Source organism: Frigoribacterium sp. R86507 (genome assembly GCF_044597695.1).
Lineage (GTDB): Bacteria > Actinomycetota > Actinomycetes > Actinomycetales > Microbacteriaceae > Frigoribacterium.
Genome location: NZ_CP139002.1, coordinates 57672 through 114901 on the forward strand (window position 1 = coordinate 57672; position 57230 = coordinate 114901).

General features: G+C 71.2%; 51 protein-coding genes (2 of these 51 cut by a window edge). 17 read left to right on the top strand and 34 right to left on the bottom strand.

Annotation, left to right across the window (positions count from 1 at the left end; genetic code table 11):
• The 5 genes from SJY14_RS00255 to SJY14_RS00275 all read right to left on the bottom strand — a co-directional run.
• On the bottom strand, positions 1–364 hold the start of the coding sequence (locus tag SJY14_RS00255; RefSeq protein ID WP_083396514.1) for a hypothetical protein. 461 nt of this gene lie to the left of the window's left edge; the window shows 364 of its 825 coding nt (coding positions 1–364); its start codon is at positions 362–364; its stop codon lies beyond the left edge, outside the window.
• Positions 361–1518, bottom strand: coding sequence for a glycosyltransferase (locus SJY14_RS00260; protein ID WP_071257191.1), 1158 nt, complete (start codon positions 1516–1518; stop codon positions 361–363). The genes SJY14_RS00255 and SJY14_RS00260 overlap by 4 nt, the downstream gene beginning before the upstream one ends.
• A 161-nt stretch (positions 1519–1679) precedes the next feature.
• Positions 1680–3077, bottom strand: coding sequence for a polysaccharide biosynthesis tyrosine autokinase (locus SJY14_RS00265; RefSeq protein WP_071257192.1), 1398 nt, complete (start codon positions 3075–3077; stop codon positions 1680–1682).
• Between the two features lie 92 nt (positions 3078–3169).
• A complete protein-coding gene (wecB, locus tag SJY14_RS00270; protein WP_071257193.1) occupies positions 3170–4246 on the bottom strand; it encodes a non-hydrolyzing UDP-N-acetylglucosamine 2-epimerase in 1077 nt (358 codons plus the stop codon).
• An 81-nt stretch (positions 4247–4327) separates the two neighbouring features.
• Positions 4328–6520, bottom strand: a complete 2193-nt coding sequence (locus SJY14_RS00275; RefSeq protein WP_083396515.1) for an ATP-dependent Clp protease ATP-binding subunit — start codon at positions 6518–6520, stop codon at positions 4328–4330.
• A gap of 772 nt (positions 6521–7292) precedes the next feature.
• Here SJY14_RS00275 and SJY14_RS00280 point away from each other — a divergent pair.
• Together SJY14_RS00280 and SJY14_RS00285 are read left to right on the top strand one after the other, a co-directional pair.
• A complete protein-coding gene (locus tag SJY14_RS00280; protein ID WP_396599429.1) occupies positions 7293–8867 on the top strand; it encodes a hypothetical protein in 1575 nt (524 codons plus the stop codon).
• A 146-nt stretch (positions 8868–9013) separates the two neighbouring features.
• Positions 9014–10459 carry a hypothetical protein gene (locus SJY14_RS00285; protein WP_071255539.1) on the top strand — a complete coding sequence of 482 codons (1446 nt, stop codon included), beginning with the start codon at positions 9014–9016 and terminating at the stop codon, positions 10457–10459.
• 90 nt (positions 10460–10549) lie between these two features.
• On the opposite strand, the gene SJY14_RS00290 is transcribed toward SJY14_RS00285, so the two are convergent.
• Positions 10550–12022 carry a nitrous oxide reductase family maturation protein NosD gene (locus SJY14_RS00290; RefSeq protein ID WP_396599430.1) on the bottom strand — a complete coding sequence of 491 codons (1473 nt, stop codon included), beginning with the start codon at positions 12020–12022 and terminating at the stop codon, positions 10550–10552.
• Positions 12023–12123: 101 nt separating this feature from the next.
• Here SJY14_RS00290 and SJY14_RS00295 point away from each other — a divergent pair, with 101 nt between their 5' ends.
• On the top strand, positions 12124–12603 hold the full coding sequence (locus SJY14_RS00295) for a hypothetical protein (protein ID WP_071255542.1): 480 nt from the start codon (positions 12124–12126) through the stop codon (positions 12601–12603).
• A 64-nt stretch (positions 12604–12667) separates the two neighbouring features.
• On the opposite strand, the gene SJY14_RS00300 is transcribed toward SJY14_RS00295, so the two are convergent.
• The 5 genes from SJY14_RS00300 to dnaK form a co-directional block, all read right to left on the bottom strand.
• Positions 12668–13780, bottom strand: coding sequence for a class I SAM-dependent methyltransferase (locus SJY14_RS00300; protein ID WP_396600235.1), 1113 nt, complete (start codon positions 13778–13780; stop codon positions 12668–12670).
• A gap of 128 nt (positions 13781–13908) precedes the next feature.
• Positions 13909–14316 carry a heat shock protein transcriptional repressor HspR gene (locus tag SJY14_RS00305; protein WP_043597756.1) on the bottom strand — a complete coding sequence of 136 codons (408 nt, stop codon included), beginning with the start codon at positions 14314–14316 and terminating at the stop codon, positions 13909–13911.
• A 92-nt stretch (positions 14317–14408) separates the two neighbouring features.
• Positions 14409–15404 carry a DnaJ C-terminal domain-containing protein gene (locus tag SJY14_RS00310; protein ID WP_071255546.1) on the bottom strand — a complete coding sequence of 332 codons (996 nt, stop codon included), beginning with the start codon at positions 15402–15404 and terminating at the stop codon, positions 14409–14411.
• A 158-nt stretch (positions 15405–15562) separates the two neighbouring features.
• Entirely contained in the window at positions 15563–16222 is a 660-nt protein-coding gene (locus tag SJY14_RS00315; protein WP_396599431.1) for a nucleotide exchange factor GrpE, read from the bottom strand.
• An 11-nt stretch (positions 16223–16233) separates the two neighbouring features.
• On the bottom strand, positions 16234–18114 hold the full coding sequence (gene dnaK / locus SJY14_RS00320; protein ID WP_071255547.1) for a molecular chaperone DnaK: 1881 nt from the start codon (positions 18112–18114) through the stop codon (positions 16234–16236).
• Between the two features lie 213 nt (positions 18115–18327).
• Here dnaK and SJY14_RS00325 point away from each other — a divergent pair, with 213 nt between their 5' ends.
• Positions 18328–19710: an MFS transporter gene (locus SJY14_RS00325; RefSeq protein ID WP_396599432.1), complete on the top strand. Its 1383-nt coding sequence runs from the start codon at positions 18328–18330 to the stop codon at positions 19708–19710.
• A gap of 35 nt (positions 19711–19745) precedes the next feature.
• Here the strand turns inward: SJY14_RS00325 and SJY14_RS00330 are convergent, their stop codons facing one another.
• A complete protein-coding gene (locus SJY14_RS00330) occupies positions 19746–20690 on the bottom strand; it encodes an LCP family protein (RefSeq protein ID WP_396599433.1) in 945 nt (314 codons plus the stop codon).
• Between the two features lie 299 nt (positions 20691–20989).
• On the opposite strand from SJY14_RS00330, the gene SJY14_RS00335 reads away from it, so the two are divergent.
• Positions 20990–22318 carry a GNAT family N-acetyltransferase gene (locus SJY14_RS00335; RefSeq protein ID WP_396599434.1) on the top strand — a complete coding sequence of 443 codons (1329 nt, stop codon included), beginning with the start codon at positions 20990–20992 and terminating at the stop codon, positions 22316–22318.
• A gap of 161 nt (positions 22319–22479) precedes the next feature.
• On the opposite strand, the gene SJY14_RS00340 is transcribed toward SJY14_RS00335, so the two are convergent.
• The 5 genes from SJY14_RS00340 to SJY14_RS00360 are packed head-to-tail and all read right to left on the bottom strand — an operon-like array spanning position 22480 to position 29063.
• Positions 22480–23661, bottom strand: coding sequence for a glycoside hydrolase family 1 protein (locus SJY14_RS00340; RefSeq protein WP_071255554.1), 1182 nt, complete (start codon positions 23659–23661; stop codon positions 22480–22482).
• Positions 23662–23696: 35 nt separating this feature from the next.
• Positions 23697–25451: an ABC transporter ATP-binding protein gene (locus tag SJY14_RS00345; RefSeq protein ID WP_396599435.1), complete on the bottom strand. Its 1755-nt coding sequence runs from the start codon at positions 25449–25451 to the stop codon at positions 23697–23699.
• Positions 25448–26401: an ABC transporter permease gene (locus SJY14_RS00350; RefSeq protein ID WP_396599436.1), complete on the bottom strand. Its 954-nt coding sequence runs from the start codon at positions 26399–26401 to the stop codon at positions 25448–25450. The genes SJY14_RS00345 and SJY14_RS00350 overlap by 4 nt, the downstream gene beginning before the upstream one ends.
• Positions 26398–27378 carry an ABC transporter permease gene (locus SJY14_RS00355; protein WP_071255557.1) on the bottom strand — a complete coding sequence of 327 codons (981 nt, stop codon included), beginning with the start codon at positions 27376–27378 and terminating at the stop codon, positions 26398–26400. The genes SJY14_RS00350 and SJY14_RS00355 overlap by 4 nt, the downstream gene beginning before the upstream one ends.
• Entirely contained in the window at positions 27375–29063 is a 1689-nt protein-coding gene (locus tag SJY14_RS00360) for an ABC transporter substrate-binding protein (protein ID WP_396599437.1), read from the bottom strand. Before SJY14_RS00360 ends, SJY14_RS00355 begins: the two co-directional genes overlap by 4 nt.
• A 278-nt stretch (positions 29064–29341) precedes the next feature.
• Between SJY14_RS00360 and SJY14_RS00365 the strand changes: the two genes are divergently transcribed.
• Complete coding sequence (locus SJY14_RS00365; RefSeq protein WP_396599438.1) at positions 29342–30706, top strand: globin domain-containing protein; 1365 nt, start codon at positions 29342–29344, stop codon at positions 30704–30706.
• Positions 30707–30744: 38 nt separating this feature from the next.
• Here SJY14_RS00365 and SJY14_RS00370 read toward each other — a convergent pair whose 3' ends face one another.
• Both SJY14_RS00370 and SJY14_RS00375 read right to left on the bottom strand, forming a co-directional pair.
• On the bottom strand, positions 30745–31914 hold the full coding sequence (locus SJY14_RS00370; protein ID WP_396599439.1) for a LacI family DNA-binding transcriptional regulator: 1170 nt from the start codon (positions 31912–31914) through the stop codon (positions 30745–30747).
• Positions 31915–32133: 219 nt separating this feature from the next.
• Complete coding sequence (locus SJY14_RS00375) at positions 32134–34614, bottom strand: S8 family serine peptidase (protein WP_396599440.1); 2481 nt, start codon at positions 34612–34614, stop codon at positions 32134–32136.
• Between the two features lie 280 nt (positions 34615–34894).
• Between SJY14_RS00375 and acs the strand changes: the two genes are divergently transcribed.
• From acs to SJY14_RS00390, 3 genes are all read left to right on the top strand, one after another.
• Positions 34895–36952 (top strand): acetate--CoA ligase, encoded by a 2058-nt coding sequence (gene acs / locus SJY14_RS00380; protein WP_396599441.1) that lies wholly within the window; start codon positions 34895–34897, stop codon positions 36950–36952.
• A 90-nt stretch (positions 36953–37042) separates the two neighbouring features.
• Positions 37043–37645: a nitroreductase family protein gene (locus SJY14_RS00385; protein ID WP_396599442.1), complete on the top strand. Its 603-nt coding sequence runs from the start codon at positions 37043–37045 to the stop codon at positions 37643–37645.
• Between the two features lie 58 nt (positions 37646–37703).
• Entirely contained in the window at positions 37704–38501 is a 798-nt protein-coding gene (locus SJY14_RS00390) for an isocitrate lyase/phosphoenolpyruvate mutase family protein (RefSeq protein ID WP_396599443.1), read from the top strand.
• A gap of 112 nt (positions 38502–38613) precedes the next feature.
• On the opposite strand, the gene SJY14_RS00395 is transcribed toward SJY14_RS00390, so the two are convergent.
• The 5 genes from SJY14_RS00395 to SJY14_RS00415 form a co-directional block, all read right to left on the bottom strand.
• On the bottom strand, positions 38614–39801 hold the full coding sequence (locus tag SJY14_RS00395) for a YihY/virulence factor BrkB family protein (protein ID WP_396599444.1): 1188 nt from the start codon (positions 39799–39801) through the stop codon (positions 38614–38616).
• 3 nt (positions 39802–39804) lie between these two features.
• The gene (locus tag SJY14_RS00400; protein ID WP_396599445.1) at positions 39805–40221 is read right to left on the bottom strand and encodes a DUF3618 domain-containing protein; all 417 of its coding nucleotides are present in this window, start codon (positions 40219–40221) and stop codon (positions 39805–39807) included.
• A complete protein-coding gene (locus SJY14_RS00405; RefSeq protein ID WP_056049738.1) occupies positions 40202–40630 on the bottom strand; it encodes a phage holin family protein in 429 nt (142 codons plus the stop codon). Before SJY14_RS00405 ends, SJY14_RS00400 begins: the two co-directional genes overlap by 20 nt.
• Entirely contained in the window at positions 40623–41033 is a 411-nt protein-coding gene (locus SJY14_RS00410; protein WP_157485822.1) for a YtxH domain-containing protein, read from the bottom strand. The genes SJY14_RS00405 and SJY14_RS00410 overlap by 8 nt, the downstream gene beginning before the upstream one ends.
• Positions 41034–41169: 136 nt before the next feature.
• Complete coding sequence (locus tag SJY14_RS00415) at positions 41170–42558, bottom strand: glycosyltransferase 87 family protein (RefSeq protein ID WP_396599446.1); 1389 nt, start codon at positions 42556–42558, stop codon at positions 41170–41172.
• 103 nt (positions 42559–42661) lie between these two features.
• Here SJY14_RS00415 and SJY14_RS00420 point away from each other — a divergent pair, with 103 nt between their 5' ends.
• Complete coding sequence (locus tag SJY14_RS00420) at positions 42662–43195, top strand: MarR family transcriptional regulator (RefSeq protein ID WP_396599447.1); 534 nt, start codon at positions 42662–42664, stop codon at positions 43193–43195.
• A 57-nt stretch (positions 43196–43252) separates the two neighbouring features.
• On the opposite strand, the gene SJY14_RS00425 is transcribed toward SJY14_RS00420, so the two are convergent.
• Genes SJY14_RS00425 through SJY14_RS00450 form a run of 6 tightly spaced genes read right to left on the bottom strand, consistent with a single transcriptional unit; the run spans position 43253 to position 48590 of the window.
• The gene (locus SJY14_RS00425; RefSeq protein WP_396599448.1) at positions 43253–44134 is read right to left on the bottom strand and encodes a prenyltransferase; all 882 of its coding nucleotides are present in this window, start codon (positions 44132–44134) and stop codon (positions 43253–43255) included.
• Positions 44131–44547 (bottom strand): lycopene cyclase domain-containing protein, encoded by a 417-nt coding sequence (locus tag SJY14_RS00430; RefSeq protein ID WP_396599449.1) that lies wholly within the window; start codon positions 44545–44547, stop codon positions 44131–44133. Before SJY14_RS00430 ends, SJY14_RS00425 begins: the two co-directional genes overlap by 4 nt.
• Positions 44544–44912, bottom strand: a complete 369-nt coding sequence (locus tag SJY14_RS00435) for a lycopene cyclase domain-containing protein (RefSeq protein ID WP_071255574.1) — start codon at positions 44910–44912, stop codon at positions 44544–44546. Before SJY14_RS00435 ends, SJY14_RS00430 begins: the two co-directional genes overlap by 4 nt.
• Complete coding sequence (crtI, locus tag SJY14_RS00440) at positions 44912–46645, bottom strand: phytoene desaturase family protein (protein WP_396599450.1); 1734 nt, start codon at positions 46643–46645, stop codon at positions 44912–44914. The genes SJY14_RS00435 and crtI overlap by 1 nt, the downstream gene beginning before the upstream one ends.
• On the bottom strand, positions 46642–47523 hold the full coding sequence (locus SJY14_RS00445; protein ID WP_071255575.1) for a phytoene/squalene synthase family protein: 882 nt from the start codon (positions 47521–47523) through the stop codon (positions 46642–46644). The genes crtI and SJY14_RS00445 overlap by 4 nt, the downstream gene beginning before the upstream one ends.
• Positions 47520–48590, bottom strand: a complete 1071-nt coding sequence (locus SJY14_RS00450) for a polyprenyl synthetase family protein (protein ID WP_083396264.1) — start codon at positions 48588–48590, stop codon at positions 47520–47522. The genes SJY14_RS00445 and SJY14_RS00450 overlap by 4 nt, the downstream gene beginning before the upstream one ends.
• Before the next feature lie 18 nt (positions 48591–48608).
• Here SJY14_RS00450 and idi point away from each other — a divergent pair, with 18 nt between their 5' ends.
• Positions 48609–49178 carry an isopentenyl-diphosphate Delta-isomerase gene (idi, locus tag SJY14_RS00455; protein WP_043594089.1) on the top strand — a complete coding sequence of 190 codons (570 nt, stop codon included), beginning with the start codon at positions 48609–48611 and terminating at the stop codon, positions 49176–49178.
• A gap of 128 nt (positions 49179–49306) precedes the next feature.
• Positions 49307–49504, top strand: coding sequence for a hypothetical protein (locus SJY14_RS00460; protein ID WP_396599451.1), 198 nt, complete (start codon positions 49307–49309; stop codon positions 49502–49504).
• A gap of 40 nt (positions 49505–49544) precedes the next feature.
• Here SJY14_RS00460 and SJY14_RS00465 read toward each other — a convergent pair whose 3' ends face one another.
• Complete coding sequence (locus tag SJY14_RS00465; protein WP_396599452.1) at positions 49545–50687, bottom strand: fatty acid desaturase family protein; 1143 nt, start codon at positions 50685–50687, stop codon at positions 49545–49547.
• Between the two features lie 158 nt (positions 50688–50845).
• On the opposite strand from SJY14_RS00465, the gene SJY14_RS00470 reads away from it, so the two are divergent.
• Genes SJY14_RS00470 through SJY14_RS00480 form a run of 3 tightly spaced genes read left to right on the top strand, consistent with a single transcriptional unit; the run spans position 50846 to position 52504 of the window.
• Positions 50846–51529 carry a hypothetical protein gene (locus SJY14_RS00470; RefSeq protein ID WP_396599453.1) on the top strand — a complete coding sequence of 228 codons (684 nt, stop codon included), beginning with the start codon at positions 50846–50848 and terminating at the stop codon, positions 51527–51529.
• Between the two features lie 34 nt (positions 51530–51563).
• Positions 51564–52262 (top strand): DUF308 domain-containing protein, encoded by a 699-nt coding sequence (locus tag SJY14_RS00475; protein ID WP_255364208.1) that lies wholly within the window; start codon positions 51564–51566, stop codon positions 52260–52262.
• Positions 52259–52504, top strand: coding sequence for a hypothetical protein (locus tag SJY14_RS00480; protein ID WP_043594098.1), 246 nt, complete (start codon positions 52259–52261; stop codon positions 52502–52504). The genes SJY14_RS00475 and SJY14_RS00480 overlap by 4 nt, the downstream gene beginning before the upstream one ends.
• Before the next feature lie 87 nt (positions 52505–52591).
• Here SJY14_RS00480 and purB read toward each other — a convergent pair whose 3' ends face one another.
• The 3 genes from purB to SJY14_RS00495 are packed head-to-tail and all read right to left on the bottom strand — an operon-like array spanning position 52592 to position 54881.
• Positions 52592–53974 (bottom strand): adenylosuccinate lyase, encoded by a 1383-nt coding sequence (gene purB, locus SJY14_RS00485; RefSeq protein WP_396599454.1) that lies wholly within the window; start codon positions 53972–53974, stop codon positions 52592–52594.
• Positions 53971–54477: a low molecular weight protein-tyrosine-phosphatase gene (locus SJY14_RS00490; RefSeq protein WP_255364209.1), complete on the bottom strand. Its 507-nt coding sequence runs from the start codon at positions 54475–54477 to the stop codon at positions 53971–53973. Before SJY14_RS00490 ends, purB begins: the two co-directional genes overlap by 4 nt.
• Positions 54474–54881, bottom strand: coding sequence for a phage holin family protein (locus tag SJY14_RS00495; RefSeq protein ID WP_055976474.1), 408 nt, complete (start codon positions 54879–54881; stop codon positions 54474–54476). The genes SJY14_RS00490 and SJY14_RS00495 overlap by 4 nt, the downstream gene beginning before the upstream one ends.
• Before the next feature lie 109 nt (positions 54882–54990).
• Between SJY14_RS00495 and SJY14_RS00500 the strand changes: the two genes are divergently transcribed.
• Positions 54991–56061 (top strand): histidinol-phosphate transaminase, encoded by a 1071-nt coding sequence (locus SJY14_RS00500; RefSeq protein ID WP_071255582.1) that lies wholly within the window; start codon positions 54991–54993, stop codon positions 56059–56061.
• A gap of 30 nt (positions 56062–56091) precedes the next feature.
• Positions 56092–57230, top strand: partial view of a thiamine pyrophosphate-dependent dehydrogenase E1 component subunit alpha gene (locus tag SJY14_RS00505; RefSeq protein WP_396599455.1) — the 5' portion only. 22 nt of this gene lie beyond the right edge of the window; 1139 of the gene's 1161 nt are visible here — the first part of the coding sequence; its start codon is at positions 56092–56094; the stop codon falls past the right edge of the window.

The window sequence follows — 57230 nt, forward strand, 5'->3', positions numbered from 1 at the left end:
CCAACCGGGCGAATTCGACGATGGTGAACGCCCTCGAGGCGACCGCAGGGGACATCCGCACGACGTCTCGGCGATGACGTCGACCGGCCGTGAGCACGAGGTCGGCATCGTCGAGGTCGACGCCCGAGAGAGGCCGGGCGACATGGCCCCCGAGATCGACCCCGAGGCGCGTCCCGGCCGCCAGCGTCGCCGCGGGCACGACCGCGCCGGGAGTGGCCAGCGTGCCCCGACTCGTGACGGTCACCCGGGCGCCGTCGACGTCACGAGCGAGCAGGGCGGCGAAGAGCGGCGAACGGCAGAGGTTGCCCGTGCAGACGACGAGCACACGCAGGGGCGCGGCAGCGGGTCGAAGCGCGGCGCTCACGCTGCACCCTCGGGGGTGCGACCGTCGGGTGTCGGGTTGCCGATCAGGTCACGATAGAGCTCGAGGAGCGTCGCCTCCTCGCCGTCCCAGCTGAACGTCTCGAGCGCGGCACGTCGCCCGTTGCGGCCGTGACGGTCGAGCAGGTCGGGGTCGGAGTCGTAAGCGGCCACGGCTCGGGCCACGGCGTCGACGTCGGTGGGGTCGACGAAGGTGGCGCAGTCGAGGTGCCCCAGAAGGCTCCGCCAGAGCGGGAAGTCGCTGACGACCACGGCGAGCCCGGCGGCCATGTACTCGAAGAGCTTGGTGGGCAACGAGTTCAGGTGCGCGGCGGTCGGCTCGAAGACGACGACCCCCACCCGGGCACCCAGCAGCAGGTCGCGTGTGGCCTCGGGCGACAGCCGGCCGTGGAAGACCACGGGCAGATCGTCGGTCCGCGGTCGAGCGGTCAGCTCGGCGGCCTCGGGCGCCGAGACGTGTCCGGCCAGCTCGAGCCGCCAGCCGCGGGGGAAGGCCGGCGAGCCGGTCAGCCCGGCCACGACCGCCGACCCGCGGTTCGCGGTCAACGCCCCGACGTACGCCACGACCGGGGACCGGCGGCTCGGCTCGATCGCCGATGCCTCTTCCGCACGGAGGCGCGGGTAGTTGCGCACGAGCACCGTCTTGCCCGCCGGGTAGGCGTCGGCGATCGTCTCGGTGGCGGCCACGACCCGGTCGGCCGTCGACACGAGGCGCACGACGAGCTGGGCGACTGCGCGCGCGGGGCGCGCCGTGCGGCGCGAGACGTACGCCTTCGACATCACCTGGTCGGGAAGGTCTTCGTGTGCGTCGAAGACGACGCGGCGCCCGAGCGCACGCAGCAGGGGCACCGCCCACACGAGCTCGGGGTCGTGCAGGTGACACACCCGTGCCCTCGACCGCACGGCGAGCCCGACGGCCTGGGTCGAGCCGAGCGTCATGCGGGCGCGACGACGGCGACGGGGGATCGTCACGACCTCGACGCCTGTCTCGTGGGTGGTGACGTCGCTCTCGACGGCGATGAGGCGGACCGAATACCCGGCGGCCGCGGCACCGGCGGCCTCGCGCAGGTGGACGCGATTGTCGGTCCAGGGGTGGGCGCTCGACACGTGGACGATGTCGGGAGGTGATGTGGTCATGGTGTTCCGTTCGTTCGGAGGTGACAAGAAGAGGGCCGCGAGGCCCTGTAACGGAGAGCGGTCGTCGGCAAGGAGGCGCGGCTCGGCCCGAGCTCGGACGCAGGGGCGTCGAGCGACGTCGTCGGGCCCCACGGCCGACAGGTCGGGCGGGGCCCCGTCGTTCAGGCTCGGCGGAGGAGCCCCCGGAGCGGACGACGCGGGGCATCGGTCTCGCTGTAGTAGTAGTAACGGGAGTCGGCCCGACGCCGACGCCCCATGGTCAGCACGGCGGCACGCGGCGTGCCCCCGACGGCGTCGAGACGTTCGAGCGCCGACGCGACCTGCGCACGGCGAGTGCGCCCGGACGCGACCACGAGGAGGACCCCTGTGACCATCTCGCTGATGAGCGCGGCGTCGGTGACCGACAGCAGGGGCGGGGTGTCGACGACGACCACGTCGTACCGGCCCCCCAGGTCGTCGAGCAGTGCGCGCATGGCCCCCGAGCCGAGCAGCTCGCTCGGATTCGGCGGCACCTCGCCGGCGGGCAGCACGGTGAGGCCGTCGTGCCCCCAGGTCTGCAGCACCTCGTCGAGTTCGAAGCGCCCGATGAGAACGTCGGACAGCCCGACCGCGCCCTCGATGCCGAGGATCTTCGCCAGGTTGGGTCGCCTCATGTCGGCGTCGACCACGACGGTTCGCAGCCCGGCCTCGGCGAGTGAGACCGCGAGATTCGCCGTGGTCGTGGTCTTGCCCTCGCTCGGCCCGGCCGAGCTGACCGCGAACGACCGCGCCGTCGACCCCGCACCCAGGAACCGGATGTTGGTCCGCAGCATGCGGAACGCCTCGGCATGGACGCTCGAACCGCCGTCGCGGGCGACCACCGGCCGGCGCCGCACCTGAGCATCGAACGGGATTTCGCCCACGACGGCCAACTCGCCCTCGACGACGAGATCGTCGCGCCCCCTGACCTTCGTGTCGAGCGCCCGCCGGGCGAGGGCCGCCGCGGCACCGGCCGAGAGGCCCAGCAAGAGGCCGAGCGCGACGTTGGCGACGGTGCGCGGGGTCGCCGGCGAGAGCGCCGGCGCGGCCGGCTCGACGACCTCCATCGTGACGGACGGGACACCGGGGGCGAACTCGGGCTCGAGTTCGGTCGTCACCACGGTGCGGAGGCTCTCGGTGACGGCGTTGGCCAACTCGGCCGCGCGCTGCGGGTCGACGTCGGTGACGGCCACGGTCATGAGGGTGCTGGCCGTCGGCGAGCTCGCCGTCACCTGGCTCGCGAGATCGTCGACCGTGACGCTGGGCCCTCGGTCGGCGACGACGGGGTCGAGGACCCGCGGTGTCGTGACGAGCGTCGTGTAGGTCTTGATCTTCTGTTGTGCCGCGTTCGACCCGGAGGCGATCTCCATCGCCGTGGTGTCGGACTGCCCTCGGACGGCGACGAAGATCTTGGCGCTGCTGACGTAGGTCGGAGTCGCCACGGCCGAGACGGCGTAGCCGACGCCGCCGCCGGCCAGGAGGCCGACGACCACGAGCAGCCAGCTGGCGAGCAGGGCTCGCAGGATGTCGGTCACGCGCATGGATCGGGGCCTTTCGGGTGTCAACGCCGGGTCAGCGATGTTTTACATGTTATATGGGTCAACGACAGGGCACAAGCTTTCGTGCCCTGTGCTCAGAAGCGGGACAGCATGGCGTCGACCACCCTGGAGGCCGCTCGGCCGTCCCCGTACGGCGCGGCGGCGGTCTCGGGACACGGCAGCGCCGCGAGTCGCGCGGCGATGTCGAGGGGGCCGTCGCCGACGAGGTCGTTCCAGCCGAGCTTCACGGTCTCGCCCCATTCGGTGTCCGCCCGGACCGTGACACACGGTCGGCGCAACAGGAAAGCCTCTTTCTGTAATCCGCCCGAGTCGGTCACGACACCCGAAGCCCCCTCGAGCAGGCCGACGAGGTCGAGATACCCGACGGGCGGCGCCACGACCATGCCCGGCCTCGACAGCTCGATCCCCCACGAGGAGGCGCGCGCCCGCAACCGCGGATGAGCCAGCAGCAGCACGGTGCGCCCGGTCTCGGCGACGACGGCGAGGCCGTCGAGCACCTCTCTCAGCCGCCCGGGATCGTCGGTGTTCGACGGGCGGTGGAGGGTGGCGAGCACGTAGGGCCCCCGGGTTGCGACCTCGCCCACCGGGCCGACCCGCGCCTCCTGCCGGGCGAGACGGTCACGAACCGAGAAGAGGACGTCGGTCATGACGTCGCCGACCAACACGGAGCGGCGCTCGAGCCCCTCGTCGCGGAGATGCCCGAGCGCCGTCTCGGTGGGCGCGAGGCAGAGGTCTGCGGCGTGATCGGTCATGACGCGGTTGTGCTCTTCGGGCATGGCGCGGTCGAACGACCGGAGCCCCGCCTCGAGGTGGGCGACCGGGATGCCCAACTTCACGGCCGCCAACGTCGCGGCGAGCGTGGAGTTCGTGTCGCCGTAGACGAGGACGGCGTCGGGGCGCCGTCGCTGCACGACGCGCTCGACGGCCTCGAGCATGCGCCCGGTCTGGGCGCCGTGCGACGCCGACCCGATGTCGAGTTGTTCGTCGGGTCGTGGGATCTCGAGTTCGTCGAAGAAGACGTCGGACATCGCCGCGTCGTAGTGCTGGCCGGTGTGGACAACGACGTGGTCACACCGGCCCTCGAAGGCACGGGCCATCGGCGCGAGCTTGACGAACTGCGGGCGAGCCCCGACGACACTCATGATCTGCATGTTTCGTATTTTACATGCAGTACATCGATCTGACTAGTCCTCAGCTGGGCGTCGGCGATGCCGACCGCCCCGACGCGCCGATCAGTCGGTGAGGTCGTCGAGTTCGGCGGCGTCCGGTTCGACCACGTCGTGCCGTACCACCGTCAGCCCCTCGCCCCCGTCGGCCACGTCGACCCGCACGGTGTCGCCGTCGGCGATCTCGCCACCAAGCAGCGCCATGGCGAGCGCGTCGTCGATCTGTCGCTGCATGAGGCGCCGCAGCGGGCGGGCTCCGTAGATCGGGTCGTAGCCGCGCTCGGCGAGCCAGGCCCGGGCGTCGGGCGTGACGGCCAGCGAGAGTCGCCGGTCGGCCAGCCGGCGGCCGAGGCGGTCGACGTAGAGGGACACGATCTGGCCGAGGTCGTCGGTGCTGAGCGTCGAGAACACGACGATGTCGTCGAGCCGGTTGACGAATTCGGGCTTGAACGCCTGACGCACGAGACCCTGCACCAGCTCTTCTTTCTCGGGGTCGCTCAGGGACGGGTCGGTGATCACCTGAGAGCCGAGGTTCGAGGTCAGCACGAGGATCGTGTTGCGGAAATCGACCGTGCGACCCTGACCGTCGGTCAGCCGGCCGTCGTCGAGCACCTGCAGCAGGATGTCGAACACCTCGGGGTGCGCCTTCTCGACCTCGTCCATCAGCACGACGCTGTAGGGGCGGCGCCGCACGGCCTCGGTCAGCTGGCCGCCGGCCTCGTAACCCACGTACCCGGGAGGCGCGCCCACGAGCCGGGACACGCTGTGCTTCTCGCCGTACTCACTCATGTCGATGCGCACGAGCGCCTTCTCGTCGTCGAACAGGAAGTCGGCGAGGGCCTTGGCGAGCTCGGTCTTGCCGACTCCGGTGGGGCCGAGGAAGAGGAACGAGCCGGTCGGGCGGTCCGGGTCGCTGATGCCCGCGCGGGTGCGCCGGACGGCCTCGCTGACGGCCTGGACGGCCGCCTTCTGACCGATGAGGCGCCTCCCGAGTTCGCTCTCGAGGTGCAGCAGCTTCTCGGTCTCGCCGCTGAGCAGGCGACCGACCGGGATGCCCGTCCAGGCGGCGACGACCTCGGCGATGTCGGAGTCGGTGACGCTGTCGCTGACCAGCCGTTCGTCGGACTGCTCGAACGACTCGGCGTCGGCGAGACGCTTCTCGATGTCGGGGATGCGCTCGTAGCTGATGCGCGCGGCGTCTTCGTAGCGGCCTTCGCGCAGGGCACGGTCGGCATCGATGCGCGCCTCGTTGAGGTCGCTGCGCAGGGTGCCGACCCCCTGCAGCGCGGCCTTCTCGGCCTGCCACCGGGCGTTCAGATCGTCGAACGCGGCCTGCTGCTCGGCGATGGTCTGGCGCAGCGTGGCGAGGCGCGCCAGCGAGGCGTCGTCCTTCTCCTTCTTGAGGGCGAGCTCTTCGATCTGGAGGCGCACCAGGCCCCGGTAGAGCTGGTCCAGTTCGACGGGCGACGAGTCGATCTCCATCTTGAGGCGGGAGCCCGCCTCGTCGACGAGGTCGATGGCCTTGTCGGGCAACTGGCGGCTGGGGATGTACCGGTTGGACAAGGAGGCGGCGGCCACCAGGGCGCCGTCGGTGATCGTGACCCCGTGGTGCGCCTCGTACCGCTCTTTGAGCCCTCGAAGGATGGCGACGGTGTCTTCTACGCTGGGCTCGCCGACGTAGACCTGCTGGAAGCGGCGCTCGAGCGCGGCGTCCTTCTCGATGTACTGGCGGTACTCGTCGAGGGTGGTGGCACCGATGAGGCGCAGTTCGCCGCGGGCGAGCATGGGCTTGAGCATGTTGGAGGCGGCGACCGAGCCCTCGCCGCCGCCGGCACCCATCAGGGTGTGCAGCTCGTCGATGAACGTGATGACCTGGCCGTCGCTCTTGGTGATCTCTTTAAGGACGTCTTTCAGACGCTCCTCGAACTCGCCGCGGTACTTGGCGCCGGCGACGAGGGCGGCCAGGTCGAGGCTGATCAAGCGCTTGTCCTTGAGGCTGTCGGCGACGTCGCCCTCGACGATTCGCTGGGCGAGCCCCTCGACGACGGCGGTCTTGCCGACGCCCGGCTCGCCGATCAGGACGGGGTTGTTCTTGGTGCGGCGGGTGAGCACCTGGCTGATGCGACGGATCTCGGCGTCGCGGCCGATGACGGGGTCGAGCTTGCCGCTGCGGGCGATGGCGGTGAGGTCGACGCCGTACTTCTCGAGCGCGCTCTTCTGCTTCTCGGTGGAGGCCGGTGCGCCCTGCATGTTCGCCATGGATGTGCCTTTCTCGAAACTTGAGTGGAACTGACTCAAGTTTATGCCGATCGGCCCGACGCGCAATACCTCGCACTTGTCATGTTGTGCATGCCTTGTTTTGTGTCTAACATTTCACAATCTGTTCGCCTGGCGGAGCATCGCGCCGCCCAGACAAGAAGGACCACCTTCACACATGAAGAAGACCCTCAAGACCGCGGGAGCCCTAGGGCTCGCCGCGGCCACCATCGTCACCGGGCTGAGCTTCGGGCCGGCTGCAGCTTCGGCTACGTCAGCACCTGAAAGCGTCCGGCCGATCAAGCTCGTCTTCACTCAGCCGTCGACCGCCCTCCCTTACGTGGCAGTGACGACGAATGATCCGACCCGCGGCACGCGTGCCTTTGCCACGCTGGAAGAGGCGTCGGAAGCTGCCTGGCCGTTCACGTACGACACGGCCACGAAGCAGATCCGAGGGACGGACGGAACATGCGTGGGGATCAAGCAGGGAACCAGTGCGCCCAAGGGCTCCTACTTGACCTCCGCCGCATGCTCGACGGGGCAAGACTTCCGTTGGAAAGACGGGAGTGACAGCCTGACGTCGGCAGGAGGCCTGTCTCTCACGCGTCCCTACTACTACGGGGAATACACGGCCTTCCCAGCGACACCGACGCCAGCTCGCATGGAAGAGAAAAAAGGGCTGGCCTTCGCGCCAGGCCATGGGTTCGCTGCCCTGTCGGCCAAGGTCACGAACATCGATCGCGCCGCGAAGACAGCCACGCTCGAAGGAACTGCGATGCCGAACTCGGCGGTGATCGTGAACGGTGCCGAGCAGTTCCTCGCGGACGACACAGGTGCCTGGTCCGCAACGGTGGGCGGCCTGAAGCTCGGGTCGAACCCGCTGCACCTCACCCAGTGGGAGAACGGCGTCCAGACCGGCGAATACACCCTCGACGCCGAGATCAAGGTCTCCCCGATCACCGCGACCACCGCGTTCGGGGCCGACCGCACCGACGAGGCCATCGTCAAGGGTGCTGCGCAGCCCGGCGCGACGATCGTCGTCCGCGACTCCGCCGGCACCGAGATCGGCCGCACCACCGCGTCCACGAACGCCGACGGCGCCTGGGAGCTCGAGATCCCGGCCCCGAACGCACCCGGCGACTACGCCGTGACCGCCCAACAGCTCATCGACGGCGACGACGGCGGCACCGCCACCGCCACCATCGCCTACGGCGCCGCAGTCAAGATCGACACCCCCGTCGACGGGATCGCGTTCGACGGCGGCACCTTGAACATGACCGGCAAGGGCGAGATCGACGCCAGCATCGAGATCCGCGAGAAAGGCAAGGACGTCCCGATCCTCGCCGCCGGGAAGGTCTTCCAGAACGGCCAGTGGAACCTCACCACCACCAAGCTCGACGACGGTGAGCACATCCTCGAAGTCACCCAGACCGGCAAGGGCAACAACACCACCGTCTCGACCGTGACCCTGAACCCCGGAGCCGGCGAGATCGCACCCGTCGCCGTCACGAACCCCGCCGACCCCAAGGCCGGCTACGTCCCGAACACCGGCTTCACGTTCGAAGGCACCGGCACCAAGGGCAAGACCATCCAGGTCGAGAACAAGTTCGGCACCCCCCTCGGCACCACCCAAGTCGAGGACGACAACACCTGGTCCTGGACCCGCGCCAACATGGGCACCTCCACCTGGACGATCAACTTCATCCAGGACAAGGGCGAGACCACCCAGTCGACCGCGACCGTGCTGAACTTCAAACCCAGCACCGACACCCCCGCACCGGCACCCCTCGTCGCGGTGACCAACCCCGCCGACCCCAAGACCGGCTACGTCCCCAACACCGGCTTCACGTTCGAAGGCACCGGCAGCAAGGGCAAGACCATCCAGGTCGAGAACAAGTTCGGCACCCCCCTCGGCACCACCCAAGTCAAGAACGACAACACCTGGTCCTGGACCCGCGCCAACATGGGCACCTCCACCTGGACGATCAACTTCATCCAGGACAAGGGCGAGACCACCCAGTCGACCGCGACCGTGCTGAACTTCAAACCCAGCACCGACACCCCCGCACCGGCCCCCCTCGTCACGGTCACCAACCCCGCTGACCCCAAGGCCGGCTACGTCCCGAACACCGGCTTCACGTTCGAAGGCACCGGCACCAAGGGCAAGACCATCCAGGTCGAGAACAAGTTCGGCACCGCCCTCGGCACCACCCGAGTCGAGGACAACAACACCTGGTCCTGGACCCGCGCCAACATGGGCACCTCGACCTGGACGATCAACTTCATCCAGGACAAGGGCACCGCGACCGAAGCCAAAGCACAAGTCGCCGCCTTCGCCCCCCGACGCTGACCCACCCGCCCGCAGGACGGCTCCCCACCCCGAGGGTGGGGAGCCGTCCTGCGGGTGATCCATACGTCTCACATCTGCTATTAATATGTCGACCGTCAGCGCGGCGGCATCTACAGATGGGACCGACGATGAGACCCCAGCACCGAATGACCACGATCGCAGCGACGGCCACGGTCGCCCTGCTCGTTCTGACCTCCGCCCCGGCATCCGCGGCACCCCCCGACTCTCCCCTCCCTGCGACCCCGAGCGAGACCCACCCCTCGGGCCTGACCGCTCGCATCGAGAGCGTCGACGTCACCGATCGCACGGCCGTGGTCTCCGGCAACGCCGAAGCCGGCGCGACCGTCGTCGTCGACGACACCTTCGAGGTCGACGCGAACGACGCAGGCGTCTGGCGGGCCGAGCTCGGGCACCTCCCGCTCGGGCCCGCCTCGACACACCTCGCCGAGTACCGAGGCGAGACCCTGGTCGACACCCTCGACCTCGAGTTCTTCGTCGGGACCCCCCTCGATGTGACCCGGACGTTCCCGGAGGCACGGACCGAGCGTGTCCACGTCGAGGGTCGAGCGACTCCCGAGTCCCTCGTCGAGGTGCTGAGCGTCGGCGGCGGCCTCCTGGGCTCGGGCCGCACCGACCGTGACGGCGCGGTCGACGTCGAGGTGCTCGCCCCCGACGCCGGCGGCGTGCACACAGTGACGGTGCGCCAGTCCCTCGACGGCGAGAAGATCGACGAGACCCGTCTCGACCTCGACTACGGGGCGGCCGTCTCCGTCGCGAGCCCGGCGGACGGAACAATCCACACCGGGGGCCCGGTCGCGCTGACCGGGAAGGGAGTCCCGCGCGGCGAGGTCCGAGTCCGCGAGAAAGGCTCCACCTCGTGGCTCGCCCCCGCGACCACCGTGCTCGCCTCCGGCACCTGGCGCGTGACCACCGCGCCCCTCGACGACTCGGGTCACGACCTCGAGGTCGTACAGATCGGCCGCGGCCACAACCGCACCACCGCCGCACTGACGCTCGAGGGCCCCGAGACGCCCGAACCCGCCCCCCTGCTGCCCGGCACCATCACCGGCCCGGCGACCTACACGGCGGGCACGCTCACCCGGATCGAGGGCATGGCGACCCCCCGGGCCACGGTGGCGCTCGTCAACGCCTGGGGCACCGAGGTCGCCCGCGGCATCCCGGTGGACGGCGCCGGCCACTGGCACCACGACCGCGTGTTGGCCGCGCCGAGCGTCTACACCCTGTGGGTCGCCCAGACCCTGGCCACCCAGACGGCCAAGGACGGGCCGTTCACGATCCACCCCGAGACGCTCCGCCCCGAATTCCGGGTGATCAGCCCGAACCGGGAGGCCGGATACGTCTCGGGCACGGCCACCACCTTCAGCGGCACGGCCGACCCGCGAGCCGCCGTGCACGTGCAGAACAAGTGGGGCACCCGCGTCACCGGCCCGGTCGACGCCACCCCGGACGGCGGCTGGTCGTTGAGCTACGTCCTCGCGGCGCCGTCGGTCTACGACCTCACCTTCGTCGAGACGACTCCGGGAACCAGTCCTCGGACCGTTGCGTTCGGCGAGTTCCGACCGCGTAGCTGAGCCGGAGGACGACGGAGGCGCGGGTGCGGTGATCACCCGACCCGCGCCTCCGTGGTCCGGCCGAACCGGCGGTCGGCCGAGGGCCGGCCGTCAGGGGCCGTCGGCGAAGCGCGTGATCGTGCTCGCCCGGCCGTAGACCGGCAGCGTCGTGGCCGACCAGTCGTTGCGCACGAGATCGAGGACGTTGCCGCTGCCCGGCACCGACACCCCCCTCACCGGGACGGGAGTCGAGACCGGGCCCGACCCGGATGACACGCGGTACGCGTTCCCCACGAAGGTCGCGGTGTTGGAGGCGCTGCGCACCTCGAAGGCCGCCGCGATCGAGGCACCCGTCCCGAGGGCCAGTCCCTCGACCGTGTTTCCGACGACCAGGGTCGCGTCGTTCGAGTGGTAGAGCGACAGACCTCGCGTCACGCATCCACTCAGGGTGTTGCCGCGCACCACGACGTCGCGGGTCAGATAGAGCAGGATGCCCGCCTCGCGATCGCCGCCGCCCATGCCGACCACGACGTTGCCCTCGACGACGGCCGTCGCCCGCTCGGACGCCGACGCGACCGTCGACCCCGCCCCCTTGATCACGATGCCCGACCCCGTGCCCGTCGAGGCACCCCGCTCGACGTGGTTGCCCGTGACGACGACGTCGGTGGGCGCGTAGACGTACTCCTGGGGCGTGGCCGCGTTCTGGCAGGGCACGACGGCGATGCCCACCGCGCAGCCCGAGACGTCGTTGCCGCGGATCACGATGGACTCGCCGGCGTGCGTGTCGATGCCCTCCCAGCGGGGCACGCCCCGGACGGTGTTGCCGTCGACGGTCACCCGGACCGAGCGGGGTGACTCGGTCAGCGACCGCGACTCGTCACGCGTCACCGCGATGCCGTAGGCGTTGACGTAGCCGGGCGGCTGACGGACGTCGGTGATCGTGCAACCGCGGACGACACTGTCGCTGCACGACACGAGCAGCACACCCGCGTAACCGACGTCGCTGATCGTGCACGCGACCACCTCGAGTCCCACGACGTTCGTCGCGAGCAGCGCCGTGTGCGAGAACGACGAGAAGTGGCTGTCCTCCACCGACACGCGTTCGACCGGGGCGGCCGCCGTCCCCGTCACGACGATGCCGCGTCCGGCCCCCGTCCGCCCGGCGCCCGTTCCGACCAGGGTCGCGTCGACGATGCGCACGTCCGAACTGCGCACGTCGAAGACCGTGCAGTCCGCCGTCGCGGTCAACACGACCGAGGGGCCGAAGACCACGGTCGTCGGACGGTCGACGACGAGCGGGGCCGCGACCGACTCGGACCGGTCGACCACGAGGGTGCCCCCGTCGGGCACCGCGGCGAGCGCCGCCGCCACGGTCGGGTGGGCCGACGACGCGACGACGACGGTCAAGGTCGGCACGGCGTCTGGCGAGACGGGCTCGGCGGCCGCGACCGGGGCCGCGCCGGCGCCGGACGCGACCCCGCCCGCCGTGGCCGCTGCGGCCGTCGCGAGCGCTCCGATCAGGAACGAGCGACGCCCCGGTGTCGGCGAGTGGTGATGTTCGGGGCGACGAGATGTGTCGTGCAAGAAGATCCTCCGGTGCCGTGTGGCACATTACAATGACGAGCGTTAGTGTTACTCTCGTGACCGTACACGCCCCGCCGGTGAGGTGCGGGCATACTGGCCCGATGATCTCCGTCGACCTCGCCCGACGCCTGAGCGCCGCCGGCCTCCGCTGGCACCCCGCTGCAGGTGACCGGTTCGTCATCGAGCAGGGCGACTTCGACACGGCCGAGGTCTTCACCGTCAGCGACATGACGGTCGAGGCGCACGAGTACCCCACGGGCACGGTGCTCGGTTTCAACGGCACCACCGAGTGGGCGCTCGACTCGGTCGGGGTCGACGAGACCCTGTGGCTCCCTCGGGAAGACCAGTTGCGCGACCTGCTCGGCAGGTCGTTCGTCTCGTTGACGCGTGTGGCCGGGACGGACGGAGACGCCGACGGCTCCCTCGGCGGGACCACCGAGAGCGTCGTCTTCGAGGTCCGTACGCGGGCCCCGGGTGCCGACGTCGAGGCATCGACGCAGACGCACGCCGCGAGCCTGCCGGACGACGCCTACGCGCTCGCCCTCCTGGCGTACATCGAGTCGTCGCTGCGTCTCGACTGACCCGTCACCGTCGGGTCGGAGTCCTCACCGTCGGATCGGAGTCCTCACCGTCGGGCAGGAGTCCTCACCGTCGGGTCGAGACCGTCACCGTGAACCGGGCGTCGCGGGACACCTGCCGGGTCGGGCCGATGATGCGCTGCAGAGCCGGGCGATAACCGAGGGGCGAGTTCCAGACGCACCACAGCTCGCCTCCGGGCCGGAGTACCCGGGCGGCCGCGTCGAACAGCTTGTACGCGATGCCGGCGTGGACGGTCGCACCGACGTGGAACGGCGGGTTGAGCAGCACCAGGTCGGCGGAGCCCGCGGGCAGTGAGGCGCCTGCGTCGTCGCGCCGCACCTCCATCCGGTCGGCGACGCCGTTCGCCTCGGCGGTCGCGACGGCCGACGCGACCGCGGCCGCGGACTGGTCGGTGGCCACGAGGCGCGCCCGGGGGTGGGCCCGTGCGTACGTCACGCCGAGGACGCCGGTGCCGCAGCCGAGGTCGACGACGTGGTCGGCCCGCGGGTCCTCGACGGCCAAGGCCTCGAGCAGGGCCCGGGTGCCGATGTCGATCGACGCCCCGGCGAACGCCGCCCCGTGCGCCACGACCACGAGGTCGTCGTGCCGCTCCGACCGGGGCCACGACGGCCCCGAACGGGTCAGCGGTGCCGACGCGGTGAGCACCCGGGACTTCTGACGCGCGAGCCCGGCCTGCACCTCGCCGAAGTGGCGCCGCAGGACGTCGTTCATGGCCACGGCCATGTGCTTGACCCGCCCACCCGCGAAGAGGCGGACGTCGGGATCGGCGTGAGCGGCCACGAGCTCGGCGATCTCGTCGAGGGCGTCGAGCCCCCGAGGCAGCTGGAGCAGGACCACCCGGGCGCCGGCGAGCAGGCTCGCGTCGAGCGGACCGGAGACCCAGGCCGACGGAGCTTCGGGCCGACCGGGGGTGGGCGTCGACAGGCCTAGCCGTGCGGCGTTCGCGACCAGGGCGAGCTCGCCCGACCGTGCGTCCTGGTGCACCCGCACGGGACCCACGAGGTGATCGGACCCTCCGCCGACGGGCTCGAGCATCGAGACGGCCCCGAGGGTCAGGGCACCGTAGCGGTCGCCGATCACGGTGACGTGCCCGGGGTGGGCGACCAGCGCCTCCTCGGCGGTGTCGAGCAGCAGCCGGTCGGTCGCGTCGTGGGCCATGAGTTCGGGTGCCTCGACGTCGGGCCATCGGCGGAGCTGCGCGAAGTCGATCACGGAGACACGCTAGCGGTGCCGGTCGAGGGGGCGCGCCATCTCGACGACGTGAGAGCGGACGGGAAGGGCCGCCGTCAGCGCAGGGGCCGCCAGACGACCACCGAGGTCTGCCGCGACGGGCGCGTTCCGTGCCGCAACGGCACGACGCCGCTCTCACCCGCGGCGAAGACCCGGGCCCCGGGCCGGTTGACCATCTCGTCGGCCAACGCTCGTTCGAGCTCGCGCACGCGGGACTGCAGGGCGGTGACCTGGTTCTCGAGCTCGAGGATGCGCTTGATCCCCTCGAGCGAGATGCCCTCGCCGCCGAGTCGCGCGATCTCGCGGAGCTGCACGACGTCGCGCATCGAGTAGCGGCGCGACTTGCCGGCCGTGCGTTGCGGCACGACGAGCCCGAGCCGGTCGTACTGCCGGAGGGTCTGTGCGTGCAGGCCCGAGAGCTCGGCGGCGGTCGCGATGGCGAACAGAGGCGAGTGCTCGTCCATCGGCCACTGGGTGGGGTCGGGTCGGTCCATCTCGTCTCCTGTCTCGTCGCTCGGGACCTGCCGCCGAGGAGGCGCGGGTCGGGTGGGTCTCGTCAGGCCCGCGCCCGGGCGATGAGGTCGTCGCGGGGATTCTCGGAGGGCAGGGCGGCCGCCAGGGCCTCGACGGCCTCTCGCGCCTTGTCGTTGAGATGGGCGGGCACCGCGACCTGGACGGTGGCGAGCAGGTCGCCGACGCCGTCCTTCGCGTGCACGCCGCGCCCCTTGACGCGCAGCACGCGGCCCGAGGGCGTGCCCGGCGCGACGCGCAGTCGCACGGGGTCGCCGCCCAGGGTGGGCACCTCGATGGTGGCACCGAGGGTCGCCTCGGCGAACGTGACCGGCACGTCGAGCCGCAGGTTCTTGCCGTCGAGCTCGAACACGGGGTGCTTGCGGACGGCGACGGTCAGCACCATGTCGCCGGCCTCGCCGCCGTCGGGGCTCTGCTCGCCCCGGCCGCGCAGCTTGATCTTCTGCCCGTCGTGCACGCCGGCCGGGATGCGGACCTTCATCGGCTTGCCGTTCGACGCCTGCAGCGTGATGGTCTCGCCGACGATGGCGGTCTGGAAGTCGAGGGTCGTCGTGGCCGTCATGTCGCGGCCCTTCTGCGGACCGCCGAAGCCGCGGTAGCCGCCGCTGGTCTGACCGAAGCCGCCACCGCCGAACATTCCGCCGAAGATGTCGTCGAAGCCGCCGCCGCCGCCCTGGCGGAACTGCGTGCGCTGGCCGCCCTGGTTGAACATGCCGCCGAAGACGTCCTCGAAGCCGCCACCCGCGCCTCCGGGGCCACCGCTGCCGGCCGCGAACCGGGCGCCGCCGCCCATGGCACGCACCTGGTCGTACTCGCGACGCTGCTCGGGGTCGGAGAGCACCGAGTTGGCCTCGCTGATCTCTTTGAACTTCGCCTCGCTCGCGGCGTCGCCCGGGTTGCTGTCGGGGTGGTACTTGCGCGCCAGCTTGCGGTAGACCTTCTTCAGCTCGGCGGGCGTGACGTCTTTGGAGACACCGAGGACGGCGTAGAAGTCCTTGTCGAACCAGTCCTGACTCGCCATGCGGCACCTCCTTCCTTGACTGGAGGTCGCTGCCTGGCAGCGACCGGAAGAGAACGGGGGAGGCGGTGGGCACCTCGTCGAGGAGCCCACCGCCGGTCGCGACTCGCGTCGCAAGGGGGTGGTGACGGGCCGCCTCGAGGCCGCCCGTCACCGGGGTGTCACTGCGGGGTGTGCACCGCGACCTTGGCGGCGCGGATGACCCGGTCGCCGATCGTGTAGCCCGGCTCGATCACGTCGGCCACGGTGTTGACCGTGACGTCGGCGCTCGGCAACTGGACCAGTGCGTCGTGCTTGCTGGGGTCGAAGACGTCGCCCTTCGCGCCGATCTGCGTGAGGCCGAACTTGTCGAGCCCCCCACGGATCTTCTGCGCGATGACGGTCATCGGGCCCTCGGCGAGGTCGCCGTGCTGCTCGGCACGGGCGAGGTCGTCGAGCGCCGGCAGCAGCGAGCGGACGACCTCGGCGACCACGGCCTCGCGGTTGGCTTCACGGTCACGCTCGACGCGCCTCCGGAAGTTCACCAGCTCGGCCTGGGCCCGCAGCATGTCCTGTCGCATGTCGGCCACGAGGTCGGCACTGGCCGCGTCGAGGATCGCCTCGTCGTCGGCGCTCAGCGTCTCGGTGCCCTCGGGAGCCTCGGCCATCGACTCGGCGGCGGCCTTGGCTCCGGCCGGGGCCTCGGCGTCGGCCGGGACCTCGACGTCGGGGGCCTCGGCGTCGACGAGCTCGTCGGGCTCGACCACGTCGGGCGTGCCGCCGTCTTCGGACGGGGTCGCGGGACGCGGCTCGTCGTCGGGCGTCTTGTTGTCGTCAGTCATGCCGACCGCCTCTACTTCTTGTCGTTGTCGTCGTCGTCCACGACCTCGGCGTCGACGATGTCCTCGTCGTCACCCTGGGCCTGGCCGTCGGCGGGAGCACCATCGGGGCCTGCGGCTCCGGCAGCACCGGCCTGGTCGGCCTGGCTCTGCGAGTAGATCGCCTGGCCGAGCTTCTGCTGGCTCTCGTTGAGCTTGTCGAAGGCGGGCTTGACGGCGGACTCGTCGTCGCCGGCGAGGGCCGACTTGAGCGAGTCGACGTCGGCCTGCACCTCGGACTTGACGTCCGCGGGCAGCTTCTCGTCGTTCTCCTTGATCAACTTCTCGATCGAGTAGACGAGCTGCTCGGCCGAGTTGCGGGTCTCGTTGGCCTCGCGACGTGCCTTGTCTTCGGCGGCGTTCTCTTCGGCCTCGCGGACCATGCGCTCGATGTCGTCCTTCGACAGCGACGAGCCGCCCGAGATGACCATCGACTGCTCGGCGCCGGTGCCCTTGTCCTTCGCGGACACGTGCACGATGCCGTTGGCGTCGATGTCGAAGGTGACCTCGATCTGCGGGACGCCGCGGGGGGCCGGGGCGATGCCGGTCAGCTCGAAGGTGCCGAGGTTCTTGTTGTCGCGGGTGAACTCGCGCTCGCCCTGGAAGACCTGGATCGCGACGGACGGCTGGTTGTCGTCGGCCGTGGTGAAGGTCTCGCTGCGCTTAGTCGGGATGGCCGTGTTGCGCTCGATGAGCTTGGTCATCGCGCCACCCTTGGTCTCGATGCCGAGGCTGAGCGGGGTGACGTCGATGAGCAGGACGTCCTTGCGCTCGCCCTTCAGCACGCCGGCCTGCAGGGCGGCGCCCACGGCCACGACCTCGTCGGGGTTGACGCCCTTGTTGGGCTCCTGACCACCGGTGAGCTGTTTGACGACCTCAGTGACGGCCGGCATGCGGGTCGAGCCACCGACGAGCACGACGTGGGCGATGTCGCCCACCTTCACGCCCGCCTCTTTGATGACGTCGTTGAACGGCTTCTTGGTGCGGTCTAGCAGGTCGCTCGTCCACTGCTCGAACTGCGAGCGCGAGATGGTCTCGTCGAGGTTGAGCGGGCCGTCGGCCGTCAGCGTGAGGTAGGGCAGCTGGATGCTGGTCGAAGTGCTCGACGACAGCTCTTTCTTGGCCTGCTCGGCAGCCTCTTTGAGGCGCTGCTTCGCGATCTTGTCGGTCGACAGGTCGACGCCGTGGGCGTCCTTGAACTTCTTGATCAGGTGCTCGACGATGCGGTTGTCCCAGTCGTCGCCACCGAGGCGGTTGTCACCCGAGGTGCTGCGCACCTGGATGGTCGAGAAGTCTTCGTCTTTGCCGACTTCGAGCAGCGAGACGTCGAACGTTCCGCCACCGAGGTCGAAGACCAGGATGAGCTCGTCTTCTTTGCCCTTGTCGAGGCCGTAGGCCAGGGCGGCCGCGGTCGGCTCGTTGATGATGCGCAGGACGTTGAGACCCGCGATCTCGCCGGCCTCTTTGGTGGCCTGGCGCTCGGAGTCGTTGAAGTACGCGGGGACGGTCACGACGGCGTCGGTGACCTCTTCGCCCAGGTACTGCTCGGCGTCGCGCTTGAGCTTGCCGAGGATGCGCGCACTGATCTCTTGCGGGGTGTACTTCTTGTCGTCGATCTCGACCTTCCAGTCGGTGCCGACGTGGCGCTTGACCGACGCGATGGTGCGGTCGACGTTGGTGACGGCCTGGCGCTTGGCGGTCTCGCCGACCAGCACCTCGCCGTCCTTCGTGAAGGCGACGACCGAGGGGGTCGTGCGCAGACCCTCGGCGTTCGCGATGACGGTGGGCTCGCCACCCTCGAGGACGCTGACGACCGAGTTGGTGGTACCGAGGTCGATTCCTACTGCACGTGCCATGTGCTTTTCTCCTTCGTGGTGCGGTGTGACGAAAGCCTTGGGGGCCGGCCTTGAGTCGGCCTGGCTCAACTTTACTCACGCTGCCGCCGACGTCAAGCTGTGAACCTGAAAGTTGAGCCAGAATGACTCAACTCTCGAACGGGGGTCACCGCGATCGACGCGGACGAGGAGGCGCGACCCCGTCGGCCACGGACGCCCACTAGGTTGACCCCCATGACCGCAGCGCAGACGCTCGCCGACAGCACCCCGATCCCGCGCCGCCGCGTGGTCTCGTGGGCCCTCTGGGACTGGGGCTCGGCCGCCTTCAACGCCGTCGTCACCTCGTTCGTCTTCAGCACCTACCTGGCGAGCGGCGCGTTCGTCGACCCGGCGATCGTCGCGGCAGCCGGAGACGACACCCGCAACCCGGCCCTCGTGCTGGCGAAGGCCGAGAACGCGACGGTCATCTCGACGGCCCTGACGATCGCGGGCGTGCTGATCGCGCTCCTCGCACCCGTGCTCGGCCAGCGCAGCGACGGCTCGGGTCGACGCAAGCTCTGGCTCGCGATGAACACCGGCCTCGTCGTGCTCGCCATGGCCGCGATGGTGCTCGTGGCCCCCGTGCCCGGTTACCTGGTCTTCGGTGCCGCACTGCTCGCCGCCGGCAACATCTTCTTCGAGTTCGCGAGCGTGAACTACAACGCGATGCTCGTGCAGGTCTCGACGCCGCGGACCATCGGCAAGGTGTCGGGCTTCGGTTGGGGCCTCGGCTACGTCGGCGGCATCGTCCTGCTGCTCCTGCTGCTCATCGCCTTCTTGCAGAGCTTCGGCGTCGAGGGACGCGGCGGCCTGTTCGGCGTCGCCACGGGAACGGCCGGAGGCGCCTGGGACGTCCGCCTGTCGATCGTCGTCGCCGCGGTGTGGTTCGCCGTCTTCGCGGTGCCGGTCCTGCTGTCGGTGCCCGAGCCGCCCGCCACCGCCGCGCGGGCCCGGGTGGGCTTGTGGCGCTCGTACCGCCTCCTGGGTTCCACGATCGCCAAGCTGTGGCGCAGCAACCGGCAGGTGCTGCTGTTCCTCGTGGCCAGTGCCGTCTTCCGCGACGGCCTCGCCGCCGTGTTCACCTTCGGGGCGATCATCGCCGCGCAGGTGTTCGGCTTCTCGCCGAGCATGGTCATCTACTTCGCCGTCGGGGCGAACCTCGTCGCCGGCATCGGCACGTTCGTCGGCGGCTGGCTGGACGACCGACTCGGGGCCAAGACGATCATCGTCGGGTCGCTGGTGGGGCTCGTCGTCGCCGCCTTCGCGGTGCTCGCCATCGGGACCGCGACGAACCTCTTCTGGGTATTCGGGCTGGCCCTCGCCCTCTTCGTCGGGCCGATCCAGTCGGCCAGCCGATCGTTCCTGGCCCGCGTGACCCCGCCCGGGCGCGAGGGTGAGATCTTCGGGCTCTACGCGACGACCGGTCGCGCCGTGAGCTTCTTGGCACCGGGCCTGTTCACCCTGTTCGTCTCGGTGACCGGCGACACGCGTTTCGGCATCGTCGGCATCGCCCTCGTGCTGCTGGCCGGCCTGGTGCTGATGCTGCCGGTCAAGGCGGTGCAACGCACCATCGACTGAGCCGGGAACCTTCCGACGACCGGGCCCGACCGCGATCAACCGACCGGGACGCCGCGTGTCTGGTCGAGGTAGTCCCCGACCGTGTCGTCGTGAAGGGCCTGACGCAGGGCGTAGAGCCGATCGACGTCGAACGCCACGTACGACTGCCCGTCGGCGGACGTGCCGCCGCCCGCCGTGGCCATCGTGAACGCGTGCAGACCGGAGGGCCTCAGCTCACGAGCACTCCACGCGATCCCCGCCATGCGAGTGGGGGTCAGGCCGGGGTCGACCGCGACGTGGTCGGCCGTCGCGGCGACGAACGACGAGACCGCCGCGGGATCGGTGAGGGTCCGGCGATCCAGCAGACCGTCGACGAGACCCCGGACGAAGGCCTGTTGGTTGCGCACCCGCTGGTGATCGGCCTCGGCGAAGGACTTCCGCTCGCGGACGAAGTCGAGGGCCTGCTCGCCGTCGAGGTGGTTGGGGCCCGCGACGAAGTCGTGGCCCCCCGCCCGGAACGCACGCTCGGAGACCACGTCCACACCACCGAGAGCGTCGGTCATGCCCTCGAACCCGGTGAAGTCGACCTCGGCCACGTGGTCGATGCGGGTCTGCAACAGCTGCTCGACCGTCTGCACCGTCAGCGGGACCCCTCCCCAGCTGTAGGCGGCGTTGATCTTGGCCATCCCGTGGCCCGGCACGTCGACCCACGTGTCACGCATGATCGACATGACGTACACGTCACGTCGGTCGGCCGGCAGGTGGACCAGCATCATCGAGTCCGATCGCCCCGAGGCCCCGGCCTGCCGGGTGTCGGAGCCCAGCAGGAGGACGTCGAGAGCGCCGTCGTCGACCGCAGCCGGCCGGTCGGCCTCGTCGGGGAAGGCGGCCCGGATCGTGCTCGCCCCGTCGTCCCAGGTGCGGGCGAGGTGGCCGAGGTACCCGGCTCCGACGCCGATCACGAGGGCCGGCAGGCCCACGAAGACCACCAGGGCCGCCACGAGGGTGACGACGGCCGGCCGTCGGCCTCGCCGCCGCGGACGCCTCGACCGGTGGACCGTCGGGCGCGGGACGTCTCGTGCCAGTCCACGGCTCGATCTCGTCGGCCCGTCGAGCCCCAATCGGGTGAGGGCGTCCCCCGCGGGCAGGTCGGGCTCGGGTGGTCGCTGTTCCGGATTCATCCTCACATGATATTTCACATCTGCCACGGCAGCAAGGTCTCCCGAGGAGGGCCCGCGGCCCGCGCAGGTTCCGACTGAGGGACGACGACAACGTCGGTGGCGGTCCGTAGGCTGGTCCGGTGAGCACCCTCGACGACGACTACGACCTCCGCACGTTCGCGGCCGCGCTCGACCCCGAGGCGCCGGGCGACGCACCGCGGGCCGATGCCGCGACCGCCGCCTGGGTCGCCGCCGAGTCCCAGGGCTTCCACGAAGCCTCCGCGGACGACGCGGCCCTCGGCCGGGCCGCCCGCCGCCTCGCCACCGACGGCCGCCGTCTCACCGGCGTGTACCGCCGCGAGGCGAACCCCGGCTCACTCGACGCCGAGGGCCGCCCGGTCGGCACCTTCGCCTCGTTCGACAAGACCCTGCACGTCGGCGGCGGCCGCCTGATCGAGGCCGACCTCGTCGCCGGCGTGACCGTGCAGCCGACCCACCGACGCAAGGGCATCCTCCGCCGCATGATGACCGACGACCTCGCCCGCGCCAAGGCCGCCGGCACCCCGGTCGCCGCGCTCACTGCGAGCGAGGCGTCGATCTACCGGCGCTTCGGGTTCGGCGTGGGCGTCCGCGAACGCACGATCGAGGTCGACGTGCGACGTGCGGGCGGTCTGCTGAGCGAACCCGAGGGCAGTTCCGAACTCGTCACCACGGCCTCGCTCGCCGAGGTCGCCCCCGACGTCTTCGCCCGGTTCCACGTCCGCAGCCCGGGATCGATCGATCGCCACGAGGGCGCGTGGAACCACGCCCTCGGCCGCGAGCGAGCCGACGGCACGCCCGACCCGACCGTCCGAGCCGCCGTGCACCGCGACGCGACCGGCACCGTCGACGGCTACGTGACCTACCGGGTCGAGTCGACCGGTGGCGGCCCGGGCTCCACCGGCACGCAGACCCTCGTCGTCGTCGACCTCGTGGCCGCGACCGACGACGCCTACCTCGGCCTCTGGCAGCTGCTGCTCGCGGTCGACCTGGTCCAGGCCGTCCGCTACTCGAACGCCCCGCAACACGACCCGCTGCCCCATGCACTGGTGGACGGTCGCGCCCTGACGATCAGCCACGACGAGGACCACGTGTGGTTCCGCATCCTCGACCCCGTCGCCGCCCTGCAGGCACGCCCCTGGGCCGCCGACGGCGTCGTCACGATCGCCATCGGCGACTCCCTGGGCCACGCGGCCGGCACGTACCGCGTCACGAGCGAGGCGGGCGGGGCCACGGTCAAGAAGGCCGCCGTGCGTCGCGCCGACCTCGAACTCGACGTCGCGACGCTCGGCTCGCTCTGGCTCGGAGGTTTCGACCCGGTCACGCTGGCCGCCGCGGGCCTCGTCCGCGAGCGCCGCAAGGGGGCCGTGCAGAAACTCCGCGCGATGTCGCTGCCCGACCGCCCGCTGCACAGCATCACCTACTTCTAGGCACGGCATCGGCCCCGGGGCCGAGACGCGGGAGGCGCGGGCCACCCGACCCGCGCCTCCTGCGGGCCTGCGCCCGCCGCACCCGGTCGAGCTGTCACGACCAACCGGTCACGGTCGAACGTGAGCGGCCGGTCGTGACAGCTCGGCTGAGCCGGGGGGAGCTACGCCCGCGCCAGCCCGTTCGCCCGGGCGACCCCGCCGTACCACCGGGCGCTCGGCTTGGGCGTGCGCTCGAAGGTCTCGCGGTCCCACCCGATCAGGCCGAACGTGGGGCGGAAGCCGCTGGCCCACTCGTAGTTGTCGAGGGCGCTCCAGTGCTGGTAGCCGAGCACCTCGATGCCTTCGTCGATGGTGTCGTGGATGTGCTCGAGCGCGCCCTGCGTGTAGGCGATGCGTCGGGTGTCGTCGGCGGTCGCGATGCCGTTCTCGGTGACCATGACGGGCACGTGGCCCGACAGCTCCCACGCGCTGCGGATGCCCTCGGCGGCGGCCGGCGGGTAGAACTCCCACCCGGTCAGCGTCGTCTCGAGCCCCTCGGCGACCGGGCGCGGCCCCTCGGGCCCGACGAAGGTCTGCGTGTAGGCCTGCACGCCGACGAAGTCGTCGCCGGCCGCCATCTCGCTGTACCAGTCGTCACGGACGTAGCCGTACTCGCGGGTCTTCTCGGCGGCACCGGGCTCGTCCAGGGCCTTGAACGCCTGGGTCGCGACGGTCCAGCCCGACTTGACCTGCGGCAACTGCGAGAGCACCTCGCGGCTGCGCTTGTGGGAGGCGAGCAGCGCGTCGGCGACCTCGAGGTCGGGGTTCGGCAGGCCGTAGGCGACGAGGTTCGAGGCGTCCTCTCCCCCGGCCAGCATGGCGGCGATGTTCGGCTCGTTGATGGTGCACACGTACCGGACGCCCTCCGCGACGACCGGCAACGCGAGCTCGGTGTAGCGCGCGAACAGGTCGGCGGCGTCGGGCGCGCGCCAGAAGCCGTCGCGCTCGAACCAGCGCGGCACGGTGAAGTGCATCAGCGTGACGATCGGCTCGATGCCGAACTCGTGGCAGGTCTCGACCATGCGGCGGTAGTGCGCGATCTGGGCCTTACTCACCATGCCGCGCTCGGGCTCGATGCGGGCCCACTCGATGCTGAACCGGTAGCTGTTCAGGCCGAGCTCGGCGAGCAGCCGGATGTCGTCGCGGAACCTGTTGTAGCTGTCGGCCGCGTCACCGCTCGGTTCGACGATGGTCGTGCCGGGGGCGTTCTCGTGCACCCACCAGTTGCTGTTGACGTTGTTGCCCTCGATCTGGTGGGCGGCGGTGGCGGCTCCCCACAGGAAGCCGTCGGGGAAGGTCAGCACAGGGTGGTTCCTTTCGGGTGGAGCGAGAGGGGATGTCAGGAGGCGCGGTGCGTGCGGCGCGGGTTCGGCACCGCGTCGAGCAGCTTCACCGTGTACGGGTCGGTCGGACGCTGCAGCACCTCGGCCGTGTGCCCCCGTTCGACCACGGCTCCCTGGTTGAGCACCATGATGTCGTCGGTGATCAGCCGGGCACTGAGCAGGTCGTGGGTGATGTAGAGCATCGAGACGCCCCACTGCTCGCGGAGGTCCTCGAGCAGCGCGAGCACGCCGGCCCGCAGCGAGACGTCGAGCATCGAGACGGGCTCGTCGGCGATGATCACCTGCGGGTCGCTCGCGAGCGCCCGGGCGATCACGACGCGCTGCCGCTGGCCACCCGACAGCTGGTGCGGCAGCTTGGCCGCGAACTGCTCGACCGGCGTCAGACCGACCGTCTCGAGCAGCTCGAGCACCCGGCGCCGCGCCTCCTGACCGGTCAGGCCGGTGTAGTTCACGACGGGGCGCGTGAGCGTGTACTCGACCGTGTGCAGCGGGTTGAGCGCGGCGTAGGGGTCCTGGAAGACCATCTGCACGTCGCTGCGGAAGCTGCGGAGGGCGCGGCCGCGCAACCTCGTGACGTCGGTGTCGCCGAACGTGACGCTGCCGCTCGTCGGCTTCTCGACGCCCGTGACGAGCTTGGCGATCGTGCTCTTGCCCGAGCCGCTCTGCCCGACGAGGGCGAGCGACTGTCCCGGTTCGAGCGTGAACGACACGTCGCGGACGGCCCGTACGGGGTCGTCCCCGCGACGAGGAGGCGCGTAGGTCTTGGTCACGCCGCTCACGGTGATCGCGTGCTGCGCCGTGCGCTGTCCGCGCGTGGCCACGGTCGGCACCGAGGTCGTGGTGTCGACGCGGCGGTCACCCCGGGCCCGGCGGACCGATCGGTCCTCGAAGCCGGGCAGCGAGACGACCTCGGCGCGCGGGTCGGCGTAGTGCGACAGCAGCATGCGCGTGTAGTCGTCCTGCGGGTCGGCGAGCACGTCGGCCGAGCGGCCGTCCTCGACGATGCGGCCCTCGTGCATCACGAGCACACGCTGCGCCGACTCGAGCACGATGCCGAGGTCGTGGCTGATCAGCACGGCCGTGAAGCCCTCGCTCTGCTGCAGCGAGATGATCGTGTCCATCACCGCGTGCTGCACAAGCACGTCGAGCGCGGTGGTCGGCTCGTCGAAGACCATCAGCTGCGGCTCGAGCGACAGGGCGAGGGCGATCGAGACGCGTTGGCGCATACCGCCGGACAGCTCGCCGGGGAACCGCGCGAGGACGCTCGGGTCGAGCTCGACCTTGGCGACCAGCTCGGCGGCACGGGCGTGCCAGCGGTCGCGCGGCACGTGGCCGTGGGCCTTGAACACGTCGACGAAGTGGTTGCGGATCGTGCGCACCGGGTTCAGCGCGTTCATGCCCGACTGCAGCACCATCGCGAAGCCGCCCTGCCGCTGCTGACGCAGGGCCTCGATGTCGAGGTCGCGGACGTCGGCGCCGTCGAACCAGATGCTGCCGCCGTTGGTGCGCGCCGGCGGCTTCTGCAGCCGGGTCAGCGCGTAGCCGAGCGTCGACTTGCCCGAGCCGGACTCGCCGACCAGGCCGACGAACTCGCCCCGCTTCAGCCGGAACGACACGTGGTCGACGGCCTGCACGGGCTCGGCGCCGGCGCTCTCGTAGACGACGCTGAGGTCGCGGACGTCGAGCAACACGTCGTCGGAGGACGAGGGCGAGGAGGCGGTGGGCTGGTCGGTGAGATCCGTGGCGGTCACTTGCGCGCCTCCTTCTTCTGCTTCGCACCTTCGCGAAGTCGCGGGTTGCCGACGGCGTCGACGCCGAAGTTGATCAAGGTCAGGCTCATCGCCAGCAGGGCGATGCAGAGGCCGGGCGCGAAGAGCAGGATCCACTGGCCGGTGAGCAGGGCGTTCGAATTCTGCGCCCAGTAGAGGATCGTGCCCCAGCTGACGATCGACGAGTCGCCGAGCCCCAGGAACTCGAGGCCGGCCTCGGCGAGGATCGCACTGGTCGCGGCGCCGAAGAACGAGCCGGTGATCAGCGAGGTCATGTTGGGCAGGATCTCGCGGAACACGATGCGCCCCGCGCTCTCGCCCGAGAAGCGTGCCGCCGTGACGAAGTCGCGTGAACGCAGCGACTGCGTCTGGCTGCGCAGCACGCGCGCACCCCAGGCCCAGCCGGTGATGACGATCACCGCGAGGATCACGGTGATGCCGCCGTTCTGCAGGTAGGCCGCGATGACGATCATCAGGGGCAGACCCGGGATCACGAGGAACAGGTTCACGACGAAGCCGACGACGTCGCCGCCGAAGCCCTTCATGTAGCCCCAGCTCAGCCCGATCGCGACGGCGACCAGCGTCGACAGCACGCCGGCGACGACGCCGACGAAGACGCTGATGCGGGCGCCGTAGATCAGCTGGCTCAGGACGTCCTCGCCGGCCGCCGTGGTGCCCATCCAGTGGGCCCAGCTCGCGTCGGCGTTGCGCTCGAAGCCGTTCTCGCTGCCGCCGTAGGGGGCGAGCAGCGGGGCGAAGATCGCGACGAGCACGAACAGGCCGAAGATGACGACGCCGATCTTCGCCTTGGGGTTCGACCAGATGGTCGCGGCCATGCGGCCGATGGTGAGCCAGCGACTGGGCGCCTTCTGCTCGGCGGGGCCGGTGGGAGGCGCGCCCTCGGGCAGGTGGACGGACACGGTGGAGGTCATCGGCGGGTCCTTGGGTCGAGCACGCCGTACAAGATGTCGACGAGGAAGTTGGCGACGAGCACGCTGACCGTGATCATCAGGAAGAGGGCCTGCATCAGCGGGTAGTCCTGGCCGATGACGGCGTTGAATAGCAGGTACCCGATGCCGGGGTAGCCGAACACCTGCTCGACGAGGATCGAGCCGCCGACCACGCCACCGAGGGCGAGGCCGAAGCCGGTCAGGTTCGGCAGGATGGCGTTGCGGGCGGCGTAGCGAACGGCGACCGTACGACCCTTCAGGCCGTTGGCCTCGGCGAAGGTGACGTAGTCGTCACCCAGCGTCGAGATCATCGCGTTGCGCATGCCGAGGATCCAGCCGCCGAGGCTCGTCAGCAGGATCGTGATGGCCGGGAGCACCGCGTGCTGCAGCGCGTCGCCGACGAAGGCCGGCGTGAACCCGGGCGTCGTCGTCGCGCCGTAGGCCCCCGTGGTGGGGAACCAGTGCAGCACGTAGCCCAGGAAGAACAGCAGCAGCAGGGCCGTCCAGAAGTACGGGAACGTGCTCATGAAGCTGCCCGACAGGGTGGGCAGCGAATCGAGCCAGGTGCCGCGCTTCCACGCCGCGGCGACACCGATCAGGGTGCCGAGCACGAAGGCGATGACCGTGCAGACGCCGACGAGGATCAGCGTGAACGGCAGGGCCTGGCCGACCAGGTGGCCGACCGTCTCGGGGAAGAACGTGTAGCTGGTGCCGAAGTCGAGACGCACCACCTGACCGAGGTAGCTGACGTACTGCTGCAGCACGTTGCCGTCCGGCACCCCGAGCTGGGCCTCGATGGCGGCACGGGTCGCCGCGCTGACCGGACCGTTCAGCGACAGCTTCGCGATCGCGGCGTCGGTCGGGCTGCCGGGCATCAGCCGCGGCAGGATGAAGTTCAGGGTGACCGCGGCCCACAGGGTGAGCACGAACAGGCCGAGTTTCTGGGCTGCGTACTTCACTGGTCGCCCTCTTTCTGGTCGACGCGCTTGAGCTTCGTGAAGATCAGCAGCGGTGCCTGGTCGTAGTTCTGCGGTGCCATGTACGGGTTCTCGGCGGTGGGCCATCCGGTGAACTTCGAGTCGTTGAACAGACCCCAGAGCCCGCCGTAGTAGAGGCCGATCACGGGCAGCTGGTCGTAGACGACGTTCTGCAGCTGGTACGCGTACTGCTTCTGCTGCTCGGGGTCGGTCGTGGCCTTCCAGTCGTCGAGCAGCTGGTCGACCGCCGGGTCGCTGAACCGCTCGAAGTTGGCCGCCGTGGTCTCACCGACCGGGGTCGCGAAGTCGCTGTTGAGCAGGTTGTTGTAGGCCTGGTAGACGTTGCCGTTGCCCATGCCGCCCATCGCCATGTCGAACTCGCCGTTCGCGATGGCCGACTGGTAGCCGGCCGGCTGGGGAGCCTGGATCTGCACGTCGATGCCGATCGCGCCCAACTGGCTCCGCACCTCCTGCACGGCCCGCAGCCAGTCGGTGTAGCCGTTGGCGGTGAGGATCGTGATCTTCAGCTGCTTGCCGTCGGGGCCGACCAACTCGTCGCCCTGCTGCGTGTAGCCCGACTCGGCGAAGGCCGCGAGGGCGCCGTCGACGTCCTGCTCGAGGATGCCGGCGTTCGGGATCGACGGGTCGAGGTCGTCCTGCTGGTTGGGCAGGATGAGCCCGGTCTGACCGGCCGGCTCGAGGTACCCCTCGGTGGCCGACTCGGCGATCGGACCGCGGTCGAGCGCCAGCGCGATGCCGCGCCGCACGTTCACGTCGTCGAACGGCGCCTTGGTGAGGTTCGGCACGAGGCCGATCACGCCTCCCGGCGGGAACCAGAACTGGTTGTCGGGGCTGGCGGCGCCCCAGGTGCCCTCGACGTCGCTGATGAACGAGTACGACCAGTCGTAGCCGCGCGTGACGGTGTCGAGCTGGTTGTTCGTCGCGGGCAGGATCAGGTGCCCGATCTCGATCTTGTCGGCCTGCCAGTAGGTCTCGTTCTTGTCCATCGAGTACTGCTGCGGCGAGTAGTTGCCGAGCGTGAACGGTCCGGTGCCGACCGGGTCGGGGTTGCGGAAGGTCGTGGGGTCGTCGACGTCCTTCCACAGGTGCTCGGGCACGATCGTCGTCTGGCCGATGATCTCCATCGCGGGCACGTCGTCGGTCTGCAGGTGGAAGACCACGTGGTCGCCCTGCTGCTCGATCGTGTCGATGTGCTGCCAGGCGCCCTTGAGGTCGAGCGACGGGTTCGCCTTGATCAGGTCGAACGTGTAGACCACGTCGGCCGGGGTCATCGGCGTGCCGTCGGACCACTCAACGCCGTCGCGGATCGTCATGTCGATCGTGCGCGCGTCGGGCAGGACGGTCTCGCTCGCGAGCCAGGGGGTGATCTCGCCGTCGAGCGGGTTGATCTCGAGCAGGGGCTCGTAGATCCAGGTCGAGGCGGTGCGCTTGTTCGTGAGGAACGGGTTGAAGTTGCGCTCGAACTGCGGGTTGCCCTTGTCGGCGTTGATCAGCATCGTGTCGGCCCCGATGCTGGGGTCCGGCTGGCTGCGGATCTGGATGCTGCAGCCGGTGGCCACGAGCACGGCGGCCGTGGCCGCTGCCAGGGCCGCGAGCGTGCGGAAGCGTCGGCGCGGGTGTCGCCGAGGGGGTGTCGCGTGCGTCATCGCCACGTTCTCTCATTCGTCGTCGAGGTGAGCTGGGCCCACTGTAAGCGCATACATCGTGTGTGCGCAAGCAGCGGGGCTCGGCGAGACGGCACGACGTGCCGCTCAGGTCCTGACGTGAGCGGCACGTCATGACGTCTCGGGGTCGCGAGCCCCCGGGGACGAGGAGGCGCGAGGTCGTTCGACGCCGAGCCAACCGTCAGGGGACGCCCGGGCCCGCACGCCAGAATCGGCGTCGGGTGCCGGTCGCGGCGCCCCGGCCGACCGGAGGGACCCGCATGGCCAGCACGACGCAGCTGCGAGCACTCCGCGCCTCGCTGCCCGTGGTCGCCGAGCGGGCGCACGACATCGCCGACGACTTCTACCGTCGCCTGTTCGCCACGCGACCCGACCTGCTGCGCGACCAGTTCAACCGGGGCGACCTCGCGCAGGGGCGGCAGCAGCGTGAGCTCGCCCGCACGATCGTGGCGCTCGCGCAGGCCGTCCTCGACGCGGCCCCGGGGTCGACGCGAGGCGAGGGGGCCGACCGGCACCGCGCCTCCTCGGGGGGCCGACCGTCCGGCGGGGACGCCGCCCGCCAGGCCGGGGCGCCGACCCTCGCGCCGGCGACTCCCGGCGAGATCGTCTCGCGGTTGGCCCAGCGGCACGCGGCGCTCGGCGTCAACCGCGACGAGTACGACCTGTTCGAGCGGCACCTCGGCGAAGCGTTCGCGGTCGCCCTCGGCCCGGACTTCACAGCCGAGGTCGCCGACGCCTGGGCGGCCGTCTACCGTCAGGCCCGCGACGAGATGGTGGCGACGGTCGAGGCGATCTACCGGCAGGCCGACCTCGAGCCGGGTGACGAGTGGCGCGAGGCCCTCGTCACCGAGCTCCGCGTCGAGGCCGAGGACGTGGTCGCGATCACCCTGGTCTCGGCCGACAGCGAAGCGCTGCCCCGGTACCGCGCCGGCCAGTTCGCGTCGGTGCAGGTGCGGCTGGCCGACGGGGCCCGGCAGATCCGGCAGTACAGCCTGCGCGGCGGTCACGACGAGCAATGGCGCATCAGCGCACGGTTGCTGCTCGGTGAACCGCCCGCGCCCGACGGTGAGGTGTCGTCGCACCTGATGGGCGAGCTGCGGGTCGGCGACGTGGTGAGCGTCTCGCCCCCGATCGGGTCGCTCACGATCGACGACCTCGACGACGCCCCCCTGTTGTTCGTCTCGGCGGGCATCGGCTGCACGCCTGTGCTCGGCATGCTCGACCACCTGGCCCGCACGGAGCCCGACCGCGTCGTGACGGCGCTGCACTTCGAGCGCACGCCCGAACGGCACGCACACCGCGTCGAACTCGAGGCGCTGGTCGCGTCGATGCCGAACGCGACGCTGCGGGTCAGCTACACGCAGGGGTCGCTGTCGGCGCTCAGCGCGCTGGCCGAGGCGTCGATCGACGGGCCGGGCGTCTACCTCGACCCGATCGACCTGGCCCGGGTCGACCTGACCGCGTCGCACCGGGTGTTCCTGTGCGGACCGGTGCCGTTCATGGCGATCGCCCGGGCTGCCCTGATCGGCCACGGGGTCGACGCCGAGCGCGTGCACTACTTCGTCTTCGGGCCGGACGACGGCAGCGTCACCGGCGCCGACACCGGGCAGGGCGGGCTCGGGTAGGGCCGGGGCCGGGGCCGGCCGGCGAGGAGGCTCGGGCTTCAGAGCGCGGGACAGCTCTCGCGCAGCAGCACCTCGACCGGCAGGGTGACCCGCTGCGGGGGCGCACCCGGGTCGGTCAGTCGTCGCACGACCGTGCGGACGGCGATGCGGCCGAGCTCACCCATCGGCTGGCGCACCGTCGTGAGCCGGGGCCGGGAGAACCGGCCGGCGTCGATGCCGTCGAACCCCGTCACGAGCACACGACCGGGCACGTCGACGCCCTGCTCACCGAACACGTCGAGGACGCCGAGCGCCGACTGGTCGTTCGCGCAGAGGACGGCCCGGGGCAGGTCGCCGGCCTCGAGCAGGGCCGCAGCGGCGCGACGACCGCCGGCGCGGGAGAACTCGCCCGGCTCGACCCGGACCGTGACGCGCGCCCCGGCGGCGCGGTGCGCCTCGACGGCCCGGTCGAAACCGGCGTGACGGTCGAGTTCGTCGGGCGAGTCGGACGGTCCGGCGACGTAGGCGACGTCGCGCACGCCCCGCGTTCCTACCACGAAGTCCGTCAGGGCGTGCATGCCGGCGACGTTGTCGACGCCGACGTGGTCGAGGTCGTCACCCGGCCTCGAGTCGGCGAGCACGACGACGGGGATGCGTCGCGAGACGTGCGCGAGCAGGTCGCCCGGCACCGTCTGGGCCAGCACCGCGAGCCCGTCGACCCGGCCCGCGATGTCGTTGACCATCACCTCGCGGCTCGACCCCCGGCCGGCCGCGACCATGAGGGCGAATCCGCGTCGCCAGGCCTCGACCTCGGCGCCGCGCAGCACCTCGTCGAAGTAGAGGTTCGCCGGGTTCGACCCGTGGTCGGATGCAGGAGGCGCGGTGGGGGTCGTCGCACCGCGGTCCGGCTCGACGACGGCCGGCGCCTCCGCCCGCTCGCGGTCGTCGATCAGCGGGATGCGCGACGCATCCGACACCCGGGCCCAGTCGGGTTCGGGGCCGTCGATGCCGTCGTGGCCCGGCAGGAAGAGCCCGAGCACGCCCGTGCGTCGCCCGGCGAGGCCGCGGGCCGCGCCGCTCGGCACGTAGCCGAGGGCACGCACCGACTCGAGCACCCGGCTGCGGGTCTCGGGGCGCACGTCGTCGGGACGGCGCAGCACCCTCGACACCGTCGCGATCGACACGTCGGCGTGGGCGGCCACGTCGTACACGGTCGGGGCCTTGGTCACGAGTGGTCCTCCAGGCGGGCGGCGGCGGGTCGCGGACCATCCTAGGTCGGTCGGTGCCCGAGGCCGGGCCGCGCCTCCCGTGCTCGTCGGCCGTCGGCGCCGGTGCGTGCAGTCGGCGACCGCACGAGCCGAGGGCACCGCCCGAGCGGTGGGACGACGAACGCCGCCCGTCCTGTCGTGGACGAGCGGCGTTCGGAGGTGGCCCGGCAGGGCCGTCGGTCACTCCCCGGCAGGGCCGGCGGTCGATCGGCGACGGTGTCGGGTCGCGACGACGGTGGCCGCCCCGACGAGCACCATGAGCAGTGCCGCCGCCGCGAACGGCGTCGGCTCGCTGCCCGTGTAGGCGAGCGCCCCGGTGGCGCGGACGGTCGAGACCGGTACGACACCCGTCGAGACCGGCGTCACCACGGGAGGCGCGGGTGCCACGACCACGGCGGCCACGGAGAAGAGGACCGGCGTCGTGAAGGCCGACGTCGTCCCGTCCGTCAGGGTCTGGACGGCGGTCACCCCGAAGTCACCGACGGGGACGCCGGTCACCGGGAGCGAGAACGCTCCGGTCGCGTCGGTCTGCACGAAGGCGAACGCACCACCGATCGCGGGATCGTACGCGACGGGGTCGGCCGCCACCCGGGCGGACCGGGCCGAGGCCGACGGAATGGTCTGGTCGAGGTCGGCCAGCTGGTCGGCGGTCGCGAGCACCACCGTCACGAGGGCGTTCGGCTGGGCCGTGCCGGTCACGGTGACGGTGCCCGGCTCGAGGACCGCACCCGTGACGGGGGCCGTGATGGCCGGGCCCGAGATGGCGGCCTCGACGAGCAGGTCGAGGGTCGCCTCGCTGCCCTCGGAACCGACGAGGGTCAGCGTGGTGACCCCGGCGGGCACGGTCGACGGCAGCTGGGCGAGGTCGTCGACCCGGCCCCGCTCGTCGGCGACGAGTTCGCCGTCGAGACCGTCGATCGTGATCGTCTCGCCGGGCACGAAGTTCGCGCCGCGGATGCGGAAGGGCTTGCCCGCCTGGACGGTGCCGTCGGCGACGGCCACGACCGGGTCGCCGCCGAGGTCTTCGGTGACGGCCGCGAAGGCGTCGACGACGCCCGCGCCGTAGAGGGCGGGGTCACCCCCGCCGTCGGCCTGGCTCTTCAGCAGCGCCTGCAGCTCGGCCGGCGTCGCGTCGGGGTGGGTCGAGGCGAGCAACGCGGCCACGCCGGCGACGTGGGGCGAGGCCATCGAGGTGCCGTTGTAGACCTCGTAGCGACCGCCGAAGACGGTGCTGAGGATGCCCGAACCGGGCGCTCCGAGGTCGATGACGCCGGCACCGTAGTTCGAGTAGCGCGCGTCGAAGACGGGCTGGCCGTCGGCACCCTCGCGCAGGGCCGAGACCGTGATCACGCCGTCGATCTCGGCGGGCATGTCGATGCAGCCCTGCGACACGTCACGGCCTTCGACCGGGGTCGAGTCGTTGGGGCTCGTGTCGTTCGTGGTCTTGTTCGCCAGGTCGTAGGCCGAGTTGCCGGCGGCGGCGACGCTCAGCACCCCCTGCGTCTCGGAGTACTCGACGGCGCGGGTCACGGCCTCGAGAGCCGGGGCCTGATCGGCCTGGCCCTGGCACCAGAACTCGTAGGGGTCGACGTAGTAGCTGTTGTTGGTGACGTCGAAGCCCTTGTCGGCGGCCCACATGAAGCCGCAGAGCGCGTACTCCGGGTAGATGTAGCCGTCGTAGTTGACGACCTTGACGCTGGCGAGCGTGACACCGGGGGCGATGCCGACGATGCCCACCCCGTTGTGGGCGGCCGCGATCGTGCCGGCGACGTGCGTGCCGTGCGACTCGCTGTCGTCGACGGGGACCCACGCCGATTGGTCCTGGTCGGGAACGCCGTTGACGGCACAGCCGACCGAGAGGGCGGGGTCGACCTGTCCGGCCAGGTCGGGGTGCGAGACGTCGATGCCGCTGTCGAGCACGCCGACCACGACGTCGGGGTCGCCGGGCGTGATCTCACGGGCCTCGGGCGCACCGATCGCGCTCATGTCCCACTGCTCGGCCTCGAGCGGGTCGACCGGGGCCACCTGCTCGCCGAGGGGGCGGTCGATGCCCTGGGTGCCGGCGCCGGCCGGGGCCACCGTCTCGGCAGCACCGACGGCCGCGGTGCGCGTCGGGCCGGCGGACTCGACGCCCGCCGCCAGACGGATGGCCGTGAGGAAGTTCCCGTCGGACGACTGGGCGGTCAGGACGCCGATCTCGGGGTACCGGCTGAGGACCGTCCCGCCGTCGGCGACGACTGCGGCCGCCGCGACGTCGACCGCCGCCTGGCCGGTGGCCGCCGTGTTGACGACGTAGTTCATGACCACGCCGTCCGCGACCTGCACGTCGGCCTCGGGCAGTGGTGCGGCCGGGGCCTCGACCGCGTCCGGGTTTTCGGTCGCGTCCACGGCATCGGTCGCGTCCGTGGCGGGCGCCTGACCCGCCGGGTCGGCGATCTCGACCGCGGCGTCGGCGGCGTCCGTCGACGGCGCCTCGGTGACCACCTCGGTCGACTCGGCGGTGGTGGTCGGCGTCTCGGTCGCCTGGCCGGCGACGGAGCCGTCGACCGTGGCGTCGCCGCCGTCGGCCGCGAAGGCGGCGGTGGGTGCCAGGGCGAGGGCCCCGGCGAGCGCCAGCGAGGTCGCGATGCGCGGCCCCCGGCGTGCGGTGTTCCTGATCACGGACGTGCTCCTGCGGGTCGGGTCGTCTCGCCACGGGCACGGAGCGACGGGGCGAGATCGCGATGGCCGGGGATCACCCCGCTCGGCCCCCCGAGATCGGACGGCCCCTCAGCCGGATGTCACCACTTTAGGGGCGGACGTGTTACGACGGGATGACGATTTCCACCGATCCCGGGGGACCTGGTCGTACGCCTCGTCCCCATCCTCCCGATCGCCCGCGCGTTACGCAGCGTTGCCCCGCGGCGCCCGTCGCCGACGTGCCGCCCGTAGCGTGGGACGCATGGCCACCAGCGACACCATCTCGAACCTGCTCGACGAGCGACGGACCTTCGCCGCGCCTCCTGCGCTCGTCGAGGGGGCCAACGTCACGTCCGCCGAGCACGCGCGGGCGGCCGCCGACCCCGTCGCGTTCTGGGCCGAGGCGTCGCAGCGACTCGACTGGCACACGCCGTGGACGGTCGCGCACACCTGGAAGCCCGTCACCGAGGGGCCCGACGGTGAGCTCACGGTGCCCGAGGCCACCTGGTTCGCCGACGGCACGCTCAACGTCGCGGTGAACTGCGTCGACCGGCACGTCGATGCAGGCCGCGGCGACAAGGTCGCCCTGCACGTCGAGGGCGAGCCCGGCGACCGCCGCGACATCACGTACGCCCAACTGCAGCGCGAGGTCGTGAAGGCCGCGAACGGCCTGCGCTCGCTCGGCATCGGTCAGGGCGACCGGGTGGTCGTCTACCTGCCGGTGATCGCCGAGACGATCGTGGTGACCCTCGCCATCGCGCGACTCGGGGCGATCCACTCGCTCGTCTTCGGCGGGTTCTCGGGTGAGGCACTCAAGTTCCGGGTCGAAGACACCCGCGCCAAGCTGCTCGTGACGACCGACGGGCAGTTCCGACGAGGAGGCGCGGTGCCGGTCAAGGCGAACGCGGACCACGCGGTCAGCGGCGACAACGAGATCGAGCACGTGCTCGTCGTGCGGCGCACCGGCGACAAAACCCCCGACGTCCCCTGGACCGAGGGGCGTGACCTCTGGTGGCACGACGTCGTCGACCCGCAGCCCGACACCGACGAACCCGAGTTCTTCGGTGCCGAGACCCCGTTGTTCATCATGTACACGAGCGGCACCACCGGCAAGCCGAAGGGCCTGGTGCACACGAGCGGCGGCTACCTCACCCAGGCGAACTGGACGCACTGGGCCGTCTTCGACGCCAAGCCCGACGACGTGCACTGGTGCACCGCCGACCTCGCCTGGGTCACGGCGCACACCTACGAGATCTACGGCCCGCTGTCGAACGGGCTGACCCAGGTGATCTACGAGGGCACTCCCGACACCCCGCACCCGGCCCGACACCTCGAGATCATCGAGCGGTACGGCGTGACGACGTACTACACGGCCCCGACGCTGGTGCGCACGCTGTCGTCCTGGTTCCCCGACGGGCTGCCCGACACCTACGACCTCTCGTCGCTGCGCCTGCTCGGCACGGTCGGCGAGGCCATCAACCCCGAAGCGTGGGTCTGGTTCCACGAGCAGTTTGGCCGGGGCGAGTGCCCGATCGTCGACACCTGGTGGCAGTCCGAGACCGGGGCGGCCGTCATGGCCCCGCTTCCCGGGGCCGACACCCTCAAGCCGGGCTCGTCGCTGCGGGCCCTGCCCGGGCTGTCGACCGCCGTGGTCGACGACGCCGGCGAGCGCGTCCCGAACGGCAGCGGCGGCTACCTCGTGGTGCAGCAGACCGGGCCCGCGCTCGCCCGCACGGTCTGGGGAGACCCCGAGCGGTATCGCGACAGCTACTGGGCGACCTACTGGCGGCAGGGCTGGTTCTTCTCCGGCGACGGCGCGAAGTACGACGCCGACGGCGACATCTGGGTGCTCGGCCGGGTCGACGACGTGATCAACGTGTCAGGTCACCGCCTGTCGACCATCGAGATCGAGTCGTCGCTCGTGTCGCACCCGGCCGTCGCCGAGGCGGCCGTCGTCGGTGTGACCGACGAGCGCACCGGCCAGGCGATCGCCGCGTTCGTGGTGCCGTCCATCCGACCGGCAGGAGGCGCGGTGCGAGACGCCGGCGACGCCACCGAGCCGTCGGTGTGGGCTCCGCTCGCGGGGTCGCTCTCGCCGACGCTGCGCGCCCACGTGGCCGATCAGATCGGGCCGATCGCCAAACCGGCCACCGTGCTCGTCGTGCCCGACCTGCCCAAGACCCGCTCGGGCAAGATCATGCGGCGGCTGCTGGCCGACATCGTCGACGGCCGCCCCCTGGGCGACACGACGAGCCTGCAGGACGAGACCGTGCCCGGCCGGGTGGCGGCCGTCCTCGCCGAGGCGACCCGCGCCTCCTGACGTCGGGAATCCCGTGGGGGCGGGCGGAGTTGTCGTGTCCGTGGCTCGACGGCGCGCCCACACCCTTGTCAACGAGAAGAAAGCGGCACCATGTCGATCTCCGAGTCCACCGCCCCGTCCACCGTCCGCACCGCCGAGACCAGCGTCCCGATCGTGTCGCTGCTCGACGAGCGCTGGAGCCCCCGCTCGTTCGACCCGACCGCCGAGATCTCGGACCGTCAGCTCGACGCCCTGCTCGAGGCCGCCCGCTGGGCTCCGTCGGCGCAGAACCACCAGCCCCGCCGCTTCATCGTGGCCCGCCGCGGCAGCGAATCGTTCGACACCATCGTCGGCACCCTGATGAGCTTCAACGCGATGTGGGCCGGCAACGCCGCGGCACTGATCGTCGCCGTCGCCGAGACGTCGACGGTCGAGGGCGACGCCCGCCCGACCGCCGAGTACGACCTCGGCCAGGCCGTCGCCCACCTCACGGTGCAGGCCCACGCCGAGGGCTTCCACACCCACCAGATGGCCGGCGTCGAGTGGGACAAGATCGTCGCCGCCTTCGACCTGACCGACAACCTCAAGCCCGTCACCGTCACGGCCGTCGGCGTCGTCGACGAGGCCGACAAGCTGATCGAGGCCCTTGCCGAGCGCGAGACCGCCCCCCGCGAGCGCCTGCCGCTCAGCGAGCTCGTCCTGCGCCGCGACTAGTCCCCGCCGAGATCGGCCCGGGCTGGTGCCTGCCAGCCCGGGCTGGTTGGCTGGGCGCATGTCGATCTCCAGCACGGCCGAGAAGGCCGAACTCCTCCGCTCCCTGCACGTCCCCGGCGACCCGCTGATCGTGACGAACGTCTGGGACAGCATCACCGCGCGCATCGTCGCGGGCGCACCGGGCGTGAAGGCCCTGGCCACCGCCTCCCACTCGATCAGCGAGGCCCACGGCGTGGAAGACGGCGAAGGGCTCGACATCGACGACATGCTGGCCGCCGCCCGCGTCGTGATCCGCTCGGTCGACCTGCCCGTCTCCGTCGACTTCGAGAAGGCCTACGCGACCGACGCCGCCGGCACGCTCGACAACGTCTTCCGCCTCATCGAAGAGGGGGCCGCCGGCCTCAACATCGAGGACAGCATCGGCCAGGCCAAGGCACCCTTGTACGACATCGACACCCAGGTCTCGAAGATCGCGGCCGCCCGCCGCGCCGGCGACCGTGCCGGGGTGCCGATCGTCATCAACGCCCGCGTCGATGCCCTGGCCGGCGACCCCGACTCGTTCGACGACGCGATCACCCGGGCCAACGCCTACCTCGACGCCGGCGCCGACTGCGCCTTCGTCCTCGGCCTCGGCACCGAAGACCTCGTCAAGGCCGCCCTCGACCAGATCCACGGCAAGGTCAGCGTCATCTCGAACCCGTCGTCCGTCCCGCTCGCCCGTCTGGCCGAGCTGGGCGTCTCGCGGGTCAGCTTCGGACCGACCACGATGGGTCTGACTCTGTCGCACCTGCGCGACGCCGCCACGACCCTCACCGCGCGCGGCGACTACCCGTCCGAGCTCGGCTTCTCGTTCTGACGGACGGCCGGGCCGGGCGCGTCGTCCACGCCCCCTGACGAACGACGCGACCCGCGCCTCCCGAGCTCGTGAGAGCCGAGGAGGCGCGGGTCGCGTCGTGCGGGGACGTCACCTAGTCGTCGTGGTCGCCCTTCGAGCGGTCGCCCTTCGAGGGCCCGTCCTCGGCGCGCTCGTCCTTCTTCCGATCGGATGCGGACGCCTCGGAGCCGCCCTCGCCGTCCGGCTCGGGCACCTCGTCACCGTTCTTCTCGATGGTCGCCGCGGCCGCCTGTCGCAGGCGCATGCCGGCGAGCTCGTCCTTGGCGAGGGCCGCGGCCTTCTTCTCGCTCTGGGCGGTGTCGCGGGGCGGCAGCAGGATGTCGCGCTCGGCCCGGAGGCCGGCCTGCAGCTCACGACCGCGCTCGAGCTCGGCGTCGAACTCGGCCCCGAAGAGCAGGGCGTTGTTCGTGATCCAGAGCCACAGCAGGAAGACGATGACCGCACCGAGCGAGCCGTACGTCTTGTTGTAGTTCGAGAAGTTCGCGATGTAGAACGCGAACCCCACGGACGCGACCAACCAGATGAGCAGGGCCACGAGCGACCCGAGGCTCATCCACTTGAACTTTGGCTGCTTGACGTTCGGAGCCCAGTAGTAGAGCACCGCGACGATCACGATGGCGATGATCGCCAGGATCGGCAGCTTGGCGATGTCCCAGACGAAGACCGCGGTGCTGCCCAGTCCGACGAGGTCGCCGACCGTCTCGGCCACGGGGCCGCTGATGACCAGGATGAGCGCCGCGACCACGATGAGCACGACCGTGAACGCCGTGACGCCGAGCATGGTCGGACGGAGCTTCCAGATCGGACGCCCCTCGTCGATGCCGTAGACGCGGTTCATGGCCCGCCCGAAGGCACCCACGTAACCGGAGGCCGACCAGAGGGCACCCAGTACACCGACGATCAGGGCGACCCCGGCGGCCGGCGAACCGGTGAGCTGCATGATCGGTTCCCGTAGCAGGGCGGCGACGTCCTCGGACCCGAACTGCGACACGAGGTCGAGCAGCGTCTTGGCGGTCGAGTCCGCCTGCCCCACGACGCCGAGCAGCGACACGATCGCCAGCAACGCCGGGAAGATCGCCAGCACCGCGTAGTACGTGAGCGCGGCGGCGAGGTCGGTGCACTGGTCGCGGGTGAACTCGCGCAGGGTCTTGCCCAGCACGTACCCCCACGAGGGCTTGGAGACGTCGGTCAGGTCCTGCGGCTTGCGCGAGTCGTCCTCGTCGGGTGACTGCTGCTCGCGCTCGGTGCTCTTCTGGGCCACGGGTCAGCGCCTGATCGTCTTGACGATGCCGGTGACGAGCGCCACGACGCCGACGGTGCCGGCCGCGGCGGCCGCCACGACGGGCTTCGGGTCGCTGTCGAGGCGGCGCTTGACGCTCGCCTTCAGCCGACGGGCGTGGGCGGGGACGCTCAACTTGTCTTCGATGGCGTCGAGCGTGGCCGCGAACTCTTCACGCGTGCGGGCGAGGTCGAGCTCGATCTCGGGGATGCTCGCGCCGGGGCGGGGCCCGGTGGCGTTCTCGGCGTCCTTGTCGGGCGACGTGCTGCCGTGGGCGTCGGCGCGCTCCTCGGCCGCACGGGCCTCGGCGAGCTCGGCCCGGGGGTCGGGCTCGTCGCCCTTGCCGCGTTTCGCCGTGCCGTGCTTCTCGTGATCGCTCGCGTCAGTGCTTCTCGGAGTCATAGCTGCCCTGCCCTTTCAACGCGCTGACGTCGGCCTTCACGCTGGCAACGGCCTTCTCGGGGGTCGGCGGCACGCCCTTCTTCAGGGCCTTGATGCCGAGCAGCGCGAGCACGGCCGTGATCACGAGCAGGACGGCCGCCACGATGAGCGCCGCGAGCCAGGGAGCGACGACGGTCGCCAGCCCGAGCACGCCGGCCGTGATGAGCACGGCGAGCAGGAAGAAGCCGAACAGGGCGGCGCCGACCAACAACCCGACGCCCACCCCGGCCTCCTTGGCCTTGGTGGCGAGCTCGGTCTTGGCGAGCGCGATCTCGCCGCGGATCAGCCGCGAGATCAGCTCGGGCAGGCTGCCGATCAGCGAGCCGAGCGAACGTTTGGTGCTCTGTTCGGGTGCCTTCAGGTCACTCACCGACCGTCACCCCCGGCAGCTTGTCGTCGTCGGGGCTGGTGCCCGAGGTCTGCTTCTTGACGTCGTCGGCCTTCTCGTTCACCTTGTCGGCAGCCTTGTGCGCCGCCTCGGTCGCCTTGGCGGCGGCCTTGTCGGTGGCGTCCGAGCCCTTGCCGGAGACGGACTTCGCCTTGGAGCCGACCGCGTGGGCGGCGTCGTTCGCGACGTCCTGAGCCTTCTTGGCGACGACCGGAGCGTTCTCCTTCACGAAGCCCTCGGCCTGCTGCACGCCCTTCTGGACGGTCGGGTTCTCCCACAGGCTCTCGGCCTGGTTCTTGATCTTGACGTAGGCGCCGCGGCCCGCGCGGGCTCCGAGGACGTACCCGACGGCCGCTCCTGCGACGAAGAGGATCTTGCCTTTCATGAGTGCTCCTTGGTTCGTGGTGGCAGGTAGGCCTCCCACGGTGGCACGAGACGGAGCACACGGCCCAGATTGGCCGGGCATCCGTGGACGACGCCACCCGTCGGCACGCGGGGGACGAGCCGCCCCGACGCCGCGGTCAGGAGGCGCGGGTCGCCACCAGCGGGACACGCACCTCGAGCGCGTCGCTGCGCACCGTGGCGACCGCCAGCCGCACGAGTCGGGCCGTGCACCAGCAGAACAGGACCACGAGCAGGGCGTTGCGGGCGCCCAGGACGAGCACGGCCACCGGGTTGAGCTCGATCAGCGGCCGGTAGAGGATCGGGAAGACCAGCGTCGTGAGCCCCGAGGCCCAGGCGGTCAACACGGCCGGCGTCCGGAACGCCTCGGGGCGCGAGGCGTACCCGACGGCCACGATCGGGACGATCCAGAGCAGGTACTGCGGCGAGCCCACCTTGTTGAAGACGACGAAGGCGAGGGTGAGGGTCAGGGCGCCGAGCAGCACCGTGCCGAACTCGTCGCCGCGGGCACGAGCCGGGACGACGGCCACGGCGTCGGCGGACGCCGCCGACCCGCGCCTCCTCGATCCACCCCACCGGGGCAGGCCGAAGCTGGCCACGGCCAGCACACCGGCCAGGAGCACGAGGACGGCGAGCATGACCTGGGTGCTCTCGTTGATCATCCAGGTGTCGCCCGGGCCCATCACCTCGCGCGTGGCGAGGGCGACGTTCTGGTAGACCGAGGCGCCGGGGACGCGCAGCATGGCCATCCACAGCCAGGGCGTCGAGAGCGTCGCCTCGAGCTGCAGGGCCCGCCCCGACTGCATCGTGACGAAGCTCGTGAGGTCGTCGGCCCCCCGGCCGAGCAACACGCACGACACGACGACCATGGTGACGAGCACGCCCCCGCGCAGCACGACCGCCCGGTGACGCGACCCGACGACGACCGCCGCGATGACGGCGGCGGGCCAGACCTTGATCCAGGTCGCCGCGGCGAGCAGCAGCCCGGCCACCCGCGGACGCGTCGACAGCAGCATCAGGGCGGCGACGACCAACGGCGCACTGAACCCCTCGAGCCGCAGGAACGCCACGGGGCTGAGCAGGAGCGTCACGAGCAGCCACCACCAGGCGGCCCGGTTGTCGACCGTGTGACGACCACGGTCGGTCAGCAGCCAGAGCGCGACGGCGTTGAGGGCGGTCAGCAGCGCCAGCCAGACGAACTGGTAGTGCTGTTCGCCGAAGACGTTCGGCAGCACGATCGGCACGACGGCCCCGGCCGGGTAGACCCACGAGAAGTCGAGGACGGGCCAGACCCCGTCGCTCAGGGCCCCCGTCGCCCAGAGCCGGTACAGCGGCAGGTCGCCGCTGACCCCGCCGCCGATCATCAGCGGCGTGAGCGCCAGGAACACGGCGGCGTGCACGGCGACGAAGCCGTAGAGCAGGCCACGCGGATGCGCCTGCACGCGCGACCAGGTACGGCGTAGTCGCGTGGGGAGGGGCGCAGGCGCGACGGCGCTCGAGGTGGTCACGCCTCGAATGTACGGCCGCGGCCTTGCCGTTGTCTTTCCGGCAGGTGAATCCATCGGAAGATCCCTCTCGAGACGGAGGTACGACCGGTGTACGGTGCCGTCCATGGACCGACGACGTTCCGAAGACGGAGGCGAGGTCACCCCGCCGACCGATGACACGCACGCACCTCTCGACCTGGGCAGCGTCGACGACGACCTGGCCGTCGACCGGGGGCGCCCGATCGGCTTCTGGCTGAAGCTCGTCGACGGGCTGATCGACCGGCGCTTCGACGAGGTCCTCGACGAACACGGGGTCACGCGCCGGCAGTGGCAACTCCTGAACCTGCTCGAGCGCGGCCCGGCGACCCGCACCGCCCTCGACGGGGCCGTCGCGCCCTTCCTCGACCCGGCCACGGGTGAGTCCAGCTCGGACCACCTCGCCGAGCTGGTCGAGAGCGGCTGGGTGGACCTCGCGACCGACGGGGTCGGCGACGACCGCTACGCGCTCACCGAGCGCGGAAGCCTGGCGCACCGCAAACTCGTCGGCGTCGTCGAGGGCCTCCGCGACGAGACGGTCCGGGGGGCCGAGCCGGGCGCCTACGCGACCACCGTGCGGTTCCTCCGTACGGCGGCGCTCAACCTCGGCTGGCGCCCGTAAGCGTCCGGCCCGTCCGCCCCGGCGGGCCGAAGGGCGACGAGCGCAGGAGGCGCGGCGTCAGTTCCGCAAGAAGACCCACCAGATCATCAGCATCGTGACGACGAACCCGCTGACGAAGTTGAGCGCCAGGAAGCGCCGCCACCCGCGGTTGACCTCTTCGGCCCGGTCGTCGGTCACGCTCCACCACGGGGCGCAGCTGATCGCGTAGGGCAGGGTCAGCAGGGCCGCCAGCGCGCCCGGCCATTCGGTGAAGGTCAGCAGCACGCCGGCCAGCAGGTAGGCCACCACCGAGAGGCGCACCGTCGCGCGAGCCCCGATCTCGGTCGCGATCGACGAGATGCCGCCCTCGCGGTCGGCCAGCACGTCCTGCACGGCGCCGAACGCGTGACTCGCGACGCCCCAGAGGAAGAACGCGCCGAGCAGCGCCCACAGCTGGGGCGTGAAGGTCGCCCCGGCCAGCACGAGACCGTAGACGGCGGGGCTGACGAAGTGCGTGCTCGAGGTGATCGAGTCGACGAAGGGGCGCTCCTTGAAGCGCAGGCCGGGGGCCGAGTAGGCGATCACGGCGAAGACGCTGACGGCCAGCACGAGCCAGCTCAGCGGGTCGCCCACCGCGACGAGGAACACGAGGAACGGGACGTTCGTGATCACCGCGGCGCGCAACGTCGTGCGGTGCAGGCTGCGGTCGAGCAGCGCGCCCTCGACGCCGCCCTTGCGCGGGTTGTGCAGGTCGCTCTCGTAGTCGAAGACGTCGTTGATGCCGTACATCGCGAGGTTGTAGGGGATCAAGAAGTAGAGGGCGCCGACGACCAGCACGAGCCAGTCCACGTCACGGCTGCCGAGCAGGGACGTCAGCACGTACGCCGCCGCGAACGGGAACGCCGTGTTGATCCAGCTCAGGGGCCGGGACGAGACGAACAGGGCCTTGAGCGTGTTCACGAGCGCGCCTCCTTCACGGGCGTCGACCCGCCGGCCGCCGGCGCAGCGGGCGTCCGGGGCGTCTTCGGCCCGCCGAGGAGCACCCACACCGACGGCAACAGCACGAGCGCAGCGATCGCGTAGGCGAAGTCCTCGAGCGGGGCGATGCCGACGAACACCCCGCTGATCCGGGCGGCGTCGTAGCCGACCAGCCCGATGCCGATCATGACGTTGTCGAACACGGCGGTCATCACGAGCAGCACGCCGGTCGCGAGGCCTGCGCCCAGCAGCCGTTCGCGCCGCCGACGCGACGTCTCGGTCGGGGACGAGGAGGCGCGCGCGGCCCGGCCACGCACCCCTGCGGCCACCAGCGCCAACACTCCGAGCACGGCGACGATCGACAGGAACACCGCGTTCACCGCCCAGTAGGTCACGACGTCACGCCGTCCACCGGGCGACCGGCCCGGCTCGCGTCACGCCGGTCGAGCACGACCGCCGCCGTCATCCGGGCTCCGGCCAGCAGGTTCATCGTCAGGTAGCAGAGCAGCGTCAGGAAGAAGACCTCTTCGAGCGGCAGCTCGGTCGCCACCAGGACGCCGGTCATGAACGAGGTCTCGCCACGGAAGAAGATGCCGAGGTCGATGCCCACGACGTCCCAGATCAGGAAGAACACGACGCCGACCAGCAGCGTCACCGCCGCCCGAGGGACGTCGCGCCAGAAGAACAGGTGGAACCTGCGGTCGAGCATCACCATGCCGAACAGCGAGACGAGCAGCGCCGCGAGGTACAGGAACCCCATCAGCCGGCGGCGGGCTCGGACGGCGTCGGCCGGGCCGCCGACGGCTCGGGGAGCGGCTCGGTGCTCGTGTCGCCGCGCAGGTTCTTGAGCAGCACCTCGGCGCTGATCAGGCACATCGGCAGGCCGATGCCCGGGCGGACCGAACCGCCGGCGTAGAACAGCGAGTCGACGCGGGTCGAGACGTTGCCGGTGCGGAACAGGGCGCTCTGGGCGAGCGTGTGCGCGGGGCCGAGCATGCTGCCGCTCCAGGCGTTGACGTCGTCGACGAAGTCGCGCGGTCCGCGGGTGCGTCGGACGACGACGCGGTCGGCGAGGTCGGGCACGTGCGCCCACTCGGCGATCTGGGCGATGACGCCGTCGGCGAGCCGCTCGATCATCGGGTCGCCGTCACCGTCGACGTCGCCCGAGCCGAGCGCCGGGTCGGCGGGCAGCGGCACCAGGACGAAGAGGTTCGTGTGACCGGCGGGCGCCGTCGACGGGTCGACCGTGCTCGGTTTGCACACGTACAGCGACGGCGGGTCGGGGATGCGCTTGTCGGCGCCGAAGATCCGGTCGAAGTTCTCGTGCCAGTCGCGGGCGAAGAGCAGCGTGTGGTGCTCGAGCTCGGGGATCTCGCCCTCGACGCCCAGGTAGAGCAGCAGGGCGCTCGGCCCGGGGTTCTTCTTCGCCCAGTACGACGAGTCGTAGGTGCGCAACTCGCGCGGCAGCAGCTGCGTCTCGGTGTGGTGCAGGTCGGCCGCGCTGACCACGAGGTCGGCGTCGACGCGGTGCGTCGCGCCCTCGGCGTCGACCCAGTCGACCCCGGTCGCCTCGGCGGTCGCCTTCGAGCCACGCGGCAGGGCCGCACCCTCGGCCGCGAGCGGCTGCGTGACGATCTGCGTCACGGCCGCGCCGGTCACGACGGTCACCCCGGCCTCGACGGCCACGTCGCGGATCGCCTCGATCACCGAGATCAGGCCGCCCTGCGGGTACAGCACGCCGTCGTCGAGGTCGAGCGTGCTCATCAGGTGGTACATGCTCGGGGTGTCGAACGGCGACGAGCCGAGGAAGACCGCGGGGTACCCCAGGATCTGACGGAGGCGCGGGTCGGTCACCGTGCGGGAGGCGAACGAGTCGAGGCTCGTCAGCAGCAGCCGTGCCAGCTTGGGCAGGCGCACCAGCACGTCGCCGCGCAGCAGGGGTGCGAGGCTGCCGAAGCTTGTGTAGAGGAACCGCCGCTTGGCGATGTCGTAGGTGTCGCGAGCCGAGCGCAGGTACCGGCGCATGCGGTCACCACTGCCGGGTTCGACGCGCTCGAAGAGCTCGACGTTCTGCTCGAGCCCGCGGGGCACGTCGATCGGTGCGCTGGCCGCGGGGTCGTCGGGCGTCGGCTCGAACAGCACGCGGTAGCCCGGGTCGAGTTCGACGAGGTCGAGGCGCTCGGCCGCCGACGTGCCCATCAGGCGGAAGAAGTGGTCGAAGACCTCGGGCATGAGGTACCAGCTCGGGCCGAGGTCGAAGCGGAAGCCTTCGTGGCTCCACGACCCGGCGCGGCCGCCGACCTCGTCGTTCTTCTCTAGCAGAGTGACGTCGTGGCCTTCGCGGGCCAGCAGTGCAGCCGAGGCCAGGCCGCTGATGCCGCCGCCGATCACGACGACGCGGCGACCGTGGCGGGTGACGCTGAGGCCGTGCGACTCGTCGGGCGCACCGGTGCCGGCGCCCGTGGCCCCGCGGTCGACCGTGTCGCGGCTCATGCGCGGGCCTCGGGCAGGCGCGTGACGCGGCCGGCCGCGGCCCCCGCGGCGATGCGCACCTTGACCGGGTTCGGCACGCGCACGCGCGCCCGGACCAACGAGGAGGCGGGGGTCGCCTCGAGACGCCGGTTCAGCTCGGCGAACAGGCCGTGGGCCAGTGCCACCGCCCGACGCGAGGTCGTCGGCAGCACGGGGATGATCTCGCCGCTCACGCGGAGGTCGTCGTCGATGTCTCGCACCAGTCTCGTCTTCGTCTGCTCGTCGAACGTGGTCACGTCGACCCCGGGGAAGTAGCTGCGGCCGAGCTGTTCGAAGTCGGCCGCGAGGTCACGCAGGAAGTTCACCTTCTGGAAGGCCGCGCCCAGGCGGCGGGCCCCTTCTTCGAGCTCGGCGACCGTGCTCGGCGGGAAGGCGTGCCCCTGCAGGAACGCCTTGAGGCACATCAGCCCGACGACCTCGGCCGAGCCGTACACGTAGGCGTCGAACGAGGCCTGGTCGTGCTCGCGGGCACTGAGGTCGGCCCGCATCGAGGCGAAGAAGGGCGCGGTCAGCTCGGCACCGAAACCGGTGGCGCGGGCGGTGCGGGCGAAGGCGTGCACGACCAGGTTGGGGCTGAATCCCTCGGCCAGGGCCCGCTCGGTCTCGGCCTCGAAGCCGTCGAGCAACCGGCCCGCGGCCTCTGTGCTCAGACCGGCCTCGGTGGCGGGACCGTCGACGATCTCGTCCGCGACGCGCACGAGGGCGTAGACGTTCTCGACGTGCTGGCGCACCTCGCCGCCCAGCAGGCGGGAGGCCAGGCCGAACGACGTCGAGTAGCGGCGGATCACGCCGCCCGCGGTCGCATCGGCCACGGAGTCGTACAGCGACAGGCCCGTCATCGCACCCTCTCGAGGACGTCCTGGACGACCGGCGTCAGCGCCTCGCGGAGCGACTCGGGCACCTCGGCACGGTCGAGCACGTCCAGAGCGCGGCGGGCGTGCTGCTCGACGAGCCCCTCGGCGAAGGCGCGGGCGCCGCAGACCTCGAGGCGGCCGCGGACGTGCTCGGCCTCGGCCTCGCTGAGGTCGGCCTTGCCGATGAACGGCTGGATCGTGAACCACTCGTCGGTGGTCGCCGCGTGCGCGACGAGCACCGTGCGCTTGCCCTCGCGCAGGTCGCCGCGTGTGGTCTTGCCGGTGGCCTCTTCGGTGCCGAAGACCCCAAGCAGGTCGTCGACAACCTGGTACGCGACCCCGACCTCGCGGCCGAAGTCGCCGACCGCCGTCACGACGGCCTCGCCCGCCCCGGCCAGGACGGCGCCCGCCTGCAGCGGCGCCTCGAACGAGTAGACGGCCGTCTTGGCGCGTTCCATGTCGAGGATCTCGTCGACGGTCGGCAGGTCGGCGGAGAGCGAGAACTCGACGTCGACCATCTCTCCACCCGCGCTGACGAAGATCGCCTCGTCGAGCAGGTCGAGCAGCCGCGTGCGGACGTGGTCGGCGCAGCCGATGCCGAGCAGCATGCGGCTGGCACCGGTCAGGGCGAGATCACCGGCGATGACGGCGGCCGACATGCCCCGGTGCTCGGCCGCGGGGGTCGGGATGCCCGCCGTCGTCGCGGTGTCGCGGTAGCTGCCCGAGACGTTGGGGATGCCGCGTCGCGAGAAGTCACGGTCGATCACGTCGTCGTGGACGATCAGCGCCGTGTGAAGCAGTTCGAAGGCCGCGCCGACGCGGGCCACGGCCTCGTCGTCGGCGCCCCCGAGGGCGTCGTACACCGTGAAGACCATGCGGGGCCGGAAGCGCTTGCCCCCGGCGCTGTTGCGCTCGAGCACAGACCACAGGTCGACGTAGCGCCACCCCACGGACTCGGCCCGGCGTTTGGCCAACGCGAAGAAGTCGTCGAGGACGGCGTCGACACGATCGTGTCTCGCCCGCGTGCCTGCGTGCAGGTGATCACCGTCCACCAGGGCAGACTACCTCTCATGACCCGTGAGATCTCGACGCATCCCCAGCCGACGTCCGGTGACCGCCCCGGCGCGCACGACGAGCTCGTGGTGCTGCTCGACGACGAGGGCACGCCCATCGGCACGACCGCGAAGGCGACCGTGCACACCGCCACGACGCCGCTGCACCTGGCCTTCAGCTGCCACGTCACCGACGACCTCGGCCGCGTCCTCGTCACCCGCCGCGCCCTGTCGAAGAAGACCTGGCCCGGCGTCTGGACCAACTCGTTCTGCGGCCACCCCGCACCCGGCGAGACGCCGGCCGAGGCGCTGATGCGCCGCGCCCACCAAGAGCTCGGCATGGAGGTCCGTGACGTCGAGGTGATCCTGCCCGAGTTCCGGTACCTCGCCACCGACGCCTCGGGTGTGGTCGAGAACGAGATCTGCCCGGTCTTCACGGCCCGGGCCGTCGGCCTGCCCGACCCCTCGCCCGACGAGGTCGCCGAATGGGCCTGGGTCGAGCCCGCCGAGCTGCGCGACGCCGTCGCGGCCGCGCCGTTCGCCTTCTCGCCCTGGTTGGGCTGGCAGCTGGCCGCTTGGCCCGCCTGAGAGCGCCGAACCCTCGACGCTAGCCCTCGCCGAAGGGCCTGACAAGCCCCTCGCGAGCACCGTCGACCACTCGTATCGTGGCGGTCGAGGCACCGGATGCGACGTCCGGCCCGCGACGGGAGGCGACCGTGGATTCCAGCTACACGAGGGACGCGACGGCGTCCCCCCTCGCGATCCACCCGTACCCCAAGCAACGGTCCCGGCCGGCCGGCAGCCGCGACCGCCCCTCACCGGCCCGGGAGGCGCGGGCCGCGTCCGGCGACGCACGTCCCGTCCGCTACGAGGACTTCTTCGAGGACGACGAAGGCGCGAGTCGGTCCGCCTGACCCGGCCCGCGCCTCCTGCGCTCGTCGTGCTCGTCGCCGACTAGCGCGGACGCAACGCGTACGCCGCGGGGCAGTCGAACGGGTCGCGGGCCGAGAGGCCGACGCGGTTGAGGTACCGGATGACGATCGCGTACGACTTGCCGATCGTGGTCTCGGTGTAGGGGATGCCGTGCTCGGCGCAGTGCGCCTTGACCAGGGCGCTGGCCGCACGCAGGTTCGGACGTGCCATGCTCGGGAAGAGGTGGTGCTCGATCTGGTAGTTCAGCCCACCCATGAACGCGGTCGAGTGCCGCCCCGTGATGTTGCGCGAGGTGAGGACCTGCTTGCTGAGGAAGTCGACCTTGGCCCCCTCGGGGATGATCGGCATGCCCTTGTGGTTCGGGGCGAACGACGACCCCATGTAGAGACCGAAGACGGCCATCTGCACGCCGATGAAGGCGAAGGCCATGCCGACCGGCAGGAACCAGAAGACGACGCCGAAGTAGGCGACCAGCCGGACGGCGATCAGCGTGATCTCGAGCGCCCGGCCCTCGATCTTGTCGCGACCGAGCAGCGTGCGGAACGACGTCACGTGGAGGTTGACGCCCTCGCCGAGCAGCAGCGGGAAGAAGAAGTAGCCCTGGCGCCGGGTGATGAAGCCGAGCACGCCGCGCTGCTTCGCCGCGTCCTCTTCGAGGAACGAGATCGTGTCGAACGCGATGTCGGGGTCTTTGCCCTTGGTGTTGGGGTTGGCGTGGTGACGGCTGTGCTTGGTCATCCACCACGCGTAGCTGATGCCCACGACGCCGGCGGCGAGCACGCGACCGACCTTGTCGTTGCGCGTGCCCGACTCGAACACCTGGCGGTGCGCGGCCTCGTGCGTGAGGAACGCGAACTGCGTGAGGATGATGCCCAGGGCCCCGGCGATCAGCAACTGGAACCAGCTCGAGCCCAGCAGGACGAAGCCGGTGGCCGCGCCGCCGAGACAGGCGACGAGCACGACGAAGACCGTGACGTAGAAGCCGGTGCGACGCTGCAGCAGGCCTGCCTCACGCACGGACTTGAGCAAGCTCGAGTAGGTGCTGGTCGGCTTGCCGACCTGGCCGGCGACGGTGGGACGGAACCCGGCGGGCGCCGCACCTGCCGGCGCATGGACGATGCGCGGCTGCGCGGTTCGGGTGGTCGTGGGGACGGTGGCGGTCATCGGGCTCCCGCGGCTGGTCGACTTCTCAGCCGGGTGGAGGGGCCGGAGGCGGCCCGCAGATGCTGCGAACGTAACGGCGCGGGCTGGGAAGGTGTCGGGAGATCGTCGGGTCCTGCCGCGTTTGTCCTCTCCCATATTTCACACGTAACCTGTCGCAGGTGACAGCCAGTTTCGTCGAGCGACTCAGCGGGGTGGTCCACGACCTCGAGCAGGTGCCGTACCGCACGGGCGAGCGCGACGCCCGCCAGGGGTACGGGCTGCGGCACTGCGCCCTCGGGGCCGCAGCATCGGACGCACCCGCACGCGAGATCGAGATCTCGGGGCTCGAGGTGCTCGTCGAGATCTGGCCCGACGCCAAGGACGGCCACGGCTCGCGGGTCACGGGCGGCACCGTCGTCGGCACCGGGCCGCGGCCCGCCTCGGTCGTGGCGGGTTACGTCGACCTGCTCTTCATGAGCACCGAGGGCGTTCGACGCACGTACTACCGTCTGCTCACCGTCGACGACCCCGACCCCGACGTCGCGACGGTCCGCCTGATCGAGTGCGTCAAAGAGGTCGGACCCGACTGGCGGTCCACCTGGGCCGACACGACGACCGCCTACACCCGGGTCAGCCGCATGCCGGCCGGCGTGCTGATCGCGGCCGAGCTCGGCACGGGCGCGGGCCTGGCCTCCACCCGGCGCGTGATGGACGGCGTGCTCACCGGGTTGTCGCTCGAGTCCGAGGGGGTGCTGCGGGTGACGCCCTCCGGCATGGCGCGTCAGCTCACGACGCTCAAGGGCCGCGGCTGGCCGCTGACCTTCGGTACCGCCCGCCGCCTGGCGTTCAGGAGCGCGCGGTAAACTCGGCGGGTCCCCCACCCGTGAAAGAGGTCTCGTGACGCCTGCGCACCACGACTCCGGCGCGACCGCCCCCGTGGCGTCGCCCGACCCCTCGGACCGGGGCGTCGACCCGTCGCTCTCCGCGTACTGGCCCGTCCCCGTGCTGCGTGCCGTCCCCGCCCTCGCGGCCGCCGCGGCCATCACCTTCACCCCCGACCACTCACCTCAGGTCGGCCTGCTCGCCTTCGGCTCGGCGGCGGTCGTCGGCGGCGTCGTGCTCGCCGTGGGGTCGGCCCTGCGCCTGTCCGACCGCTCGAGCCGTACCATCGCCGTGCTGCAGGGCGTCGTCGGGGCCGTGATCGGCGCTCTCTGCCTCGTCTTCTCGCACGGGCAGCTGCCCGTGCTGGTCGCCTTCGTCACGGCCTGGGCCGTGCTGACGGGCGTCCTCGAACTGCTCACCGGCCTGCGCCGTCGTCGTCGTTCACCGCTCGCCCGTGACTGGACGACCGTCGGCGTGCTGACCCTGGCCCTGGCCGTGGTCTTCCTCGTCGTCCCGCCGGACTACAGCCAGCAGCTCGGCGGCATCGAGCAGATCGAGGGCGAACTGACGTCCTCGACCGTGCTCGTCGGCATCCTGGGCGCCTACGGCGCCCTGGTCGGCGTGTTCCTCGTGATCGCCGGCCTCTCGCTCAAATGGCAGACCGGGCACCCGGCCGCTGCCGACACCCCTGACGACAAGGCACGAACGTCATGACCCACCCCACCTGGCGCGACCGGTTCCGCCCCGCCGAGTTCCTCGGACTGTCGGGGGTCTTCGCCGCCTTCGTCGGCCTCGTCGTCCTCATGACGACGCGCGACCTGCAACTCGCGCTGATCTTCCTCTGCATCGGCTTCATCGTCGCGCTCGTCACCATCGCCATGCTCGCCCTCGCGGCCAAGCCCAACGACGACGAGCGACACGAGATCGACGACGCCGACAAGCCCCGCGGCCACTGACGCACGCCTGACCCTCGGCCGTGGCCTGCGGGCCGGGGCACGCTGGTGCGCGGGTCGTCCGGACGGGCCGACCCGCGCCTCCCGGGCTCAGGCCAGGTGGTCGACCAGCTGCGAGGCGATGCCCGTGTAGCTCGCCGGGGTCAGGGCCACGAGGCGCTGCTTCGCCTCGTCGGACACGTCGAGGCCCTCGACGAACGCGACCAGTTCGGCCTGCCCGACGCGCTTGCCACGGGTGAGCTCTTTCAGCATCGCGTACGGGTCGTCGATCGACGATCGTCCGGCGACGACCTCGGCGCGGATCACGGTCTGGATCGCCTCGCCGAGGACCTCCCAGTTGGAGTCGAGGTCGGACTCGAGCGTCACGGTGCCGACGGCGATCTCGCCGAGGCCGCGGCGCAGGTTGTCGAGCGCGAGCATCGAGTGGCCGAAGGCGACCCCGATGTTGCGCTGGGCGGACGAGTCCGTGAGGTCGCGCTGCTGGCGGCTGGTGACCAGGGTCGAGGCCAGCGAGTCGAAGAGCGCCGACGAGATCTCGAGGTTCGCCTCGGCGTTCTCGAAGCGGATCGGGTTGATCTTGTGGGGCATGGTCGACGACCCGGTCGCTCCCGCTTGCGGGATCTGCGTGAAGTAGCCCATCGAGATGTAGGACCACACGTCGGTGGCGAGGTTGTGCAGCACGCGGTTGGCGTGGGCGACCCGCGAGTAGAGCTCGGCCTGCCAGTCGTGCGACTCGATCTGCGTCGTCAGCGGGTTGAAGGTCAGCCCCAGGGCGTCCTCGACGAAGGCCCGGGCCGTCGCGGGCCAGTCCAGCCCGGGGTCGGCCACGACATGGGCCGAGAACGTGCCGGTCGCCCCGCTGAACTTGCCGAGGAACTCGGTGCCGACGATCTGCGAGCGCAGGCGCTGGAGGCGGTGCGCGAACACGGCGAACTCTTTTCCGACCGTGGTCGGCGTCGCCGGCTGTCCGTGGGTGTGCGCGAGCATCGGCACGTCGCGGGCGTCGGTCGCCCAGGCGGTGAGGGCGGCGAGCACGGCGTCGAAGGCCGGCAGCCAGACGTCGAACAGGGCCGCCTTGACGGTGACCGCGTACGAGAGGTTGTTGATGTCCTCGCTGGTGCAGGCGAAGTGGGTGAGTTCGGCGATCCCGTCGAGCCCGAGCTCGGCCAGACGGGCCCGGACGAAGTACTCGACCGCCTTGACGTCGTGTCGGGTCGTCGCCTCGAGGCCGGCGAGCTCGTCGATCGCGGCCTGGCCGAAGTCGGTGACGACGGCCCGCAGGGCCCGCTTCTGCTCGTCGTCGAGCGGGCTCGAGCCGAACGCGCCGCGGTCGGTCTGCGCGATCAGCCACTCGACCTCGACGTGCACGCGGGCCCGGTTGAGCCCCGCCTCGCTGAGGTGGTCCCCCAGCGTGCCGACCGACGAACGGTAACGGCCGTCGAGCGGGCTGAGGGGCTGAGGAGGCAACGTCATGACTGTCCCTTGCGGAGTGCGGGTTCGATCTGGCGGAAGAGGGCCGAGCAGGCGCGCTCGACCATGTCGAGCACCTCGTCGAAGAGGCCTGCGTCGGAGTAGTACGGGTCGGGGACGTCGAGACCGCCGCCCGCCGGCGCCGCGTCGGGAGCGAAGGTGAGCAGCAGCTGCACCTTCGAGCGGTCGGCGTCGTCGCCTGCCCAGGCCCGGAGGATGCGTTCTTGGCCGCGATCGAACGCCACCACGAGGTCGTAGCGCGCGAAGTCGTCGGCCTCGAACTGCTTCGCCCGGTGCCGCGAACCATCGTAGCCGCGGCGCTCGAGGGCCTCGACGGTGCGGGGATCGGCCCCTTCGCCGACGTGCCAGTCGCCGGTGCCCGCGCTCGTGACCTCGACCCGGTCGCCGAGGCCCGCGTCGTCGACGAGCGAGCGCAGGACGGTCTCGGCCATGGGCGAGCGACAGATGTTGCCCGTGCAGACGAAGCAGATGCGGAACCGGTTCACCGCTGACGGTCTCCCCGCCCGACCACGGGGCGGACGACGACGCCGATGGCCCACGCGAACACGGCGAGCACGACGGCGCCGAGCACGCCCCACCAGAAGCCGTCGACGGTCAGCCCGAAGCCGAACAGGCCCGAGATCCACGCCACGATCAGCAGCAGCAGGCCGTTCACGACCAGGGCGATCAAGCCGAGCGTCAGGATGTACAAGGGGAACGCCACGACGCGGATCGCCGTGCCGACCACGCCGTTGACGATACCGAAGACCAGGGCGAGCAGCAGGAAGGTCACGATCGTCTCGAGGGTGCCCCCGGCTCCGTAGGGCGTCACCGTCACCCCCGACACGAGCAGCGTGGTGAGCCAGAGGGCCACCGCGTTGATGAGCAGCCTCACGACGAATCGGGTCATGTCCCCATCATGCCGACCTCTCGTCCACGGGCGGTAGTGCCCGAGCAGATCCCCCCGAGGAGGCGCGGTGCCCTGACGCGACGCGGCCCCCGCCCCATAGGCTGGTCGCGTGACCACTCCCGTCCGACTCCGTCCCGAGATCGCCGCCCTGCCGCCCTACCGCCAGGGCAAGCAGGCGTCCCCCGACGCCTTCAAACTGTCGTCGAACGAGAACCCGTTCGAGCCCCTCCCCTCGGTCGTCGAGGCCGTCCGTGGAGCCGTCTCGCTCAACCGCTACCCCGACGCCTCGGCGACGGCCCTGCGGACGGCCCTCGCGACGCGCTTCGGCGTCACCGTCGACGAGGTCCACGTCGGCGCGGGCTCGGTCTCGTTGCTGGCCCAGTTCGTGCTCGCCGCCGCCTCGGTCGGCGACGAGGTCGTCTACGCCTGGCGCTCGTTCGAGGCCTACCCGGGGCTCGTCACGGTGGCCGGTGCGACGAGCGTCCAGGTGCCCCTGCGGGCCGACGGCGGCCACGACCTCGAGGCCATGGCCGCGGCCGTCACCGACCGCACCCGCGTCGTCATCGTCTGCTCCCCCAACAACCCGACGGGCACCACGGTCTCGACGAGCGAGTTCGAGTCGTTCATGGCCGCGGTGCCCGACGACGTGCTCGTGCTGCTCGACGAGGCGTACGCCGAGTTCGTCACCGACAGCACGGCCGTCGACGGCGAGACGCTCACCGAGCTGCACCCGAACCTCGTCCTGCTCCGCACCTTCTCCAAGGCGTACGGGCTGGCCGCACTCCGCGTCGGGTACGCGATCGGCGCCTCCTACCTGCTCGACGCCGCGCGGGCCACGGCCATCCCCCTCGCCGTCACCGAGCAGGGCGCGGCCGCGGCCCTCGCCTCGCTCGACCACGCCGACGAACTGCTCGGCCGGGTCGATCGCATCGTCCTGCTCCGCGACCAGGTGCGACGCGCCCTGATCGACCAGGGGTGGACGGTCCCCGAGGCCCAGGGCAACTTCGTCTGGCTCGCGACGGGCGAGCACACGGCCGCCGCGGCCCAGGTGTTCGCCGACCACGGGGTCGTCGTCCGGCCGTTCGCGGGCGAGGGCGTCCGCGTCACGATCGGCGAGCCGTCGTCGGTGGACAAGCTGCTGCACGCCGCCCAGCAGATCGTCGACCTCACATCCCGGTGACGGCATATGCCGCGGAATAGATTGGACGCCATGTCTTCCTCCGAAGCGACCGACGCGCCCCCGCCCGTCCAGCTCCTGTCGCCGTCGGGCGAGGTGGTCGAGTCGGCTGCGGCCGACGAGTTCCGCCCCTACGTCGACGCCCTCGGCGACGACGGACTCCGCGCTCTCCACCGCGACATGGTGCTGACCCGTCGGTTCGACCGCGAGGCCGCGGCACTGGCCCGCCAGGGTCAGCTCGCCCTGTGGGTGCCGAGCCACGGCCAAGAGGGGGCCCAGGTCGGCCTGGCCCACGCCACCCGCCCCCAGGACCACCTCTTCCCGTCCTACCGCGAGCACGCCGTCGCCCTGTCCCGCGGCATCGACCCGGTCGACATCCTGCGCCTGCTGCGCGGGCACACGCACGGCGGCTGGAACCCCGCCGAGCACCAGAACTTCCACATCTACACGCTGGTGATCGGCTCGCAGACGCTGCACGCGACGGGTTTCGCCATGGGGCTCGGCCTCGACGGCAAGAGCGGCACGGGCGATCCCGAGGTCGACCAGGCCGTCGTGACGTTCTTCGGCGACGGCGCGACCAGCCAGGGCGACGTCAGCGAGGCCCTGGTGTTCGCCGCGAGCTTCCAGACCCCCGAGCTGTTCTTCCTGCAGAACAACCAGTGGGCGATCAGCGTGCCGGTCGCGCGCCAGTCGCGCACGCCCCTCGTCGCCCGAGCCGGCGGCTTCGGCATCCCCGGCACGCAGGTCGACGGCAACGACGTGCTCGCGAGCTACGCCGTCAGCCGCCGCGACCTCGAGGCCGCCCGTGGCGGCGGCGGGCCCCGCTTCATCGAGGCGCTCACCTACCGCGTCGGCGCACACACCTCGTCCGACGACCCCACCAAGTACCGCACCGACGACGAGCTGCAGTCCTGGATCGCCCGTGACCCGATCACGCGGTTCGAGGCCTTCCTGCGGAACCGCGGCGAGGGCGACGCGTTCTTCGCCGACCTCGAGACCGAGGGCGACGACCTCGGAGCCGACGTGCGACGGCGCACGGTCTCGCTACCGAACCCCGACCGCGGCCTCATCTTCGACCACGTGTACTCCGAGCCGCACCCGCTGATGACCGAACAGAAGCAGTGGCTGGCGACCTACGAGCAGAGCTTCGGCGGCGCGGGCGAGACCGCGGC

What these genes read in the sequence shown, in the direction of transcription:
- SJY14_RS00435 (WP_071255574.1), bottom strand. Translation starts at nt 44,912, where the DNA reads ATGGGGTTCCTGTACCTCGCGGCGCTGCTCGTCTCGCTGTTCGGCATG.
- SJY14_RS00310 (WP_071255546.1), bottom strand. Translation starts at nt 15,404, where the DNA reads ATGGCGAGTCAGGACTGGTTCGACAAGGACTTCTACGCCGTCCTCGGT.
- SJY14_RS00400 (WP_396599445.1), bottom strand. Translation starts at nt 40,221, where the DNA reads ATGACTCCGAGAAGCACTGACGCGAGCGATCACGAGAAGCACGGCACG.
- purB (WP_396599454.1), bottom strand. Translation starts at nt 53,974, where the DNA reads ATGACGTTGCCTCCTCAGCCCCTCAGCCCGCTCGACGGCCGTTACCGT.
- SJY14_RS00280 (WP_396599429.1), top strand. Translation starts at nt 7,293, where the DNA reads ATGCCGAACTCGGCGGTGATCGTGAACGGTGCCGAGCAGTTCCTCGCG.
- SJY14_RS00265 (WP_071257192.1), bottom strand. Translation starts at nt 3,077, where the DNA reads ATGCGCGTGACCGACATCCTGCGAGCCCTGCTCGCCAGCTGGCTGCTC.
- SJY14_RS00390 (WP_396599443.1), top strand. Translation starts at nt 37,704, where the DNA reads ATGTCGATCTCCAGCACGGCCGAGAAGGCCGAACTCCTCCGCTCCCTG.
- SJY14_RS00300 (WP_396600235.1), bottom strand. Translation starts at nt 13,780, where the DNA reads ATGGCCCACGACGCGACCGACCGGCTGCTGCTCGACACCGCCGAGGAG.
- SJY14_RS00360 (WP_396599437.1), bottom strand. Translation starts at nt 29,063, where the DNA reads ATGACGCACGCGACACCCCCTCGGCGACACCCGCGCCGACGCTTCCGC.
- SJY14_RS00350 (WP_396599436.1), bottom strand. Translation starts at nt 26,401, where the DNA reads ATGACCTCCACCGTGTCCGTCCACCTGCCCGAGGGCGCGCCTCCCACC.
- SJY14_RS00325 (WP_396599432.1), top strand. Translation starts at nt 18,328, where the DNA reads ATGACCGCAGCGCAGACGCTCGCCGACAGCACCCCGATCCCGCGCCGC.
- SJY14_RS00365 (WP_396599438.1), top strand. Translation starts at nt 29,342, where the DNA reads ATGGCCAGCACGACGCAGCTGCGAGCACTCCGCGCCTCGCTGCCCGTG.
- SJY14_RS00465 (WP_396599452.1), bottom strand. Translation starts at nt 50,687, where the DNA reads ATGACCGCCACCGTCCCCACGACCACCCGAACCGCGCAGCCGCGCATC.
- idi (WP_043594089.1), top strand. Translation starts at nt 48,609, where the DNA reads ATGACCCGTGAGATCTCGACGCATCCCCAGCCGACGTCCGGTGACCGC.
- SJY14_RS00295 (WP_071255542.1), top strand. Translation starts at nt 12,124, where the DNA reads ATGATCTCCGTCGACCTCGCCCGACGCCTGAGCGCCGCCGGCCTCCGC.
- SJY14_RS00260 (WP_071257191.1), bottom strand. Translation starts at nt 1,518, where the DNA reads ATGACCACATCACCTCCCGACATCGTCCACGTGTCGAGCGCCCACCCC.
- SJY14_RS00445 (WP_071255575.1), bottom strand. Translation starts at nt 47,523, where the DNA reads ATGACGGGCCTGTCGCTGTACGACTCCGTGGCCGATGCGACCGCGGGC.
- SJY14_RS00315 (WP_396599431.1), bottom strand. Translation starts at nt 16,222, where the DNA reads ATGACTGACGACAACAAGACGCCCGACGACGAGCCGCGTCCCGCGACC.
- SJY14_RS00410 (WP_157485822.1), bottom strand. Translation starts at nt 41,033, where the DNA reads ATGAAAGGCAAGATCCTCTTCGTCGCAGGAGCGGCCGTCGGGTACGTC.
- acs (WP_396599441.1), top strand. Translation starts at nt 34,895, where the DNA reads ATGGCCACCAGCGACACCATCTCGAACCTGCTCGACGAGCGACGGACC.
- SJY14_RS00275 (WP_083396515.1), bottom strand. Translation starts at nt 6,520, where the DNA reads ATGGCGAACATGCAGGGCGCACCGGCCTCCACCGAGAAGCAGAAGAGC.
- dnaK (WP_071255547.1), bottom strand. Translation starts at nt 18,114, where the DNA reads ATGGCACGTGCAGTAGGAATCGACCTCGGTACCACCAACTCGGTCGTC.
- wecB (WP_071257193.1), bottom strand. Translation starts at nt 4,246, where the DNA reads ATGCAGATCATGAGTGTCGTCGGGGCTCGCCCGCAGTTCGTCAAGCTC.
- SJY14_RS00420 (WP_396599447.1), top strand. Translation starts at nt 42,662, where the DNA reads ATGGACCGACGACGTTCCGAAGACGGAGGCGAGGTCACCCCGCCGACC.
- crtI (WP_396599450.1), bottom strand. Translation starts at nt 46,645, where the DNA reads ATGAGCCGCGACACGGTCGACCGCGGGGCCACGGGCGCCGGCACCGGT.
- SJY14_RS00385 (WP_396599442.1), top strand. Translation starts at nt 37,043, where the DNA reads ATGTCGATCTCCGAGTCCACCGCCCCGTCCACCGTCCGCACCGCCGAG.
- SJY14_RS00305 (WP_043597756.1), bottom strand. Translation starts at nt 14,316, where the DNA reads ATGGACGAGCACTCGCCTCTGTTCGCCATCGCGACCGCCGCCGAGCTC.
- SJY14_RS00480 (WP_043594098.1), top strand. Translation starts at nt 52,259, where the DNA reads ATGACCCACCCCACCTGGCGCGACCGGTTCCGCCCCGCCGAGTTCCTC.
- SJY14_RS00495 (WP_055976474.1), bottom strand. Translation starts at nt 54,881, where the DNA reads ATGACCCGATTCGTCGTGAGGCTGCTCATCAACGCGGTGGCCCTCTGG.
- SJY14_RS00285 (WP_071255539.1), top strand. Translation starts at nt 9,014, where the DNA reads ATGACCACGATCGCAGCGACGGCCACGGTCGCCCTGCTCGTTCTGACC.